The following is a 56098-nucleotide window of genomic DNA, read 5'->3' as shown; positions in this document are numbered from 1 at the left end:
GCCGAGCGGCCGTAATCGTCGCCCTCGGCATGGATCAGCGCCAGTTCGTCGCGCCAGCTGTCATCGACCAGGCGCAGGTTGATGAATCCCGGCCCCGCGACGCTTGCCTCGGTTACCTCATCCAGCGCGCCGAGTTCGCCAACCAAGAGATCGGCAAGCACGCGCGGGTTCATCCCCGCAGGCTTGGCCAGCACCATCGCGGCATTGGTCGCTACGTCGCCGTGCGCGGTATCGCGGGGTGGTTCGACAGTGATGGCCGAGCGATCGAGTCCAGCGGGCAAGGCATTGCGCGCTGCCAGCGCATCGAGCGCGGCGTCGATATGGGCGGAAAAACGGCTGAACAGGGTCACGGGCGGGCCTATCTTCGATCAGGAAAGTCGTGCGCGCGCCCTATCGCAGCAGGGCGCGCGCGAAAAGCCCCGCGTCGCCCATGCAGCGCGCGGGGCTGAATGATGCGGACGACGCCATCGCGCCGCCGCGATCCTATCGTCGGACGTTATATTCGAGCTGTTCCTGCGTCAGCTGGAAACCGATCAGCAGTTCAAAGCTGGCGCGCTGCACCGCCGCGCGCACTTCGGGCAGGCTGAGCGGGTCGATCGCGGCATCTTGGTCACCCGCCTTGCGGCGGCGTGTGATGCGTTCCTGAATATCGGCGGGCAGTGTCGCCGCGGCGCGATCGACATAGGCCGACGCCTGCGCCCGGCCCGTGCCGCGCGTCTGTCCCTCGGGAAAGGTGACCACGACATTGCCGAGACGCTTGGCGACCACCGCGGTGCCGCCCTGAAGGACGGTGCCATAATAGGGTAAAGTCACCGACCGCGCGGGACCGGCGTCGCGGCGCGTCGCGACGACATCGAAACTGGCGAGCTGATAAACCTTCTCGCTGGCGTCATTGCATACCGGGGTCACATTGGTGATCGCAGCAACAATATCGATAGCGCGCGCGTCGCGGCTGGTCGCGGGGTCAAACAAGGTGACATCGCCGGTGTGCAGCGGCACCGCCACCGCCGGACAGGCGCTGCGCGTCGCGGTAATGCCGACACCGCCGGAAACGTCGATATCATTGTCCTTCGCACAGCCCGCCGCCGTCGCCATGGCTGCCGTGCCGCACAGCACGGTCAGGAACTTACGGGGTACGAACGAAATGGGCATCATGATAATCGGGCTTTCCAAACAGGCGCACTCACCAGGCTCAGGTCAGTCGGGACAGATAATCCCGCTTCATGCGCGCCGCTTCTTATCGGTGCGATGAACGCGGCGCAACGGTGCGAAGCCGCTTTACGCTATATGACCTGCTGCGCTAGAGCGCCCCATCATGAACGCACCCAACCCGACAGCAGGCCCCCGCGGCGCCGAAACGGCAGAACTCAGGCTTTTGGTCGCGGCACCGCGTGGTTTTTGCGCCGGAGTCGATCGTGCGATTCGGATCGTGGAGCTGGCGCTCGAACGCTATGGCGCACCTGTCTATGTCCGCCACGAGATCGTCCACAATCGCTATGTCGTCGACACCTTGAAAGCGCAGGGGGCGATTTTTGTCGAATCGCTCGATCAGGTTCCCGATGGCGTGCCCGTCGTGTTCAGCGCCCATGGTGTTCCCAAGGCCGTGCCGGCAAAGGCCGAGATGCGCGGGCTTTCCTATATCGATGCGACCTGTCCCCTGGTATCGAAAGTCCATCGCCAAGCCGAGCGGGCGTATGAGGCCGGGCGCCATATCGTCTTTGTTGGTCATGCTGGACATCCCGAAGTTATCGGGACGCTTGGCCAATTGCCCGATGGAGCGATGACGTTGGTGGAATCGGTCGATGACGTCGCGGCGCTGGCGCCGCCCGATCCCGAAATGTTGGCCTTTCTGACCCAGACCACTCTGTCGGTGGACGATACACGCGACATTGTCACGGCGTTGCGACATCGTTTCCCGACGATCACCGGACCGCGCGGCGAGGATATTTGTTACGCAACGTCGAACCGGCAGGACGCGGTCAAGGCGATCGCGGGCGATTGCGACCGGATGATCGTGATCGGTGCCCCGAACAGTTCCAACAGCCTGCGTCTCGTCGAAGTTGCCGAAAGAATGGGAACGCCGTCGCATCTGGTCCAGCGTGGCAACGATATCGACCCCGCCTGGCTGACCGACATTACGACGCTGGGCATTACGGCAGGCGCCAGCGCGCCCGAAACGCTGGTCCGCGAAGTCATCGACGCGGTCAGCGTGCACCGGCGGGTCATCGAAAAGATCGTGCTGACGGCCGAAGAGACAATGGTTTTCAAACTGCCGCGCGGTCTTGAGCCAACCGCCGCCTGATGGCCGTCTATACCCATGTCGATCCCGACGATCTGGCAACGCTGGTCGCGCGCTACGATATTGGCGGCGTTCTGTCGTGCAAAGGCATTGCCGAAGGGGTCGAGAACAGCAATTTCCTGCTCGAAACGACCGGCGGTCGCTTCATTCTGACCCTTTACGAAAAGCGCGTGAGCGAGGGCGATCTGCCTTTCTTTGTCGATCTGCTCGATCATTTGGCCGCCAGCGGCTCACCCGTCCCCGCCATGATCCGCGACCGCAATGGCACAGCGGTACAACGGATTTCGGGCCGTGCCGCCTGTATCATCCAGTTTCTGTCTGGAATATCGCTCACCCACCCGACCTCGGCCCAGTGCGAAGCGGCGGGCGCTGCGCTGGGCGCGATGCACGGCGCGCTGGCCGAATATGACGGCGCCCGGGCCAACAGTATGGGCCATCGTCATTGGCGCGCGGTCGCCGCTGCGACGGGAAATCTCGACGCGGTACGGCCAGGCTTGCAAGCGATCGTCGACGAAGAACTTGGCTTCGTCGACTCCCATTGGCCGACCGATCTGCCTGCGCATGTCATCCACGCTGACTTGTTCCCCGACAATGTGTTGATGCTTGGTGACCGAGTGACCGGGCTGATCGACTTTTATTTCGCCGCCAGCGACTTCCGCGCTTACGATCTGGCGATCACCCACGCGGCGTGGACCTTTTCCGCCGATGGCGGCACGTGCGACCCGGCACTCGCGCAGGCGCTGATGCGGGGCTATGCCAGCGAAATTGCGTTGACCGATGCCGAAGTTGCTGCACTGCCAACGCTGGCGCGCGGCGCATCGCTGCGCTTTCTGCTGACCCGCGCGCATGACTGGGTCCACACCCCCGCCGACGCACTGGTCACCCGCAAAGACCCCTCGCCCTTCCTTGCCCGCTTGTTGCGCTATCGCGCCGACGACGCTGCCCACCTGTTCGCCGTCGTATGAGCGACACGGCGAGCAGAACGGTAATCGTCGCCACCGACGGCGCCTGCAAGGGCAATCCGGGTCCGGGCGGCTGGGGTGCGGTGCTGCGCTGGGGTGATGTCGTGAAAAAGCTGTCGGGGGGCGAGCCCGACACGACGAACAATCGCATGGAATTGATGGCGGCGATCGAGGCGCTTGCGGCGCTTAAACGCCGCTGCAACGTCGAGCTATCGACCGACAGCGTCTACGTCCGCGACGGCATCACCAAATGGATTTTCGGCTGGCAGAAAAACGGCTGGAAAACCGCCGCCAAAAAACCCGTCGCCAATGCCGATCTGTGGCAACGCCTGCTTGCCGAAAGCAAGCGCCACGACATCACATGGTTGTGGGTCAAGGGTCACGCCGGCCATGGCGACAACGAAATCGCCGATCAACTCGCCAGCGACGCCGCATTGGAAATAGCGCGGGCGCGGTGAACGCCCGCGCACCGGAAATTATTCGGACTCGCGAACTTCGGCGCCGGGTCCGTTCTTCAGGATCGATTCGATGGCGTTTTTTGCCGAAGCTTTGCTCGCATAGCCTTCGGTCCAGAAGATCGTCTCGCTATTATATTTGAAATAGGCGACAAACTCCCCCGCCTTGTTCTTCTTGATCTCGAAATAATGGGCCATCGGATCCTCCACTGGTCGTTGCCGCGCTCCAGGTGACGCGGCGAGCCTATCGTAAGCAGGTGGATTCGACGCGCAAGCCGCCCGTTTGATGTCAGGCAAAACGTGACGAAGCGAAAGGCGTCGGATCGACCGCGCCGATGGCGCCGCCGGGCGGCGGCGCGCCAAGCTGTGCCGATAGCAGGGCCGCGATCGCGGGCGCGGTCTGGATACCGACGCCGCCCTGCCCCGCACACCAGATAAAGCCAGGCTCGTGCCGATCGGCGCCAAAGACGGGGATGCGATCAGGCGCAAAGCTGCGCAGCCCAGCCCATTTGCGCTCGACCGCGGCGATCGGCCAATCGACCACCGTCTGCAAGCGGTCGATCGCCACCGCAACGTCGATCTCCTCGGGCGCGGCGTCGTGCGGATCAACAGCGGTTTCATCATGCGGGCTCAGCCACACGCGGCCTTCGCTTTCGCCCTTGAAATAAAATTCCCCGCCAATGTGGATCACGAGCGGCAATTCGGCCGGAACCGGCACTCCAAGCCGCAATTGAATGACTGTGCGGCGATAAGGCTGGATTCCGACCGGCGCGACACCGCACGCTGCGGCGACCCGATCCGCCCATGCACCCGCGGCATTGACGATCAGCGCGGCACGGATCGCCTGCCCGCCCACCTGGACGTCCCACCCGTTGCCCATACGCCGTGCCGATTCCAGCGGCGTACCCGTTGCCACATGGGCTCCGGCACGTTTGGCGGCGCGCAGATAGGCCGCATGAAGCGCGCCGACGTCAATGTCGCTGCACGCTGCCTCAAAGGCCGCTTCGCTCCATTCAGCCCGGACGCCAGGGATTTTGGCGGCGACGTCGGCGGCGCCCATCCGCACGACCTCAACGCCTTTGGCCTGAAACTCTGCGGTAAAGCCATCCACCGCCCCCACTTCGGAGCGATGGCCGATCGTCAACGCCGTGCGCGGTGACAGAAATCCGCGCTCGGAAAATTCGGGCGCGGGACGGGCCAGTGTATCGAAAGACGCCATCGACAGGGGCTGCACCCGCGCCCCGCCATACGTCTCGTGCCAGAAGGCGGCCGAACGGCCCGTGGCATGATATCCCGGGACGTCCTCCGCCTCGATCAGTATCACCCGGCGCCAGGGCGCCAGTGCCGCGGCCAGACTGGCGCCGGCGATGCCCGCGCCGACGATCAGCACGTCGGTGGCAGAAGGCGGCGCAGCGGTCATGCTCCGCCGCATATCCATTGGCTCACGGAATGCAAGCCGCGCCGCCCGCTCCGCATGGTTACTCTTTGGTAAGCCATGTTGCGTAGGAGAGCCCGATGGACAGTGGCATGATATCCCTTGGCCTGATGGCCGTTCTTGGCCTGTTGATGATCACCGCGGCGATCAGCGACCTTCGATCGCGAACCATTTCCAACGAACTCAACGCCGCGATGGCCTTGCTGGCGATCCCCTTCTGGGTCGCAACCGGCCTTTCGCTGTGGCCGGATATCCCGATCCAATTCGGCGCAGCCTTTGCGGTCTTCCTTGTTTTCGCCGGTCTGTTCGCGATCGGCGCCATGGGCGGCGGCGATGTAAAGATGATCGGCGCGGTCATGCTCTGGGTGCCGCTACCCTTGTTCCTGCCCATGCTGACGGTGATGGCCGTGGGCGGCGGAATCCTCTCGGCGGTCATGCTCGTTCGAATGAAAATGCGCCCTTCCGACAAGCCGGTGGAGGTGCCTTACGGCGTCGCCATCGCCGCCGCGGGACTGTGGGCGCTTCACCAACAATATCTTAACCAGTTTCAGGCTATCGCATGAATCTGAGGGCAAACACCGCCGCGTCTGGCCGGTGTTAGGAGGCGAAAAATCGTCATGGATACGCGAAAGATTATGCTGATCGTTGGCGCGCTGGTCATTGCGATCGGTGCAGCGTTCGGGGTCAACCAGATGATGCGGGGCGCATCGGCTCCGGAAGCGCGGGCCGCTGCGGCGCCCGAAATTACCGGCCCGATGATCTTGGTCGCAACCCGGCAGCTGCCGGTGGGGACGATCATTGGTCCCGACAGCTTCCGTTTTCAGCCTTGGCCGAAAGAGCTGGTCGAAAAGGCGTATTTCATGAAAGAAAAGACCGACGTCAACACGTTGGTCGGCACCGTCGTGCGCTATCCGATCACCGCCGGTCAGCCGCTTACCCAAGGCGCGCTGGTCCATCCCGACGATCGCGGCTTCCTTGCCGCGGCGCTTGGCCCGGGTATGCGCGCGGTCACGGTCAAGGTGAGCCAGGAACAGGGCGTAGCGGGCTTTGTCTTCCCGGGTGACCGCGTGGATGTGCTGCTGGCCCAGACCATCGAGGTCAAGGAAGGCAGCTCCTACCCCGACGACCAGATTTTCACCGCCGAAACGATCGTGCGCAACGTCCGCGTGCTCGCCACCGATCAGCGCTACGACGCTGAGGACGAGACCGGGAAAACTCCGGTTCGCACCTTTGGCTCGGTCACGCTCGAAGCGACACCCGACCTCGCCGAACGCATCGCCGTCGCGCAGAGCATGGGCAAATTGTCGCTCGCACTGCGTCCGCTGGCTGAAAGCACCGGCGAACTTGAAGCGGCCATCGCATCGGGTGACATCAATGTCCCCGCCAAGGGCGGCACCGAAGCCGAACGCCGCATGCTGGCGCAGGCCCAGGCGCGCCCCGTGACGTCAAAGACGGCCACGACGGGCGGCGACGTCTCACGCTTCTGGATCCCGGTCAGCGGCCGTGTTGGCGGCGGATCGCGTCCGCAACAGCAGATGGGTGGTGCACCGGCAGCGCCCGCAGGCGGCAATTATGGGCCGACAGCACCGAGTGGCCCGGTCGTCCGCGTCACCCGCGGTGACAAAGTGACCGAAGTTTCGGTTGGGGGTAAATAAGATGAACAGCAAAGCCAATTTCAAGGCAGTGGCCCTGGCCCGCACCTTGGCCATCGGCCTGGTAGCAGCGGCTCTGGTCTCGGCTCCTTCGACGCCGGTGGTGGCGCAAGCGACCCAGAACGCCAGCAGCAGCATCGATCTGTCGGTCGGTCGTGGTCGGTTGATCAGCCTGCCCGCAGCGATGACCGACATCTTCGTCGCCAACGACGAAGTCGCCGACGTCCAGGTGCGCTCCGGTCGCCAGCTCTATATCTTTGGCAAAAAACCCGGCGAAACGAGCATCTATGCCACCGACGCCAGCGGCCGGGTCGTGTTTTCGACCGTTGCCCGCGTCGGCAACAATATCGAAACGATCGACCAGATGCTGTCGTTGGCGATGCCGGACGCCAGCATTTCGGCGAATACCATGAACGGTTTTGTCCTGCTGACAGGGACGGTTCAGTCGCCCGACGATGCTGCCGAGGCCGAAATGTTGGTCCAGGCATTTGTCGGGGAAGGAACCAAAGTCCTCTCGCGCCTGCGCACCGCGACTCCATTGCAGGTCAATCTGCAAGTCCGCATCGCCGAGGTGAACCGGTCGCTGGTCAAGGAAATGAATGGCAACATCCTGACCCGCGATACCGAAAGCGCACTTGGCAACGGGTTCCTGGGCGGCGTTTTCGGGGGTCGCACCGCCGGGTCGATCTCGACGGACGCAAATGGCAACACGATCTATAACATCACGACGCCATCTGGCACGCGCAGTTTGGCGGGCGCAGGTCGCCTGTTCGGTCTCGATCTGATCGCATCGCTCGATATCGGCGAACGGTCGGGTCTGGTTGCCACCTTGGCTCAGCCCAATCTGACCGCGATTTCAGGCGAAACCGCCGACTTCTTGGCGGGCGGCGAGTTCCCGGTTCCAATCCCCGGTAACCTCGCCGGAACGACGATCGAATACCGCAAATATGGCGTCAGCTTGGCCTACACCCCGACGGTTCTTTCCAACGGCCGTATCAGCCTGCGCGTTCGCCCCGAAGTGTCGGAGCTTTCGACCGAAGGTGCGATCGAACTCGACGGCTTTCAGGTGCCTGCGCTCACCGTGCGCCGCGCCGAAACGACGGTTGAACTGGGATCGGGCGAAAGCTTCATGATCGCCGGCCTGATGAACAACCGTTCGATCGGGGCGATCGACAAGATGCCTGGCCTGGGCGATGTGCCGTTGCTCGGCATGTTGTTCAAATCGGACAGCTTCCGCCGCGGCGAAACCGAATTGGTGATCGTCGTGACCCCCTATCTGGTTCAGCCGGTGTCAGCCAACAATATCAAGCTGCCGACCGACGCTTATCAGGACGCCAATGATTTGCAGCGCATCCTGCTCAACCAGACTGGCGACGGGGTGACTGGCGGCGACCGGCCAAAGCCGCGGCTCGACACCAATGTTGGCGACGCCGACCGCCCACGAGGCAGCAACGTCGACGCCGCCCCCGGCTTCAGCATCAAGTGACATCCAGGATTTCAGGAGCAAAGTGATGAAGAAAATTGCAACTTGGACGGTCCTGGCCCTGAGCACAGCGCTCGCGGGATGTTCTGGCGCCGCCTATAGCAACCGCAGCCTCGATTCGGTGCATCAGCCGGTCGTGCGCAATGCCATCCACCAATTCGACGTCGCCGCCGCAGGCGGCGAACTGCCGCCCAGCGAGCAGGGCCGTCTGCAAGGCTGGCTCGACGCGATGGGGGTCCGCTATGGCGACCAGATTTCGATCGAGGATCCGTCAGTTTATGGCGCCACGGCGGCGCAGGCGACGGTGCGATCGATGATCGCACGCCGCGGCCTGCTGGTCAGCAACGATGTCCCCGTAACCACTGGCGCGGTGCCGCAGGATCATCTGCGGATCGTCGTGACGCGCGCGTCGGCGTTTGTTCCGGGCTGCCCAAATTGGGAGAGCAAGTCGTCGATCAACACGGCCAATGCGACCTCGTCGAATTATGGTTGCGCCACCAACAGCAATCTTGCCGCGATGGTCGCTGACCCCAACGACCTGATCAAGGGCGCACGCAGCGATCGCAACGACCCTTCGATGGCAACCCGCGCAATCAAAACCTTCCGCGAAAAGCCACAGACAGGCGCCGGCGAACTGCGCGGTCAATCAACCAGCAACGGAGGTGGTCAGTGAACGCTCCTTTCAAATCAGCGGGACTGCGCGATCCGTTCAGCGCCTATGTGTGCGACGACGATACGCTGGAGTTGATCCGCGCCGCTGCCAACGACATGGGTTGGCCCATCGAAAAATGTAACAAGGGCGGCCTGCGTAACGCCGTTCAGTCGCTATCGGTTTCCGCCAGCCCGAACATCCTGTTCGTTGACATGTCTGAATCGGGCGATCCGATCAACGACATCAACGCGCTCGCCGAAGTCTGCGAGCCTGGTACGGTCGTGATTGCGGCGGGCCAGGTCAACGATGTGCGCCTGTACCGCGATTTGCTGTCGAGCGGCATTCAGGACTATCTGCTCAAGCCGCTATCGCTGGAACAGGTCCGCGAATCGCTGACCATGGCGCAGGCGATGTTGACGGCGCCGAAACATGCCGACGCGCTCGACGACAAACCCCATCACATGATGGCGGTGGTCGGTGTCCGCGGCGGTGTCGGTGCCTCGCTCGTCTCGACGTCGCTTGCTTGGGCGATGAGCGAACAGGCGGGCCGCCAGACGGCGCTACTCGACCTCGACGTGCATTTCGGCACCGGCGCGCTGACACTCGATCTGGAACCCGGTCGCGGTCTGATCGACGCGATCGATAATCCGAGCCGCATCGACGGGCTGTTCATCGAACGGGCCATGGTGCGGGCGTCGGACAAGCTCAGCCTGCTGTCGGCCGAAGCGCCGATCCACCAGCCAGTGATGACCGATGGTTCAGCCTTTTTCCAACTGGAGGAAGAACTGCGCGGCGCGTTTGAAATGACGATCGTCGATATCCCGCGCCAGGTGCTGATCCCCTTCCCGCATCTTGTTGCGGAAGCCGGCACGATCCTGCTGGTCAGCGACGTGACGCTCGCCGCCGCGCGTGACACGATTCGCCTGTTGTCCTGGTTCAAACAGAATGTTCCAGGTGCGCGCGTGGTGCTGGTCGCCAACAAATTCCAGAATGCCGTCGGTGAACTTTCGCGCAAAGAATTTGAATCGTCGATCGAACGTCAGGTCGATATTGTCATTCCGTTCGACCCGAAACTGGTCTGCCAGTCGGCAAAACTCGGAAAATCCTATGCCGAGGTCTGCAAGGGCACAAAAACGGCGCAGGTATGGAATAATCTGATGCGTCTGATCCTGGACGGCGCCGATATCGAGGCCGAAGAAGCTCAGGCTGCAGCCGCCAAGGGCAAATCGGGCGGTTCGCTGCTCGGCAAACTTGGCCTGATGACGAAAAAGCGCGCGAAACAGGCGGCATAACGACCCGCTTGACGGGCCGTCACCACCACTGAGCGATAGAAGCGGACATCTGCCGATATGAACCTGCCAGTTATCCTTATCATTGCGGCGGCCTTTCTGGCCTTTGCGCTGCTTGTCATCTTGCTGGGCGGCCCGTCGGCCGGCAAGGCCAAGACGCGGCGTCTGGCGATGGTCAAGGATCGCCATGCCGCCTCGACCGAAGCGGTGGTGGCCGCGCAGATGCGCAAGACCATCCAGTCGGTCGGCCAGAGCGGGACGTCGTTGACCAGCCTGATGCCGCGCCGCGAGGAAATGGAAAAACGCCTGCGTCGCACCGGCAAGGGATGGACGCTGACGCAATATATGTTTGCGTCGATGGCGTTGTTCGTCGTGGTCACAGGCGGCATGTTGGCGATTCGCGCGCCGATCATGATGGCCGGGATGATCGGCCTGTTGCTCAGCCTTGGGCTGCCCTATTTCATTGTCGGCCGCGCCATCAAAAAACGCGTCGCACAATTCACCACCCGTTTTCCCGACGCGATCGACCTGCTCGTCCGCGGCCTGCGATCCGGCCTGCCGGTCACCGAAACCTTTCAGATCGTCAGCCAAGAGCTGCCGGGACCGGTCGGCGAGGAGTTCAAGGGCGTCATTGAACGCATCCGCATCGGCAACACCATGGAAGCTGCCTTGCAGGAAACGGCGATCATGCTGGGGACTCCAGAGTTTCAGTTTTTCTGCATCACCATTCAAATCCAGCGCGAGACCGGCGGCAATCTGGCAGAAACGCTGTCGAACCTGTCCGACGTCCTGCGCAAGCGGGCTCAAATGAAGCTGAAGATCCGCGCGATGTCGTCCGAAGCGAAAGCGTCAGCCTATATCGTCGGCGCGCTGCCATTCTTTGTGTTTGGCGTCGTCTGGTCGATGAATCCCGATTATCTCGCTGGCTTTTTCTACGAGCAACGCCTGATCATCACGGGGCTTGGCGGCCTGGTCTGGATGGGCATGGGGGTCGGGATCATGGCCAAAATGATCAGCTTCGAAATTTGAAGGGGCGAATATCGTGAACAGCAGCCTCCTTCTCACCACATTCTCCGGCGCTCAGACCGGCCCGACCTTGATGGGCATCGACGTCGTCTGGGCCGGCACCATGCTTGCGGCGGTCGGCGTATTCGCCGTCTTGTTGGCCATTTATGGTGCGCTGACCGTGCGCAATCCGATGACCAAGCGGGTCAAGGCGCTCAATGAACGCCGCGAGCAGCTCAAGGCCGGCATCACCGCATCGACGGCGAAACGCCGCGCCAAGCTGGTGCGAAAGAACCAGCACGCCGACAAGATGCGCACCTTCCTCGGCAAACTTCAGGTGTTGCAGGAAGGACAGATTAAAGAAGTCCAGCAAATGCTGGCGCAGGCCGGCATCCGTTCAAAGGATCTGGCCGTCGCGGTGATCTTTGGCCGCCTGGTCCTGCCGATTGTGTTCGGGGGCCTTGCCGCCTTCCTGATCTATGGCATCGAAATGTGGCCCGACCTGACGCCGTTCAAGCGGTCGGGCGCGACGATGGCCGCCCTGGTGCTTGGCTACAAGGCGCCCGATCTGTTCGTGCAGAACAAGCGCACCAAGCGCACCGACGCGATCCGCAAAGGGCTGCCCGATGCGCTCGATCTGCTGGTCATCTGCGCCGAAGCTGGCTTGACCGTCGATGCGGCCTTCTCGCGCGTGTCGAAGGAACTGGGCCGCGCCTATCCCGAACTGGGGGAAGAATTCGCGCTCACGTCGATCGAGCTCGGCTTTTTAACCGAACGGCGTCAGGCGTTCGAAAACCTGGCCTATCGCGTCAATCTGGAGTCGGTGAAAGGCGTCGTGACGACCATGATCCAGACCGAAAAATATGGGACGCCGCTGGCCAGCGCGCTGCGCGTGCTGTCGGCCGAATTCCGCAACGAACGCATGATGCGTGCCGAGGAAAAGGCTGCGCGCCTGCCCGCGATCATGACCGTCCCGCTGATCCTGTTCATTCTGCCGGTGCTGTTCATCGTCATTCTGGGCCCGGCGGCCTGTTCGCTCAGCGACGCGATGTCGGGGGGCAGCTTCGGCTGATCCGATCGTCCCAGCGAAACCACAAAAGGGGCGGGCGTAAACCCGCCCCTTTTTGTTTTAAATCACCTGCTGTTCGATTGCGCCAAAAATGCTGTGGTGGCGCTCGTCGTCCATCCAGATGCGAACCGTATCGCCCTTTTGCATGAAGGGTGTCTTGGGCTCGCCCTGCAGGATTGTCTCGACCGTCCGCACTTCCGCCAGACAGCAATAGCCAAGCCCGCCATCGGCGATCGGCTTGCCGGGGCCGCCATCGGAATCGCGGTTCGATACCGTCCCCGACCCAATAATCGTCCCCGCGCCGAGATCGCGCGTTTTGGCCGCATGGGCGATCAGCGCGCCAAAATCGAACGTCATATCGACCCCCGCATCCGCGCGCCCCAGCGGCTCGCCGTTGAGGTCAACGCACAATGTCCCGTGCAGCTTACCATCCTGCCACCGATCGCCCAGCGCTTCGGGGGTGACGAAAACCGGCGACATCGCGCTTGACGGTTTCGACTGGAAAAAGCCGAACCCTTTCGCGAGTTCACCCGGGATCAGGCCGCGGAGCGACACATCGTTGGTCAAACCAACAAGCAGAATCTTGTCGCGCGCTGCCACCGCATCGATTCCCGCGGGAACGTCGCCGGTCACGACGACCACTTCCGCCTCCATGTCGCAGCCCCACGCCGGGTCGCCGAGCGGGATTGGGTCGCGCGGACCCAGGAAGGCATCGCTGCCGCCCTGATACATCAGCGGATCGTGCCAGAAACTGTCGGGCATTTCGGCTCCGCGCGCCTGCCGCACCAGCGCGACATGGTTCACATAGGCGCTGCCATCGGCCCATTGATAGGCCCGCGGCAGGGGCGATGCCGCCTCGCGCTCGTGAAACCGCTCCTTGGGGATTGCATCGTGATTCAGGTCTTCGGCCAGCGCAGCGAGACGCGGCGCGGCATAGGCCCAATTGTCGAGCGCCGCCTGCAAAGTCGGAACGATGTGACCGGCTTCGGCATACCAGGCCAGATCGTCCGACACGACGACGAGACGACCGTCGCGGCCCTGTTTGAGCGAAGCTAGTTTCACGAAAACTCCTTTGGCTGGCGACGCGGCTGAACCGACATCGCCATTAAGGAGCGAAAATCAGCGCGACGTCGTGATCGAGGCGAAACAGGTAAAGCCGCTCTGCCCCGCCTGCAAGCGCCGGATGTACTGGAGATACGCCTGCGACTGATTATAGGTGGTGCCGGGCAGCGTCTGCCCGCGGAACGCGCGCTTAACTTCTTCGCCGGTGAAAGGCCGCAAGGCGCCCGGAAACGCCCCCTTGGTGCCCGGAGGAACCAGCTTGCCCTGGCCATCAATGAACTGACCAGCGCCGCCGGGACCGGGAACGGGGATCTGGCAATTCATCACCGACACCGCAGTCTGCGCAAAGGCGGGACGGATCGTCAGCGCGGCCGACACGCCAACGGCGCCCAGCGCCAGCATCCGGCGCCGCGAAGGAATGGCATCACCGGTTTCCGTGGCACTGTCGGTCGGAATTTCGCTTTTATCCATGGCTGGCGCATAACCCAATGAGGACGCAAGGAAAAGCAAAACACCGCCGCCAATGCCATCCTTCCCGGTTTGGGACATCGGCCGCCCAAGCGTTAACACCCGCAAACAGCATTGCGCCCGCCCCTCGCTTCGTGCGAGGCGACGGAGGATGTTCGACCGCCTGTCCAGCCTCGTCATTGCGCTGACCATGATCGTCATCGCGGCGATCTTTGCCGCCTTGACCGGCGGTGACCTGTTGGCGATTGCGATCATGGCCGTCGCCGGTTTTGTTGGCGCAGGCACGATTTATAGCGCCCTACCGTCTGTGCCACCCGACCACCCGGGCGCCGCGCAACCGCCCGCCGAGACCGCGCCCACATCGTTGCTTCGTCACCCCGATTTCGCGCATTGGGTTGATCAAGAAAAAGAGCCTTTGCTTGGCACAGCCGACAATATCGTGACGATCGCCAATGACGCCGCGGTTCGGCTGCTCGGGCGGCATATTGTCGGCGCCGACGTGCGGACGGCGATCCGGCACCCGGCAGCGACCGACTGGTTGGCGCGCATTCAAGGCGATACGCCGCTGGAACCAGTCAATCTGGTGGATTTTCCGAGGCCGGGCCAGCGCTGGACGATACGGATCGCCACCTTGTCGGGCAGCGAGAATATCATCTTCCTGTCCGACCGTTCGGCGATCGACGCCGCCGACCGGATGCGGTCCGATTTCGTCGCCAACGCCAGCCACGAACTGCGCACACCACTGGCCGCGATCCTCGGCTATGTCGAAACTTTGCAGGAAATGAACGGCGAAACCGACGCACCAACCCGCGACCGGTTCCTTTCTATCATCGAACGCGAAGCGCGGCGGATGCAACAACTGGTGATTGACCTCCTGTCGATCTCGCGGGTCGAGGCCGACCGCTTTCGGCGCCCGACGGCCAGGGTCGACCTGGCTGCGATCGTTCGCACCGCCATTGGCCAGCTAAGCGACAGCGAGCCCGCGCGCGCAAAGGATCTGGTGGCAAAACTCGGCGACAGCACACAGCCGATGCTCGGCGACGAGGCCCAACTCAGCCAGCTCGCGCACAACATCATTTCGAACGCGATGAAATATGGTCACGCCGGAACGCCGGTGACGGTGGAACTCTCGCGCGAAGGCAATCGGGTGCGCCTGTTGGTTCGCGATCAAGGCGACGGCATCGCGCCCGATCATCTACCGCGGCTGACCGAACGATTCTATCGCGTCGATGAAGCGCGCAGCCGTTCAGTCGGCGGGACCGGCCTCGGCCTCGCGATCGTCAAACATATCGGAGAGCGGCATCAGGGGCAGCTCGACATCGACAGCGAAGTCGGCAAGGGGACCCAGGTTTCGGTCACGTTTCCGCTGCTGCTGGACCGCTGAACGGGCCTCTCCCCATGCCTGCATCCGGGGTTATCCTTGACTTTTCGTATCTTGGCGCCTATCTCAAGCGGGCTATCGTCGCTTTCGACGGATTTTGTTGCCGTATCGGCAGGACCTTCCTTCCTCACGCTTCCTGGCGCCGCCGATATCAATCGGCGGTAACTCCGCTTCCGTGAAAGGAACGACCTATGCCCACCGGCACCGTAAAATTTTTCAACACCGACAAAGGCTATGGCTTTATCGCCAATGAGGATGGCTCGGGCGACAGCTTTGTCCACATCACCGCCCTCGAACGCGCCGGCATGTCGACGCTGAACAAGGATCAGCGCGTTTCTTATGATTTGGAAACCGACCAGCGCGGCAAAGTGTCCGCTGTCAATATCCAGTCGGCCTAAACTTTGGCCAAAGAGGAACTACTGACCCTCGACGGCCAGATCGATGAGATCCTTCCCGACGGACGCTTTGGCGTCACGCTGGAAAATGACCATCGGATCATCGCTTATACGGCAGGCCGGATGCGACGTTTCCGTATCCGGTCGGTCGTCGGCGATGCCGTTCGCGTCGAAATGACGCCTTATGACCTGACCAAAGGCCGCATCATCTATCGTGATCGCGGCGCCGGTCCGGCCGGTAGCGGTCCGCGCAAGGGCAACCGACGCTGACCCCCGACAACATAACAATCGATGAATACAGGATAATATGAACTTAATTTCGAACAGCTTCCCTTCCCTCCTCCGCCCCTATGCCGCGATCAACGCGCCGGCGCGGAAAACCAATCGGCGATCACCCACCCTGTCGCAAAGCGAATTGCGCCGCTTGATCGCCCAGATGATCGACTGATCTCAAGCAGACCGACCGATTTACCCACCATAGACCAAAGGATATCCGCCATGTCGAACACCAGTGACTTCTATCAGACTCAGGCGGATAAATGCGCGGTCGATGCGGCGGCCAGCACCTTATCGCAGGTTCGCGACCGCAATCTGCGCGCCGAACAGGCGTGGCGCACGATGGCCGAACGTCTGGTTCAGACCGAAGCGACGCGCGCCCGTCAGGTCGCCGCAACTGCTGCCAAGGCCGAGGCAAACGCCGAAGCGGCCGCAATGCAGATGGACAGCTTCGAGCGTTAATCGACCGCGTCGAGCAGATCGGCGATCTTCCCGAACATTTCGTCGATCTGCGCTTTCTCGACGATCAGGGGCGGCGACAGGGCGATAATATCGCCCGTCGCGCGCACCAGCACGCCCTTGTCGAAACAGGCGTGGAACAGCTCCATCGCGCGCGCCGTCGGCGCGCCCGGTCGCGGTTCGAGTTCAATGCCCGCAACCAGGCCGATGGTGCGGATATCAATAATGTGCCGCTTGCCCCTCAGACTGTGCGCCGCGTCTTCCCAATAGCCGCCGAGTTCGCTTGCGCGGTCGAACAGGCCATCGCGCGCATAAAGATCGAGCGTCGCGAGTCCGGCCGCGCTCGCTAGCGGGTGGCCCGAATAGGTGTAGCCATGAAACAGCTCGATGCCCGCGTCGACGCTGTCCAGCACCGCATCATGCAGCTCGCGCTTTACCGCAACAGCGCCCATCGGCACCGCGGCGTTGGTCAGGCCCTTCGCCATGGTGATCATGTCGGGCGTCACCCCCCACTGCCCCGCCGCGGTCGCGCCGCCGATCCGGCCAAAGGCGGTGATTACCTCGTCGAAGATCAGGATGATCCCGTGCCTGTCGCAAATCTCGCGCAGGCGTTGCAGATAGCCGACCGGCGGTACCAGCACCCCGGTCGATCCTGCCATCGGCTCGACGATCACCGCCGCGATGGTCTCGGCGCCGTGGAGGTCGACTAGCCGCTGAAGATCGTCGGCGAGTTCGGCGCCATGCTGCGGAAAACCGCGCGTGAACGCGTTGCGCGCGATGTCGTGTGTGTGACGCATATGGTCGACACCGGGCAGGCCGCCACCAAAGGCACGGCGGTTGTTGACCAGCCCGCCGACACTGATCCCGCCAAAGCCGGTGCCATGATAACCGCGCTCGCGCCCGATCAGCCGCGTCCGCGTCCCCTGCCCCTTCGCACGCTGGATCGCGAGCGCGATCTTTAGCGCCGTATCAACCGATTCGGAGCCGCTGTTGGTAAAGAATGTCCGGTCGAGCCCATCGGGCATTAGCGCCGCGAGGCGCTGCGCGAGTTCGAATGGCAGCGGGTGGCCGAGCTGAAACGTCGGCGCAAAATCGAGCTTTGCCGCTGTCTTTGCTATCGCATCAGTAATCTCCGGGCGACAATGACCGGCATTGCTGCACCACAGCCCCGACGTCCCGTCGAGGATCGTCCGCCCGTCGCTGCTGTGATAATACATCCCGCTTGCCGATACGAGCTGACGCGGGTTCGCCTTGTAAGACCGGTTGGCAGTAAACGGCATCCAGAACGCCGCCAGCGGATCATTTTCGCCCTTCACTGCCACTCTCCCGACCAGTCGAACGCGCGCATAGTGACCGCGGCGCTCGCCACTGGCAACGGCGAAAATGGCCGATAACGGCCCCTCTGGCGCTCTGCTCCACTTCGCGATAGGCTGCGTCCGTACAACCGGGCCAGCTCCTTGGCCCAATCGGGGGCTCATGTCAGTCAATCTGGAACAGTGGATCAGCGACCATAAGATCGACGAAGTCGAATGCATCGTCCCCGATATCAACGGGGTTCAACGCGGCAAGGTGCTCCCCGCCAAAAAGTTTCTGGCGTCGGTGAAGGACAAGTCGCTGCGCATCCCGGGCAGCGTGTTCATCTGCACGATCGACGGCCATTACCCCGAGGATATCGACGATATCTGGGACAAGGATCCCGACAAGATCCTGATCGCCGATCCCGACACCATTTGCGTCGCGCCGGGGTTCAAATCGCCGACGGCCTTCGTGATCGCTGACGTCCTCAACCGCGACGGCAGCGAAGTCGATATCGCGCCGCGCACGATTCTGAAAAAAGTGCTCGCGCTCTACGCCGAAAAAGGCTGGCGCCCGGTCATCGCGCCCGAGGTCGAATTTTACCTCGTGTCGCAGAATGTCGATCCCGACTTTCCGCTGACCCCGCCGACCGGCCAGTCGGGGCGCAGCGAGTCCGCCAGCCAGCCCTATGGGCTGGAAGCGATGAACGAATATGAGGATATCATCGATCATATCTATGACGATTGCGAGCTGATGGGGCTCGATATCGACACGATGATCCATGAAATGGGCGCCGCGCAGCTGGAGGTCAATTTCGAGCATGGCGACCCGCTGCGGCTGGCCGACGAGGTGTTCCTGTTCAAGCGCGTCGTGCGCAACGTCGCCAAGCAGCACGACGTCTATGCGACCTTCATGGCCAATCCGATGGCGGGCCAGCCGGGCAGCGCGATGCACATCCACCAGTCGGTGGTCGACGCGACGACCGGCAAGAACCTGTTTTCGACCGCCAACGGCCGCGACAGCGCGATGTTCCGCAGCTACATCGCCGGTCTCGTCCGCTATATGCCGCAGATCGCACCGCTATGGGCGCCCAACGTCAACAGCTTCCGCCGCATGCGGCCCGACAGCGCGGCGCCGATCAACGTCCAGTGGGGCGAGGACAATCGCTCGTGCGGGTTCCGTGTCCCGATCTCGGAAAAGGCCAACCGCCGCGTCGAAAACCGCCTGCCCGGCGCCGACAGCAACCCCTATCTGGCGATCGCCGCGTCGTTGATCTGCGGTTACATCGGCGTTGTCGATCGCATGGTCCCGGCGAAATCGATCACCGGCAGCGCATACAACCGCGCCCGTACCCTGCCCCGCACATTGGAGGCAGCGCTCGACCGGTTCAGCTCGTGCAAGAAGGTCCGCAATCTGCTCGGCGACGATTTCTTCGAAATCTTCTTTGCCGTGAAGGATTATGAGCTGTTCAATTACCAGTCGGTGGTATCGAGCTGGGAACGCGAACATCTGTTGATGCGGGTTTAGCGTGTCGTCAGAGCCACCTTCCCCGTTCGCGTCGAGCGAAGTCGAGACGCCGCGCAGGCGCGCGAGGTGTCTCGACTTCGCTCAACGCGAACGGGATTAGCGATTGGCTCTCGAATGAGCGACCCACTCAACAACAGCTATTACGCCGCGACCGCGCACGAATGGCGACCGCGCAACGACATCCGGGGCGACGCGCGCTGCGACGTCGCGGTGATCGGCGGCGGATTTACGGGCCTCAGCGCCGCTCTTGCGTGCGCTGAGCGTGGCTTTTCGGTTGTCCTTGTAGAAGCGGGCTACGTCGGATTCGGCGCCTCGGGACGCAATGGCGGGCAGCTCATTCCGGGCCTCCGTTGGGCGGCATCGGAACTGGAAGAAGAATTTGGCCGCGAGCGCGCCGATGCACTGTTCGACCTTTGCTGGCGCGACAACCGCGTGATGGCGCGCATCGCGAAGCACGGGATCAAATGCGACCTGAAAGCGGGTCATCTAGAGGCCGCATGGACCTGCCGGGATTTTGACACGATTCGCCGTGAAGCCGACTATTTGGCAACGCGGTTCGGCTATAAAAGCGAGATCGTAGAAAAGGCCGATATGGCCGCACACATCGCGACGCCGCTTTACCACGGCGGCATCCACGATCCGCAGGGCGGACATTTCCATCCGCTAAACTATGCGGTTGGCCTTGCCCTTGCTGCCGAAAAGGCCGGCGTCGATATCCGGGAAAGTCATCGCGCCTATCAGATCGAGCAGGCGACCGACGGCCCTCGCGTGATAACGGATTGGTCCGAAATCGATGCCCGCTATGTCATCGACGCGACCGATAGCTGGATCGGCCAGGTCGAACCCGACCTTGGCCGCTACACCGTGCCGATCATGAACTACAATATCGCAACCGCCCCGCTCGCAAACGCCGACGCGTTGCTCCCCAGCGATGCCGCGGTCGCCGACAGCCGGTTCGTGCTCAACTATTTCCGCCTCTCTGCTGACAAGCGCCTGATCTTTGGCGGTGGCGAGCGGTATTCGCAGACGCCGCCGCGCGACATCGCGGCGTTCGTGCGGCCCTTTATGGCGCAAGTTTTCCCGCAGATCGCCGATGCGAGGATCGATTATGGCTGGGGCGGCGCGGTGGCGGTGACGATGAACCGGCTGCCGCATATCGGGCGACGCGGGAATGTCTTCTTTGCACATGGCTTTTCGGGGCATGGCGCGCTGGTGACGACGCTGGCGGGCGAACTGATTGCCGAGGCGATGGCGGGGACCGCGGAGCGGTTCGATGTGCTGGCGAACCTGCCCTCAAAGCCCTTCCCCGGCGGCAAATGGCTGCGCCAGCCGCTCGCGACGCTGGGGCTGCTCTACTATGCGATGAAGGACAAGCTCGGATGATTGCCGGGGCCGCTATCGCGCGCGTTGCCGAACGCGAGGCCGGGCGCTTCCGCAGTGCGAACCCGCGGGCCTTCGCGCATCAGGCCGCGGCGACCGGCTGGTTCCAGTCGGTGCCGTTCCACTGGATGCGCGACTGGCCCAGCCCGGTGCCGATCGTCGCGGCGTCGGCGAAGGACGCAACCCTGACCAGCATCGACGGTCAGACCTACGACGATTTCTGCCTTGGCGACACCGCCAGCCTGTTCGGCCATTCACCGCCCGCTCTCGCCAGCGCGCTGGCGCAGCAGGCGCGCGAGGGGCTGAGTTATATGCTCCCCACCGAACGCGGCGCGGCGCTGTCGGCCAAGCTCGCCGCGATGTTCGGCCTACCGCAGTGGCAGGTCACGACCACCGCCAGCGAAGCCAATCGCGCGGTCATCCGCTGGTGTCGCGGTATCAGCGGACGGCGCAAAGTGCTGATATTCAACGGCGCCTATCATGGCGCGGTCGGCGACGCCTTCGTCGATCTGAAAGACGGCCAGCCGGTCATGCGCGCCAGCCTGATCGGCCAAGTCCATGACCTGCGCGACACGACGACTATGATCGAGTTCAACGACGAAGCTGCCCTCGCCGATGCGCTGCACCGCGGCGACATCGCCTGTGTCCTTGCGGAACCGGTGATGACCAATGTCGGCATGGTCCGCGACGCGCCGGGATTTCTCGGGACGCTCCGCCGACTATGCGACGAGACCGGCACCCTGCTGGTATTCGACGAAACGCACACCATCTCGTCGGGCTATGGCGGCCATGGCGTCACCCATGGCCCGAAGCCCGACCTGATGGTGGTCGGAAAATCCATCGGCGGCGGCGTTCCGTGCGCGGTCTATGGCTTCACCGCCGACGTCGCGGCACGGATGGCGGCGCTCAACCAGTCGCGCCCAGCGGGTCACAGCGGCATCGGCACCACGCTCTCCGCCAACGCGCTCGCAATCGCTGCCATGGACACGATGCTAAGCGACGTCATCATCCCCGCCTCCTATGATCATATGCTGCGCGGCGCGGCGCGTCTGGTCGCCGGGCTCGAACAGGAAATCAGGAACGCTGGCCTTGACTGGCACGTCACCCAAGTCGGCGCGCGCGTGGAATTTCTCACCTGCCCCACCCCGCCGTGCAATGGCGGCGAAGCGAAGGCGGCGATGCAGCCCGAACTGGAGGCGGCGATCCATCTGTTCCTCGCCAACCGCGGGATTTTGCTGGCGCCGTTCCACAATATGATGTTGGTGAGCCCGGTTACCGGCGACGACCAGATCGACCGGTTGGTGGACGGCTTCGCCGACTGCACCAAAGCATTGAAGGAGTAGAGGGGCGATGTCGAAATCATCGGGCGTTGTGGCGCCGCGTTCGGAGGCCGAGGCCTTTTTCAACGCCAATCCCGACGTCGATTCGATCGAGATGATCTACACCGACATGGGCGGCGTGCCGCGCGGTAAGCGGCTGCGCCAGCATGAGGTGATGGCGGTGTATGAAAGCGGGCGCATGTTCCCCGGATCGATCACGGTCGTCGACATCACCGGCCAGGACACGGTCGAAACAGGGTTGGTGTGGGAAGATGGCGACGCCGACCGATCGATGAAGCCGATCCCCGGCACCCTCGTCCGCACCCCGTGGGGCGGCGACCATGCCGCGCAATTCCTGGTCGATTTCTACGAGCTCGACGGCACCCCCCACGACCTCGATCCGCGCCATGTGCTCGGCGGCGTCATCGACCGCTTTATCGCCGACGGGCTGACCCCGGTGCTCGCGGTCGAGCTGGAATTCTACCTCGTCGATCCGCGCCGTGCCCGCGATGGCACGGTACGCCCGGCACGTCCGGGGTACAGCCGCGACACGCCGCGCAATGTCGAGGTTTACGGCCTGCGCGAACTAGACGATTTCCGGCCCTTTTTCGACGCGCTTTATGCCGCGACCGACGCACAGGACATTCCGCTCGAAAGCGCAATTTCCGAATTTGCGCCGGGGCAATTCGAGCTGACGCTGCGCCATAAACCCGACGCGCTGCGCGCCTGCGACGATGCGATCATGTACAAGCGGCTCGTCAAGGCGGTGGCGCAGCAGCACGGACTAGAAGCCACCTTCATGGCCAAGCCCTTTGCCGAGCAGGCGGGCAGCGGCATGCACATCCATGTCTCGGTCAACGACGGTTCGGGTACCAACATCTTCGCTAGCGACGAGCCGGAAGGCACCCCCGCGCTCCGCCACGCGATCGGCGGCATGATCGCGACCGTCGGTGATGCCTTTGCGCTCTTTGCCCCGCACGCCAACAGCTATCGCCGCTTCAAGGCAAACAGCTACGCCCCCGTCGCGCCGACTTGGGGCGTCAACAATCGCACCGTGTCGTTCCGTATCCCCGCTGGCCCGCCTTCCAGCCGCCATGTCGAGCATCGCGCCTGCGGCGCCGACGCCAACCCCTATCTTGCCGTGGCCGCAGTGCTTGCGGGCATGCATCACGGCATGACCAACAAAACCGACCCCGGCGCCGCCGTGGTCGGCAACGGCTATGACCGCGACAATTCAGGCGACGACAAGCCGCCGTCGAACTGGTTCGCCGCCGTTGATCGTTTCCACGGATCCAAGCTGATGCGCGACTATCTCGGGTCACGCTTTGTCGACATGTTCAGCATCGTCAAACGCGTCGAACAAGACCGCTATTTCGGCGTTGTCCCGACGCTTGATTACGACTGGTACCTCCGCAACGCATGAATCTTTCAAAGAATCCTTTTGCGGTGCAAAATAACCTCTTTCCAAGCGGGCTTTATTGAGTCAGCTTGACGTCACAAACAGGGAGGCCGCACATGGATCTGAACGAACTGATCAAGCAAACCCGCGGGCGTCGCTCGCTCTTGCAGGCGATGGGGGTCGCGGCGATCGGGATCAGCTTTGGCGGTCTTGCCGCATGCAGCAAGGGCGAAGGCAAAAAACTCGCCAATGGCGAAGAAGGCAAGCTCAACTTCTACAACTGGGACACCTATATCGGCGAAACGACGCTCGACGATTTCAAGGAAGCCAGCGGCGTCGAAGTGAAGATGGACCTGTTCGACAGCAACGACGTGCTGTTCGCCAAGTTCAAGGCCGGCAACCCCGGTTACGACGTGATCGTCCCCTCGAACGACTTTGTCGAACGCATGGCGCAGGCGGGGATGCTCCAAACGCTCGACCATGCCCAGATCCCGAACATGAAGAATGTCGATCCGACCTTTATCGACGTCGATTATGACATGGGCCGCAAATTCTCGATGCCCTACACTTGGCTCGCGCTCGGCATCGGCTATCGCAAGTCGAAGGTGAAGACGAAGCCCGACAGCTGGAAGGTGCTGTTCGACAGCCCCGAATATGCGGGTCGCATCGCTTGGCTGTCCGAGGCTGGCGACATGTTCCGCCTCTATGGCAAATATCTGGGCAAGTCGGTCAACGCGCTGACCCCCGCCGACATCGCGACAATCGAAGCGATGATGATCAAGCAAAAGCCCAATGTGAAGAATTTCCATGTCGATGACGGGCAGGATCTGTTGCTCAAGGGCGATATCGACCTGGTGCTCGAATATAATGGCGACATCGCGCAGGCGATGACCGAGGATGACGACATCGATTTCGTCGTTCCGAAGGAAGGCAGCCAGCTCAATTCGGACAATCTGTGCATTCCGAAGGGCGCCCCGCATCCCAAGAACGCGCACGCCTTTATCAACTATCTGCTCGACGGCGAAGTCGGCAAGAAGATCACCGAAACGATCCTCTATCCGACCCCCAACGCCGCGGCCAAGGCGCTGATGCCCGACAGTTACAAGAACAACCCGGTCATCTATCCGCCCGCCGACGTGCTGGCGAAATGCGAATATGCGAAGTTCAATCCGACCTTGCAGCCGCTGTTCGAGGAAGCCTTTACGCGAGTGCGCGCGGCTTAAAAACGAAAGGCTTGGGGGGTGGCCGAACAGGATTGGAAGACGAGCAAAAGGACGTTCGCAGCAGTATCGCTGCCGACCCTGTTCTGGGTGGTCGTCTTCTTTCTGGTGCCGATGGCCATCGTCTGGCTTTACAGCTTCGGTGAAAACCGCGGCCTGACCGACATCGAATTTTCGGGCACGCTCGACAATTACAAGCGCGCGACCGAGTGGCTCTATCTGACCATTTTCGGCAAAAGTCTCGCCGTCGCGGCGCTCGTCACCCTGATCTGCCTGATCATCGGCTTTCCCGTCGCGATGGCAATCACCTTTGCCAGCGAGAAATGGCGGCCGTGGCTGCTGCTCGGCATCATGCTGCCCTTTTGGACCAACCTCCTCATCCGAACCTACGCACTTATGATGCTGCTCGGCACACAGGGTTTCGCCAACAAGGGGATGGGCGCGCTGTGGGAAGGCACAAGTTGGATCAAGACGCTCGTCGGGCTGCAACCGCTACCAACATGGGAGCCGGTCCAACTCCTCTTCAACAATTTCGCGGTCGTCTTCGGGCTGGTGTACGTCCATCTTCCGTTCATGGTGCTGCCGCTCTACGCCGCGCTCGACCGGCTCGACCGCAGCCTGATCGAGGCGAGCCTCGACCTTGGCGCCGGGCATTTCCGCACGATCATGCGCATCGTCGTTCCGCTGGCGGCGCCCGGTATCATCGCCGGGGTGATGATCACGCTGATTCCGGCGCTCGGCGCCTATCTCACCCCCGATCTGATGGGCGGCACCGACAGCCAGATGATCGCCAATGTGATCGAACGCCAGTTCAAGAAAGCGAATGACTGGCCGTTCGGAGCGGCCCTCTCTTTCCTGCTTATCTATGCGATGTTTGCGCTGATCGCGATCCAGTCGATGCGCAAAAAAGTGCCGGAGGTCCGCTGATGGCCCTGTTCGCCCGTACTCCCGTCGCTCCGCTCGAATATAGCCGCACCCTCTGGATGCGCCTGTGGGTCGGGGCGGTGATGGTCTTCCTCTATGCACCGCTGGTCGTGCTGATGATCTTTAGCTTCAACGACAGCAAGCGCAACGTCGTGTGGCGCGGCTTCACCACCAAATATTACGAGAAGGCGCTGGGCAACGACCAGCTGGTCGAGGCGCTGATCAATTCACTGACCATCGCGGCGCTCGCAACGCTGGCCAGCCTCGTCCTCGGCACGCTCGCTGCCGTCATGCTATGGCGCTTTCGCTTTCCGTGGAAGGGTGCGATCGACGGGACGATCTCGCTGCCCATCATCGTCCCCGAAATCTGCCTCGGCGTCGCATTCCTGATGTTCTTTGCCGCGGTGGGGTGGCCGACCGATCTTGTGTGGCCGTTCAACCTCGGTGCGATCACTATCGCGCACATCACCTTCTGCTTCCCCTTCGTCACTATGGTCGTCCGCTCACGGCTCGCAAGCTTCAACCGCGAGCAGGAGGAAGCCGCGAAGGATCTGGGCGCCAGCGAAGGCCAGGTGTTCCGCGACGTGCTGATCCCGCATATCAAGCCTGCGCTGGTCGCAGGCGCTTTGCTGTCCTTCACCCTCAGCCTCGACGATTTCGTGATCACCTATTTCACCAGTGGCCCCGACACGATCACCTTCCCGGTGAAGGTCTATTCGATGGTCCGCTTCTCGGTGACGCCCGAGGTCAATGCGGCGTCGACCCTGCTCATCATCCTGACCGTCATCCTGACCTTCATCGCGCTCAAGGCCCAGGGCGTGAAAGCCATTGCGGAGACGCATTGATGGGCCACCCTCTTTTACCGTTCGTGTCGAGCGAAGTCGAGACACCCCGAAGGCGCGCACTGCCGATGGGCTTCTCGACTTCGCTCGATGCGAACGGTGTTGATAGGTTGAACCTTTGACCATGACCGAACCCGCCAAGCCGATCATCCAGATCCAGAATGTCTCGAAACGCTTTGGCAAGGTGACTGCGGTCGACAATGTCAGCCTCGACATCAACGCGGGCGAATTTTTCGTGCTGCTCGGCCCGTCGGGCTGCGGCAAGACGACGTTGCTCCGGATGATCGCGGGCTTCGAACTGCCCACCGAGGGGCGCATCCTGATCGACGGGCAGGATATGGCGGGCATTCCGCCGAACAAGCGCCCGGTTAACATGGTGTTCCAGAGCTATGCGGTGTTCCCGCACATGAGCGTCGCCGACAATGTCGCTTATGGCCTCAAGATCGCCGGGGTGAAGGGCGGCGAGATCAAGGATCGCGTCGCCGAGGCGCTCGACCTGGTCAAGCTCGGCGGCTTTGGCGAGCGCATGCCCGACCAGATGTCCGGCGGCCAGCGCCAGCGCGTCGCGCTCGCGCGCAGTCTGGTGATGCGGCCGAAAGTGCTGCTGCTCGACGAACCGCTGTCGGCGCTCGATGCGAAACTCCGCGCGCAGATGCAGTTCGAACTGTCTGAATTGCAGGAAAAGGTCGGCATTACCTTCGTCACCGTCACCCACGATCAGGACGAAGCGCTGTCGATGGCGTGCCGCATCGGGGTGATCAACAAGGGCGAGGTCGCGCAGCTCGCGACGCCGTCCGACCTCTATGAATATCCCTCTAATCGCTTTGTCGCTGATTTCGTCGGCTCGGTGAATATCTTCGAGGGCAAGCTGACCCTCGATGAGCCCGACAAAGCCGCGGTCGACTGTCCGGGGGTCGGCAAGATCTACCTCAATCACGGCGTCACCGGCCCGCACGGCGCCGATGTCTGGATCGCGCTGCGCCCCGAGAAAATTTACCTCCACGTCCCCGGCGAAGGCAAAGCGGTCAAGGCGGCAGCGCAGGACGCGCCCGACGGCTATAATTTCGCGCGCGGCAAGATCAAAGGCATGAGCTACCTCGGCGACATTACCTTGTTTGAGATCGAACTGGATGGGGGGGCGCGCATCCGCGTCTCACGTCCCAATTTGTCGCGCCACGACCAGGAGGATTTCACCTGGGACGACAAGGTCAGCATGCACTGGCGGGCGGACAGTCCGGTGGTGTTGCTGGGGTAATATCCCTCTATTCGTCATTGCAGGAGCGAAGCGACGCGGCAATCCAGGGGCGGCCTTGCACCGCTCTAGATTGCCGCGTCGCTTCGCTCCTCGCAATGACAAGGTCGATTAGTGCGCCGCCTTCTTCCCCTGCACTAGATGCAGCGCCGCTACAATCAACCCGCCCAGCACCAGCCCGAACACCCCGGCACCGCCGGCATTGATCAACCATTCCCACAAGCCCGCGGCAGGCAAATTCCCCGCCACCGCATGGGCAAAATCGTGCAGGCCATGCCCCAGATTGCCGATATGATATTCGTCGAGCGCATGCAGGATGATCTGACCACCGACCCACAGCATCGCCGCGGTCCCGACCAGCGCCAGCGCGCCGAGCAACTTGGGCATGAAGGCCACCAGCCCGCGCCCGATCGCGCGACGGACGCTATTGCCCGCTTTCGCCATGTGCAGGCCAATGTCGTCCATCTTCACGATCAGCCCGACCGCGCCGTAAACCGCAATTGTGATCGCGATCGCCACCACGATCAGCGTCGCGGCGCGCATGGCAAAGGCTTCGTCGATCACTTCGTTGAGCGCGATCACCATGATTTCGCCCGACAGGATGAAGTCGGTGCGAATCGCGCCCTTCACCATCGTTTCTTCATGGTCCTTGTCGGCGACGATTTCCGCTGCCTCGGCGAGCGGCGTCTTGTCCTTGTGCAGCGAATGCCAAACCTTCTCGGTACCCTCGAAGCACAGATATGCCCCGCCGATCATCAACAGCGGGGTAATCGCCCACTGCGCGACCGCCGATAGGAGTAGCAGTGCGGGCAGGATCAGCACCAGCTTGTTGAATATCGACCCCTTGGCAATGCGCCAGATGATCGGCAGTTCGCGGTTGGGCTGAAATCCGGTGACATAACGCGGCGTCACCGCCGCATCGTCGACCACAACCCCCGCGGCCTTGACCCCCGCTTTCGACGCGGCGGCACCGATATCGTCGATGCTGGCCGCCGCCACCTTGGCGATCGTCGCGACGTCGTCGAGCAGGGCAAAAAGGCCGGAGGGCATGGGTTGATAGTCTTCCGTTCAAAATGTTGATCAAACGTCCTTATCCGTTCGCCCTGAGCTTGTCGAAGGGCCGTTCTTCCTTTTGACGTCACAAAGAAAAACGGTGCTTCGACAAGCTCAGCACGAATGGAACTAAGGAAAGCGTCAGAGCGCCCGCAATTTGGGCATAACCTCATCGAGTGATTTGCGGATGATGGCAACCATATCGTCGATCTGCTCGGTCGAAATGATCAGCGGCGGACACATAACAATGCTGTCGCGAATGCCGCGCACCATCAGGCCGTTCGCGATGCACGCATCGCGCACCATTGGCCCGGCCGTGCCCTCGGCCCCGCCAAAGCGCGCGCGCGTCGTCTTGTCGGCAACGATCTCGACCGCGCCGAGCAAGCCGATCGAGCGCGCTTCGCCGACGAGCGGGTGATCGTCGAGCGTCGCGAGCGCCTTCGCCAGATGCGGCCCGGTGACGCTCCCGGTCCTTTCGACCAGCCCCTCGCGCTCGATAATCTCGATATTCTTCAGCGCCACTGCCGCCGCGACGGGGTGCCCCGAATAGGTGAAGCCATGCACGAAATCGCCGCCGGTTTTGAGCACATCGACGACATGCGCTGCCACCGCGGTCGCCGAAATCGGCAAATATCCCGACGACAGCCCCTTCGCCATCGGCATCAAATCGGGGGTGAAGCCCATCACCTCGTGCCCCCACATCTTGCCGGTGCGCCCGAAGCCGCAGATGACCTCGTCGGCGACGATGAGCAGGCCATATTTGCGCGCCACCGCCTCGACCTTCGGCCAATAGCCCTTCGGCGGGATGATCACCCCGCCCGCGCCTTGCACGGGCTCACCGATGAAGGCGGCACAATTTTCGGGGCCGACTTCCAGGATCTTGTCTTCGATCGCCTGCACGCACGCGTCGCAGAACTCCTCCTCGCTCATCCCCTGCCCTTCGTTATAGGCATACGGTTGGCGGACATGCTCGACGCCAGCGATCGGCAGGTCGCCCTGCGCGTGCATCGCCTTCATCCCGCCCAGCGAGACGCCGGCGACGGTCGAGCCGTGATAGGCGTTCCAGCGGCTGATAAAGACGGTGCGCTTGGGTTCGCCCTTCAGCTTCCAATAATGGCGCACCATGCGGAACACCGTGTCATTGGCTTCGCTGCCCGAGGCGTTGAAGAAAACATGCGGCAGACGCCGACCGGTCAGCTCGGCGATCTTGGCCGCCAGCATCACCGTCGGCGGCGTCGCAGTCTTGAAGAAGGTGTTGTAGAACGGCAGCTCGCGCATCTGCGCCGCCGCCGCCTCGACCAGCTCCTCGCGGCCATAGCCGACATTGACGCACCACAGACCCGCCATGCCGTCCAGGATGCGGTTGCCGTCGCCGTCGTGGATATAGCAACCCTCGGCATGGGTGATGATGCGGCTGCCACCGAGCTTTTCGATTTCGGCCCAGTCTGCTTGGGCGGGAAGGTGGTGCGCGACGTCGAGGCGGCGCAGTTCGGCGATGTCGTGATTGCGGGGCATAGGAAAACTCCTGACTTGCTGAAAACCGTTTGCATCGAGCGAAGTCGAGATACCCCTCGAACTTGCGCACCGATGATGGGTGTCTCGACTTCGCTCGACACGAACGAAGAAGAGCACTTGGGTTTTCGATCAGGGCGAGAAGCTGATCCGCGCAAGATAGCGATCATAGCGGGTGACACGGCGGTTCATAATTCGCCTCTTAACGCACGGCCCAGCAGGTGGAAATAGGTCTGGCTTTCGGCGCTATCGTCGGTCGCCCATTCGGGATGCCACTGGACGGCGAGCAGCGGCGCACCGTTCGGCCTCGCGCTATACGCCTCGACCAGCCCGTCGGGCGCGCGCGCCTCGACCGTCAGCCCGTCAGCCAGCGCGCCGATCCCCTGGTAATGCACCGAATTCACCTCCAGCGTCGGCGCATCATAGGCCGCCGCCAGCAGCCCGCCCGCGACCAGCTCTACCGGGTGGCGATGGTCGAACATCGCATCGAAATCGACCTCATCCGGCGCATGATGGCGCAGCAACTGCGTGCTCGCCGACGTATCGCGGCGCAACGTCCCGCCCAGCGCGACATTGATCTCCTGAAACCCGCGGCAGATGCCGAACAGCGGCCGCTGCGCCGCGATCACCGCCTCGATCAGTTCGATCATCATGCGGTCGCGATCCGGATCGAACGGCCCCTCGCCCGCCGCCGCATCGCCATAACGCGCCGGTTCGACATTCGACGGCGTTCCGGTCAGCAGCACCCCGTCGAGGCGTCCGACGACTTCCTGTGCGCGCATATAATCGGGCAGCGAGGGAATGATCAGCGCCGCGCAGTCGGCATATTGCATCGCCGCCATCGCATAGCGGTTCATCACCGCTTGCGCGGTCTCGACGCCGACGGTGCGGTTGCAGGCGATGATGCCAAGAACGGGGCGCGCGGTCATGCCGCATTGCTGCCGATTTTCGTCGAACAGCGCCAGCGGAATCTCTGCCGAAAGGCGCCCTAAACGGCAAGATATCCGACGATAGGGAAAATGGTGCACCCGGAGCGATTCGAACGCCCGACCCTCAGATTCGTAGTCTGATGCTCTATCCAGCTGAGCTACGGGTGCGTGGAGAGGCGCCTTTAAGGGGCGTCGCGTGGGCGCGCAACCCCCTATTTCAGCTTTGTGACCGTGGCGCAGGACGATTGGCGGCGCACCGCGTTCAGCCCGCCGATTTCCTTGGGGTCTTTCAAAAGCAGGCGGATCAGCGCGATGCCGCGGTCATGGCTCGTGCGGACAACCTCGGCGCCCGCAGGGACCGCCTGCCCTTCGCGCGCCAGAATGATTCGGAACGGCTTGCCCGCCGCCTCGACATCGTTGCGGACAAAGATCACATCGGTCGCGGCGTCGAAAATGCTGAGCGAGCTGTAACGGCCCGGAACTGGCGCCACCTCGATCGCGAGCGGCCCTGCCGACAGGTCATAGGGACAGGTGGAATAGGCGAGGTCAGGGCTGGGCCGCACGACGGGCTGACGCGCGGGGGTCGCCAGATTGCCATGCGACATGGTGTTGATCCCACCCTGCCCCAGCCGCTCCATCGCGACGTTCATCAGGCCATAAGGGATCGCGCCGATCGCCGCCCACGCGGTCGCCGCAGCAAGGATGAATCCAAAGACGAGCGGGCCGAGCCAGTTGCGCATCTCAGCAGCCCTCCCTGACGATTTGCGGCAGCACCGCCTTCGCCGGATCGGCGCGGAACGCCTGCCCCGGGTTGTACATGCGGAGCGTCAGGTGGAACGGCTGGCCCTTGGTCCCGGGCAGCCATGCGTCATCGGCAGGCTTGTCCGGCGCGATCGTGACGCGCCATTCGCCTTTGGCATCCAGCGCAACATTGGCGCCATTGACCGACCAGATGTTCGCCGGATTGGCGACCAGATAGCCTTTGGCATCGTAGATGGTGACGCTCCACCAGCGCGCATCAAGCGGCTTGCCCGACAGGCGGTAGCGGCAATTGCCGTCGAGCGGCGCGCCCGCAGCATCGGTCGTCGCCGACCAATAGATGGTTTCTTTCGCGGGCAGGGCGAGCAGGCCAGCGCGGGCGACCAGCGCGCGGGTGACGGGATCTGTCGCTTTGGTGCCGAAACCCAGCGAGGTGGTCCATGGCCCGTTGGCAATCGCGCCATTGCTGAGCCCACCGTTGGTGAGCGCCCAGGCGGCGCCGAGGCCCGCGGTCACGCCGCCGACAAGGGCGATCGCATAGCGGTGCCAGCTCTTCATGACGTGCTCCCCCCGTCGTCACCTTCGCGGGGGCGACGACTATTTCGCTTTCAACGCCGCCTGTGCTGCCGCCAGCCGTGCAATCGGCACACGGTAAGGCGAGGCGCTGACATAGTCGAGGCCGGTTTGTTCGCAGAAATGGATGCTCGGCGCGTCGCCGCCGTGCTCGCCGCAGATGCCGAGCTTGACGTCGGGACGCGTCTTGCGACCGCGCTCCGCCGCCAGTTCGATCAACTGGCCAACGCCCTCGACATCCAGGCTGACGAAGGGGTCGGTCAGGAAGATACCCTTGTCGACATATTGGGTCAGGAAGCGGCCTGCGTCATCGCGGCTGATGCCGATCGTCGTCTGGGTGAGGTCGTTGGTGCCAAAGCTGAAAAACTCGGCGGTCTCGGCAATCTCGCCCGCCATCAGCGCGGCGCGCGGCAGTTCGATCATCGTGCCGACCAGATAGGCGATCTCGCGGCCCTTTTCGGCGAACACTGCCTTCGCTTGCGCATCGACGACCGCCTTCATCAGGTCAAACTCGCGGCGCGTGGCGACGAGCGGGATCATCACCTCGGGGATCGGTGCGGCGCCGGTGCCAGCGGCCACGTCGCAAGCCGCCTCGAAAATCGCGCGTGCCTGCATCTCGTAGATTTCGGGATAGGTGACGCCGAGGCGGCAGCCGCGATGGCCCAGCATCGGGTTGAATTCGTGCAGCTCGTTGGCGCGCGCCTTGAGCGCCTCAATGCCCACACCCGCCGCCGCGGCGACATCGGCAAAATCCTCTTCGCGCGTCGGCAAAAATTCGTGGAGCGGCGGGTCGAGCAGACGGATGGTGACCGGAAGGCCCGCCATCACCTCGAAAATCCCGGCGAAATCCGCCCGCTGTTCGGGCAGCAGTTTGGCCAGCGCGACGCGGCGGCCCGCCTCATTCTCGGCCAGAATCATTTCGCGCACCGCGGTGATCCGCGCGGCGTCGAAGAACATATGTTCGGTGCGGCACAGCCCGATGCCCTCGGCGCCAAAGTCGCGCGCGACTTGGGCGTCCTGGGGCGTTTCGGCGTTGGCGCGCACTTTCATGCGGCGCACCTTGTCGGCCCACACCATCAATGTGCCGAAATCGCCGACCAGTTCGGGCAGCAGCGTCTTGACCTCGCCCGCCATCACTTCGCCGGTCGATCCGTCGAGGGTGATGATGTCGCCCTCGCGCAGTTCGCGACCTGCGACGCGCAGCACGCGGGCGTTGCCGTCGATCGACAGCCCGCCGGCGCCCGAGACGCACGGGCGGCCCATGCCGCGCGCGACGACCGCCGCGTGGCTGGTCATCCCGCCGCGCGCGGTGAGGATGCCCTTCGCCGCATGCATGCCGTGGATGTCTTCGGGCGACGTTTCGACGCGGACCAGAATCACCGCCTCGCCCATCTCCGCGGCCTTTTCGGCAGCATCGGCGGTAAACATGATCCTGCCCGACGCGGCGCCGGGGCTGGCGGGCAGCCCCTTGGTCAGCACATCGCGCGGCGCGTCGGGGTCGAGCGTCGGGTGGAGCAGCTGGTCGAGTGCGCCGGGATCAACGCGGCCCACGGCTTCCTCCTCGGTGATCAGTCCCTCGGCCGCCATATCGACCGCGATCTTCAGCGCCGCCTTCGCGGTGCGCTTGCCCGACCGGGTTTGCAGCATCCACAGCGTGCCGCGTTCGACAGTGAACTCGATGTCCTGCATGTCGCGATAATGGGTTTCGAGCGTGTCGAACACTCGGCCCAGCTCGCCGAAGGTTTCCGGCATCGCCTCTTCCATCGACAGCGGTTTTGCCCCCGCCCGCTCGCGCGCGGCCTTGGTCAGATATTGCGGGGTACGGATGCCCGCAACGACATCCTCGCCCTGCGCATTGATCAGCCATTCGCCGTACCAGGCGCGCTCGCCCGTCGCGGGGTCGCGCGTGAAGGCGACGCCGGTGGCCGACGTGTCGCCCATATTGCCGAACACCATCGCCTGCACATTGACCGCGGTGCCCCATTCGGCGGGGATCGAATTCAGGCGGCGATAGACTTTCGCGCGGTCGCTTTCCCAGCTGGCGAAAACCGCGCCAACTGCGCCCCACAGCTGGTCGTTCGGTTCCTGCGGGAACGGCGCGCCGGTCTCGCGTTCGACGATCGCCTGATATTCGTTGACCAGCGTCTGCCAGTCCTCGGCCGACATTTCGGTGTCGAGGTAAAAGCCGCGATCTTCCTTGGCGATTTCCAGCGCTTCCTCGAACTCGGCATGGTCGAGCCCCATGACGACGTCGGCGTACATCTGGACGAAGCGGCGATAGCTGTCCCATGCGAAACGCGGATCGCCCGATGCTTCCGACAGGCCGACGACGGTCTTGTCGTTGAGCCCCAGGTTGAGCACGGTGTCCATCATCCCCGGCATCGACACCCGCGCGCCCGAGCGAACCGACACGAGCAGCGGGTCGGCTGGGTCGCCGAATGTCTTCCCGGTGATCCCCTCGATATGCGCGATGCCCGCGGTCACCTGTTCGATCAGGCCCGCGGGAAATTGTTCGCCATTGGCATAATAAGCGGTGCAGACGTCGGTGGTGATGATCAGGCCCGGGGGCACCGGCAGGCCGATCGATGCCATTTCGGCCAGGTTCGACCCCTTGCCGCCCAGCAATTCCTTCGAACGCTCAGCCGTCGTGGCCGCGCCGCCGAACAAATGCACCATCTTCGTCATGTGTAGCTCCTGCTGCCCCGGGGAGGAGGTTGCGGCTGGGTAGGTATGCAATCGCACTTAGTCGATTCAGTTTTGCTTCGTCCGTTCAAAGGGGCGTGGGGATCAACCCTCGATCTTTGAGAAATCGGCAACGCCATGCACCGCGCCGGTAAAGCGCGCGAGCAAACCAAGACGATAGGCGCGGACCGCTTCGTCGGGGTCGTTGACCATCACGTCGTCGAAAAAGGCGTCGATCGGCGCGCGGAGCGACGCCAGCGCGGCCATGGCATCGGTGAAGCGTTCGTCGGCGACCGCGGCGGAAGCGGCGGGTTCGGCGGCGTCGAGCGCGGCGAGAAGGGCGGCGTCATGCGCCGTCATGCTCTCCGGCGAAAGCCGGCGCCCAGAGCGTACATCCGCTGTCGTGAGTTCAGCGCCGCCCTGGGCTCCGGCGTTCGCCGGAGAACCTTGAGCCGCCTGCTTTAAAATATTCGCCGCGCGCTTATACCCCGCCAGCAAATTCGCCCCGTCATCGCTCGCCATAAACGCCTGCAACGCCTTCACTCGCGCCAGCAGCCGAACCAAATCATCCTCTCCGCCAAGCGCAAACACCGCGTCGATCAGATCGTGACGGACGCCGGCCTCCCGTTGCTGGACCTTGAGGCGGTCAAACAAAAATGCGACAATTTCGATCAACGTAGCCGCATTCTCTCGATCACGCTCAATTACGGTGACGGGCGCATCCGGCTCTAATGGCGTGCCCATTTTCGGGAAGGCAGCTTTCAGCAATGCCTGCGCGTCGCTGGGATTGGCTAGATAAGGAAAAACGCCGACCACTCTGTCAATTTTTTCACTGTTCTCCGAGAAATAAATATGGTCGAGAACTCCAAACATGCTTTTCAGCACGCCTTGGGAAAGTGAAAACCGCAGCCGATTGGTTAGAATTATAGCTGAAATAGCAATGCCGGCCCGGCGAAGCGCAAAGGGATCCTTTGAACCCGTGGGACGCTCATTGATCAAATAGAACGCAACGAGCGTATCCAGCTTATCCGCCAACGCCACAGCCACCGTCACCGGCGCGGTCGGCACGTCATCGCCCTGCCCGACCGGCTTGTAATGGTCGCGGATCGCATCGGCGACCGCATCGCCCAAACCTTCGGCGCGGGCGTAGTAGCCGCCCATCAGGCCTTGCAGTTCGGGGAATTCGCCGACCATTTCGGTGACAAGGTCGGCTTTGCACAGGCGCGCGGCGAGTTCGGCCTGGTCGGCGAGTTCTTCCGTGTTCCCCGGCGAAAGCCGGGGCCCAGGGCTGCCTGACGCTGCCGTTTGCTCTGTGCCGCTCTGGGCCCCGGCGTTCGCCGGGGAACGGTCTGTTACGATCCCCGCCTCGACCAACCACCGCGCCAGCTTCGCAACGCGCTCGACCTTGTCGGCGACCGTCCCCAGCTTCTCATGGAACGTGATCCGGTCCAGCTTCTTCGCATGGTCTTCCAACCGCGTCTTGCGATCTTGCTCCCAAAAGAAGCGCGCATCCGACAGGCGCGCCGCGAGCACCTTGCGATTGCCCGCAACAATCTCCGCCCCGCCATCGACCGCATCGATGTTCGCGGTGCAAACAAAGCCGTTCGCTAGCTTGCCCGCGGCATCGTTCACGACGAAATATTTCTGGTTCACGCGCGCCGTCAACTGGATGACCTCGGGCGGCACTTCCAGAAACGCTTCGTCGAAGCGCCCGAGCAGCGGCACCGGCCATTCGGTCAGACCGGCATTCTCGATCACCAGCCCCTCGTCCGGGACGAGCGTCAGCCCGGCGTCGGCGGCGGCCATGGCAGCGCCGTCGCGGATGATCGCCTGCCGCTCCTCATGGTCGACAATGACGTGGCAGGCGCGCAGCTTTTCGGCATAGTCAGATGCCGAGCCAATGGTGATCTCGCCCGGGCAGTGGAAGCGATGGCCACGCGTCGCATAGCCCGACGCAACCCCGCCGACCTCGCACGGAATCAATTCCTCGCCAAAGATCGCGACGATACCCGACAGCGGCCGCACCCAGCGCAGGCTTTCGCTGCTCGCGCTGTCCTTCCCCCAGCGCATCGACTTGGGCCAGGCAAAGGCGCGGACGATTGCGGGGATCGCTTCGGCCAGCACCTCGGCAGTCGCGCGGCCGGGCTTGTCGATGACAGCGAAATACACGCCGTCGCGGTCTTCGAGCTGGTCCTGCGTAAGGCCGGTCTTGCGCAGGAAACCTTCGAGCGCCTGCGGCGGCGCGCTGCTGCGCGGGCCTTTGAGCTCTTCGCTGACCGCGGCGGTCGCGTCGGGCAAACCCTTGGCGATCAGCGCGAGGCGACGCGGGGTCGACCAGATGGTGAGATCGCCGACATCGATGCCCGCGGCCGCCATCTGCGCCCGGAATAACTTGTCGAGCTCGGCGCGCGCGCCGGCCTGCATCCGCGCGGGGATCTCTTCCGAGCGCAGTTCGAGAAGGAAGTCGGTCATGCCAAAACCTCCGATCCCCAAACCCCGTTCGCATCGAGCGAAGTCGAGATGCCGCGAAGGACAGCGCTAAGCCGCTGCGTGTCTCGACTTCGCTCGACACGAACGGAGAAGAGGACGGCGGAACTACGACAGGCCATCACAGCGTCCACCCCGGATATTTCGCGGTCCATGCGTCCGACTGGCTGTCGATCCACGCCTTGCAGCTCCCCTTCGCGAGGTCGCGGACGCGGGCCATGTAGTTGGCGCGTTCCTGGACGCTGATCACGCCGCGCGCCTGGAGCAGGTTGAACAAATGGCTCGCCTCAATCGCCTGGTCATAGGCCGCCAGCGGCACGTTCGCGGCGATCGCACGCTGGCATTCGGCCTCGGCCGCCTTGAAGCCCGCAAACAGGCTGTCGGTGTCGGCGACCTCGAAATTCCATTTCGAGAACTGCCGTTCATTCTCCAGAAACACATCGCCATAGCTGACCCCCGAAACGTCGCCGACCGGGTCGGAAAAGCGCAGGTCGTACACATTGTCGACATTCTGGATATACATGGCGAGCCGTTCGAGCCCGTAGGTTAGCTCGCCCGCGACGGGCTTGCAGTCGAAACCGCCCATCTGCTGGAAGTAGGTGAACTGGGTGACTTCCATGCCGTCGCACCAGACTTCCCAGCCCAGCCCCCACGCGCCCAGTGTCGGGCTTTCCCAGTCGTCCTCGACGAAGCGGATGTCGTGGAGCAGCGGGTCGATGCCGATCGCGGCCAGCGAGCCCAGATATTGTTCCTGCAGGTCGGCGGGCGACGGCTTCAGGATCACCTGATACTGGTAATAATGCTGGAGCCGGTTCGGGTTCTCGCCATAACGGCCGTCGGTCGGGCGACGGCTGGGCTGGACATAGGCGACATTCCACGGCTCGGGGCCGAGGCTGCGCAGCGTTGTCGCCGGGTGAAATGTCCCCGCTCCAACGCGCATGTCATAGGGTTGCAGGATCGCGCAGCCGCGGGCGCCCCAATAGGCGTGCAGCGTCAGGATGATGTCCTGAAAGCTCAAGGATTTCGTCTCCGCCGCGTCGGCCACTATTCGCTCTTTCGCAGGTGCAACAAGTGTCGCTGCCCTTGGCGCAGGGCGCGTGCAGGGTCAAGGCGCGTGCGGCGTGGATGTTAGCGAAAGTGCCGCGCAGCGCGTCATTTCGGAGCGATGTAAGGTCTTGTTGACACAGTCAGCGAATCATGTCATTTAGTCATGGACACATGACATACGGTCAGTGTCGCCTGACAACGGGATCGATGATGAACAACCAGTTGAAGGTGCTGCGCGCGATGCGGAACTGGAGCCAGGCCGAACTGGCCGACCGGCTCGACGTTTCGCGGCAGGCGGTGAACGCGATCGAGACGGGAAAGTACGACCCGTCGCTGCCGCTCGCGTTCAAACTGGCGCGGCTGTTCGCGATGCCGATCGAGGAGATTTTCGATGATGGCCATGAAGGACATGACGATGGTGAATGAACCGCAAGGCACGCACCCGCGCCCCGGCGTGCTGTGGCCGACAGTCATCATATTGGGCACCGTATTCCTGATGGGCGGCGTTGCCGGTTATCTCGACGCGCATCGCGCCGATGGCGGCGACGGCCCTTCCGGGCTGGTCGCGGGCGGGCTTGTCCTGTTGGCCGGCACTGTCGTGATGTGGCTGTACCTTCGCCGTTTCGGCGCCTTCTGGCAGGGTTGGTCGCGCCGCAAACGGCTCTATACCGCCAGCGTTGCGGGATCGGGACTGCTCGGTTTCGTCACGGCCATATTGCTCCGCAGCGGCCAGTCGGACGTCACGGCCGACCCTTTTTTCAGCAACAGCGCCCTGTCACCACAGATTGCGATCGGGTTGGCGTTGCTCTGGGGTGTCGGTATCTCGATCGCGATATTTATCTATCAGCGGACGATCGATGATCATGAACAGCGCGCCTATTTGTGGGCGGGGCTGGCAGGATATTATGCCTTTGTGATCCCGGCTCCGATGTGGTGGGTGCTTTCCCGCGCCGACCTGGCTCCGCCGGTTAATGCCATGCTGCTGTTCTTGCTCACCGTCGCGGCCAACGCTCTCGTATATATGTGGCTCAAATTTCGATAATCACTTTCCCTCTCCCCTTCTCCACCCCCTCCGGCCATAAGTGCCATAGACAAAAGGACATTTCCCGATGAAAAAATGGTTCAAGATGCTCGCCGCCACCTGCGCCGTCATCCCCTTTGCGCAATGCGCGGTGCTGCCGGGCAGCAATGTCGCCGCCGCTGCCGAACCCGCTCCGGTTGCCGCGACCCCCGCGCTGACCGACGCCGATCCGGCGCTGTGGGTGGTCAAGGATGAGGACACCACCATCTATCTGTTCGGCACCGTCCATGTGCTCAAGCCAGGCCTCAGCTGGTTCGACGAGGCAGTGAAAGACGCGTTCGACAAGTCGGACGAGATGATGCTCGAACTGGTGTTGCCCGAAGATCAAGCCGCGGTGGCCAAGACGATGATGCCGCTGGCGATGGACACCACCGGCAAGACCATCCCCTCGCGCCTGACCCCCGAGCAGCTCAAGGCCTACCAGGCGGCGCTGGTGAGCGTCGGGGTCCCGGCCAATGCCTTTGACAGCTTTGAACCCTGGTTTCCCGCGATGACGCTGTCGGTGCTGCCGCTCACCAAGCTGGGCTATGACCCCGAACAGGGCGCCGAAAAGCAGCTGACCAAATTTGCCAAGGACAGCAGCAAGCCGGTCGCGGGGCTGGAAACGCTCGAAGAACAGCTCGGCTTTTTCGACAAACTGCCCGAAACGCAGCAGGTTGCGTTCCTGAATGCGGTGGTCAAGGACATCGACAAGCTGGGGCCGATGCTCGACAAGATGGTCGGACTGTGGGCGAAGGGCGATCCCGACGGCTTGGCGGTCACGATGAATGAAAGCATGGCGGCGACCCCGGAACTCGCCCAGGTTTTGCTCTATGATCGCAACGCGCGGTGGGCCGACCAAATCAAGACGCGGATGGACAAGCCAGGCACGGTATTTATCGCGGTTGGCGCCGGGCATCTGGCGGGCGAAAAAAGCGTGCAGGATTATCTCAAGGACCGCGGCCTGACCGCCACGCGGATCGCGTATTGAGGATAAAACCCACTCTTGCCGGCCATTGGGGTCGCCGCTTTGCGGCGGCCCTTTTGCCGTTGCTGCTCTGCGGGTGCGGGGCCGACAAACCCGACTCGCCGGCGCGACCGGCGATGTGGCTGGTGCAGGATGACGATACCCGTATCTATCTGCTCGGTACAATGCACGCGCTGCCGCGCGGGACCGACTGGGACGATGGCGCGGTGGCAAAGGCGATTGCGGCGTCCGACGCGCTGATGATGGAATTGTCGCCGCGCGAACTGGCGGCGGCGGGCGCGATGTTTCAGACACTGGCATCGCGTCCGGCGCCGCTGCCAATCGAAGCGCGGCTGTCCGGCGCCGCGCTGGCCCGCTACCGCGCGCTGGAGGCGAGCGGCGGCGCACTGGGCGGCGACACGCTCGACGATTGGGCCGTGATGATCCTGATCGGACAGCGCGCCGCGCGCGCGGCCGCCCTGTCGCCCGCGGCCGGGGTCGAAAAGCAACTGACGGACATTTTTGAGGCGGCGGACAAACCGATCGGCGGGCTGGAATCTGCGCGCAGCCAGCTGATGCTGTTCGAAAATCTCGACGCGCCGACCCAGCGCGCGCTGCTGACCCGCGCCGCCGCGGGCGCCGACGATGCCGTTGCCCGGGTCACCGCCCTGACCGCCGCCTGGCGCCGCGGCGATGTTGCGGCGCTGGAACGCATGATCAACGAGGATGTCGACGCCGTTCCCGCGGCGCGCCAAGCGATCATCACCGACCGCAATCACCGCTGGGCGGCATGGGCGCAAAACAGGCTGAAACAGCCCGGCACGGTGCTGATGGCGGTCGGCGCCGGACATCTGATTGGAGCTGACGGCGTTCCGGCGATTCTCGAGACCAAGGGGATGAGGGTGACGCGGGTGCAGTGATTTGGGGTCGAGGAGCGGGCCGCCATCGTCCTGTTTCGGTTCCGTCGCGTAAATCGTCAGCGGCTCCAGCCTTCGCAAGGGCGACGGCTGGAGCATTGTGCGCTAAATCTGCACCATAGGCAAATCCGTTCGTGCTGAGCTTGTCGAAGCACCGTCCTTCTTCTTTCGACGCCAAAAGAAAGAACGGCCCTTCGACAAGCTCAGGGCAAACGGCTCCTATTTTGCGCACGACGCTCTAATTCCGGTTAGTCACTATCGTTTGTCGCTTTCGTCGTCGCGGCGGAGGCCAGGATCTCGCCGGTGCGTCATGACGATAGGGTGAGATCCCGGCCTCCGCCGGGATGACGATGAAAACGACGGCTGGTTCTGGTCGTTCGAAGACTGTCCGTCCAGCTCGCACCAACCTAGATCAGCCAGCGCTCAGGCCGCCATGCGCAGGCGGTTCCGCCCCTCGCGCTTCGCGGTATACAGTGCCTTGTCGGCGCGCTGGAGCAGGTCTTCGATGCTGGCCTCGCCGGCAAAGATCGCCAGTCCGATGCTGACCGTCACCGCCGGTAAACCTGCGGCAACGCCTTCGGCGTCGGCATGGACCGCCTTGCGCACCCGCTCGGCAACCAGTTCGGCGGACAGCGCGCTGCGGCCTTGCAGGATGCAGACAAACTCCTCGCCGCCATAGCGGCCGACCATGTCGTCGTCGCGCAGCGATGCTTTCGCTCGTTGGCCGACGCGGCGGATCACCTCGTCGCCCGCGGCATGGCCATGCTGATCATTGATCGCCTTGAAATGGTCGATGTCGAAAATCGCGACCGCCAACGGGGCGCCGTCCTGTACGGCCCGGCGAAGCGCCTGATCGAGGAATGCCAGCGTATGACGCCGGTTGGGCAGGCCGGTCAGCATGTCGGTGTTGGCGATCCGTTCTGCCGCGCTGCGCGCCGATTCCAGAATGCGCGCGTTTTCGACCGTGTCGGTCACATCCTGGACTGTCCCGAAAATGCCGACCGCTTTGCCGCGGCGCCCCTTTTCGATCGACCCGTGCGATTTGACATAGCGGATTTCCCCGTCGGCGCGCCGGATCCGTCCCTGAAACACAAAGGGCTCGCCGGAACGGACCGCCTCTTCCAGCGCCTTGCGTACCGCCACCCGGTCGTCGGGCAGATATTGTTCAACGCTGTAATCCACATCGACTGGCATCCCGGGTTGCAACCCGTGGACGCGATACGTCTGATCTGACCATGTGATCGTCCAGCCAACCAGATCGACACGCCAATGGCCGACCAGTGCCGCCGCCTCGGCCTGGAGCAGCCAGCGATTGCTTTGTTCCAGCCGTCTGGCCAGCCGCCGCTGAACCACCAGCAACGCCGCCAGCGGCAGCGCGATGAACAACATCGTCACCAGATAGAATTGCAGGAACAGCACCTCGACCTTTTGGCCCTGGTCCATCGCCGCGATCGGGCCATAGCCCTGGCCGGTCAGCAGCGACGCGATGATGGCCACGATCAGCATCCCCGCGGCGGCGCCAAATGGTCCCAGTCGATAGGCCGCCACGATCACCGCAACGCATGGGAGGAAGGTGACCGGGAAATCCGACTGGGCGAACGACGCGCCGGTGATAAAGGCGGCGATGGTCAACAGCGCGATGCCTTCCAACTTCATCGCCGTTGACGCGTTGTTCAGTGCGTTCGACCCGACCATCCGCGCCAGCATCACGATCGGCGGGGTTACAATCAAAATTCCCAGCCCGACCGTTGTCATCCACGACAGCAGGAAATCAAAGCCATTGCCGGTCAACAGCGTTGCGATAACGGCGCTCGCGGCGCTGGCGATCAGCGCTGCGATGCAAAAACGACCGACGGCGCGCGGTGCCATGAACGACATTTCGCCCGCGTCATGACGCCGCACCAGCCACAGCGCGATGATCGCCTCGGCCGTGTTCGCGACGGTATAGGCGGCAGCCGCCGCAGCGGGGACCCCTTCGATCATGTTCGCGCCCACGCTGGCGCCCGCCATGGCCACGAAGGCGACAATGCGCTGCCGCGACGGCATCAACAGTAATAACGCCAGGAAATAGCCGCTCGGCGGCCAGACGGCGGCGATATTGTCCGCGCCCTTGGTCGCGTAAAGCGACAGGCTTGCCAGCAGGAAATAGCCGGTAGCGGTCAAAAGAAACCAGAAAACCGCCTCGACTCGGGGGGACAGGGGCCGGGTCATCGGTCCAACTAACCGAAAAGAGGGAAAGAAACCGCTAACATCTGGCCATTGCCCCTCACCCCCGTGTTCTGACCCCTGTCCGCTGGCCCCCGCCGCGCGATCGGTTTGCGTCGGCGCTCAGTCGATCCCGCCAAAGGTCAACCCGACCACATTGTCGACCATCGCTTCGTCCCACTCCAGCCGCCGGTCGAGGATCAACATGGCCAGACCATGGACCAGCGCCCAAGCATGCAACGCCGCGGTATCGGGATTTTCGACCCCAGGCAACGCCTCCCCCACGCCGGCCCGCAACAGATTATAGGCCACTTCGCCGCCGTCGCCACCAACTTTGGCGTGGCGTGCCGACATCTGCCGGGTGAAGCTGAGACGGAACAGCGCCGGTTCGTCGTGGGCAAAGCGGACATAGGTGATCCCCGTCGCCTTGAACCCATTGCGCCCGCCGCCCGCTTTCAGCCACGCCTGCGCCTGCCGCGCCCCCAGCCGCCGCAGCCCTTCGTCGGCAAGCGCGTCGAGCAGCGCCTCCTTGTCGGGAAAATGGCGGTACAATGCGGTGGCGCTGACCCCGACGTCGCGCGCGAGGGCGCGCAGCCCCAATTCGCCATCGTCGCCCGCCTCTAGCCGTTTCAGTCCCGCCGCAATCACCGCCGCGCGCAGGTCGCCGTGGTGATAAGCGCCCGCCGCCTTCGCGCCGTCGCTTTTTATGTTGACACTGTTATCTTGTTCGATCATGTTGTCACCGTAAACATTCCGAGTCGCCAGCGCAATCCCCTCCACGCTGTCCGCCACTTTCGCTACCATCCGTAAGGAGCATCACCATGGCAAGCAATGTCGAAACCCTGATCCGCGGCGCCGTCGTCAAAGGCATCGGCAAGGTCGCCGATTTCAACCGCAAGCGCCTGCCCCGCCCGACCGACGCGCACCCCTATCTGACCGGCATCCACCAGCCGATGACCGAGGAACTGACGCTGGAACAGCTGCGCGTCGAGGGCACAATCCCCGCGGCGCTGTCCGGCCGCTATCTGCGCAATGGCCCCAACCCGGCTGTCGCACCCGATCCCGCCAGCTATCACTGGTTCAGCGGCGCGGGAATGGTGCATGGCATCCGCATCGAGGGCGGCAAGGCCGATTGGTACCGCAACCGCTGGGTCCGCGGCACCGAAGCGTGTGCAGTGTTGGGCGAGCCTATCCCTCCCGGCCCGCGCGAAGATCGCAACGATGCGCCGAACACCAATGTCGTCGGCCTGGCCGGTCGGACCTTCGCAATCGTCGAAGCCGGGGGCAAACCGGTCGAGCTGGATTATGAACTGCGCACCATCGCGCACAACCCCTTCGACGGGACGCTGGTCGGCGCCTATACCGCGCATCCCCACCACGACCCGTTCACCGACGAGGTCCATGCGATCACCTATCGCGGCGACGAGCCAAACAAGGTCTGGCACGTCGTGCTCGACAAGGACGCCCAAGTCATCCGCGAAGAGGCGATTGCGGTCAGCGACGGCCCGTCGATCCACGACTGCGCGATCACCGCAAATTACGCGCTGGTGTTCGACCTGCCGGTCACCTTTTCGATGAAGCTGCTGCTCGCGGGCTATCGCTTCCCCTATGCGTGGAACGACGCGCACCCCGCGCGCGTGGGCCTTCTTCCGCGGAAGGGCCGCGGCGACAGCATCATCTGGGTGCCGGTCGAGCCCTGCTATGTTTTTCACCCCGCCAATGCGTATGAGACCGCGGACGGCAAGGTGATCGTCGATGTGGTGGCGCACGAGACGATGTTCGCCAGCTCAAAGCGCGGCCCCGACAGCGAGCGGTCGCGGATGGAGCGCTGGACGATCGATCCGGCGGCCGGCACGACGACGCGCGCCGTCATCCACGATCATCCGCAGGAATTCCCGCGCTATGACGAGCGGCTGACGACGCAGCCCTATCGCTATGTCTATTCGGTCGCGCTCCCCGACCGGACGACCACCGAGATGGAGATCGGCGACACAAGGCTGTTCCGCCACGATTTGCAGGCCGGCACGACCGCGGTCCATGATTTCGGTCCCGGCCGCCATCCCGGCGAGTTCGTCTTTGTCCCGCGCCGCGCCGACGGCGCCGAGGATGACGGTTGGTTGATCGGACTGGTCGTCGACATGAACGACGAAACCACCGCGCTGGTCATCCTGAACGCCGACGATTTTACCGGGTCACCGCAAGCTGTCGTTCACCTGCCGCATCGGGTTCCGCCGGGGTTTCACGGGAACTGGGTGGCGGACTGACCGTCCCGCGGCGCGCCATCAGCGCCTCGGTGACGCGCAGCGAGCGTTCATTGTCGACATCGATCGCGGTCGCCCCGCTGCTGATCAGCAGCGGGGCGATTTCGACCTTCATGTGCCGCGAAATGCGTGTGAAAATATGGTGGATCGGTCCCATGCCGAAGCGGAAGCGCAGCAGGTTGATCAGACCGAACGCCTGCATCACGCGCAAAGGCTTTTTGACGAATTGGCCGCCGCCGCGAAACGCCTCGGTCGCTTTCAGTGCACCGGGATGGCCGATCCAATAGGCGTTGCAGTTGGACACCGCGACGTCGGAAAATTCATAGAAGCGGCGCTGCCCCTCGGGATGCACCGCCAGCACATCCTCGCGCCGCGCCAGCGTCACCCCCGCCTCCGCGTCGAGGCGGGCGGCCTCGGCGCTGATCTCGGCGATCGTCTCTGGCGTCAACAGGCAGTTGTCAGCGGTCGTGATCAGTAGAGGAAAGCGGGCAACACCCGCGACCGCGAGGACCGAATCTGCCAGATTGTCGGCAGCGGGGACGATGATCAGGCGGTCGCCCAAGGACTGGATCACCGATTCGGGCAGGTCGGCGAGCAGGGCAGGATGATGGGTCGACACGAAAATCTGTTTCGCCTGCCCGGCCGCGGCGCTGTCGAGCACATGCGCGATCATCGGGCGCCCGGCGACGGGAACCAGGCATTTGTCAGCGACCCCATGTGCGGCGGCCAACGCATCGATGGCGCCCGCGCGTCGGCCCGCGAGGATCAGGATCGAGCCGATCATGCGGCGTCGCGCCGCGCCATCGCCGGGACGATCTGGCGGATCATGCTCTCGGCAACAATGGTTTCAATAAGCGTTGCATGGGTGAAGCCCGCAATAGTGGCCGAGCGCGAAAATAATTTTTCGGACCACAGGTTGCAGTTAAGATTCACTTCCAGAAGGCGCACGTCGCCGGTCGCCTGATCGACCCGGAATTCGAAGCGGCCATAATCGAAGGGACGAAAGACATCCGCCATGCGGCGGGTATATTCGACGACCTGCCGACTGATCAGCGGGTCATCGAAGCGTTTGATAGAATAGCCGACATTGCCAACCAGATCGCGCTTTTCCTGATAGGTGCGCAATTGTGTCGGATCGTCCTGCTCGAAAATCATCATCGGCAGCATCGCGGGTTCGCCGTCCAGCGTGATGACCGGCACCTCGATGTCGCTGCCGTCGATAAAGGGTTCGACGATCGCATCATGGTCGAGCGCGTGGATCTCGGCAATTGCCTGCGCCAGTTCGACGCGGTTATGCGCGTCGCGGACGCCCCATGACGCCGAACTGTTGTTCGGCTTGATCACCCAGCGCCGCGCGGGCGGGCAGCGCGCCACATCGACCGGTGCGCCGCGGCGGAACAAGGCCCAGGGCGCGGTGGGTACACCGCGCGCCGCGGCCTCCAGCTTGGTCAGATGCTTGTCGTCGGACAGCCCGCGAACGATGGGCGACGCGCCCAGATATGGAATGTCATGTCGGTTGCAAAGCAGCGGGATCAGCATTTCCGAATTGAAGAAGCCGCCCCGGTTGAGCAGCGGAAACACGAAGTCGGCGGCGGGCCGATCGAATAGCAAGGCGTAGTCATCAGCGATCAAAAGCTTGATGCCCAACCCCTCCAACGTTTCGCGCATCTCGCGGTGGTAAAGCGCATGGTTGCCGTCATCGGCATGAAGCCCCCCGGTCCAGCGGGCGTGCTTGGCGATGAACAACAGGCGCTGTGTTTCGCGCAGGCGATCGGGCAGCCGGGTCGGCGCGAGGTCGGTCGTTTTCATGCGCCGCATCGACCACGCCAAGGTTGCGCGGCCATGACGAATTGGTGACGATGGATGACCGCAAACTGAAAGGTCAATGTCATCTTTAGAATAAACTGTTGTTCTAGGGTGATTTATTTATCGCTACGCCGATGCGGCAGCGTGGTTCGGCCGACCGCAAAGCCGATGCGTTCGTCCGATGAATCATCGCCAAATCTTCGTCGCGCCGCCGGACGGCCACGGCTCGTCGCGGAAATCCGCCATCAGGCGCAGCGCTTTTCCGACGCAGTTCGTTTGTCCTTCACTATGATGAAGAATATCGCCCTCTCCCGCCCCGCCACGAGCGCGATTGCCGCGTTTCTGGTCCTGTCCACCCCGGCCGCTTTCGCGCAGGAAGCGCCCTCGATCACGATGACCCCGCCGATCGCCGCGCCCACGGCTCCGGCGCCCCAAACCCCGCCAACCGTCGCTGAACCGAGCGCACCCGCACCGATCGCCGTGCCGCAGACCGCGCAGACCCCGGCACCGGCGCCCGTAATCCGCGTGCCGCTCGATATCGCGCCCGCTGAAACCACCCCCGCGCCCCGCGCAGCCGAGCGTGCAGAAGCGCCCGCCCCCGCTGCGCAGCGCACGCGCTCGACTTCCGCCGCTCCTGTAGCGGCTGCTCCGGTCGCAGCGACCGTTGCTGAAACTGCACCGGCTGCCGAATTGGCGCCGATCGCCGCTCCGATGGCGGCGCCTGCCGACCCGGTGACCACGACCACGCCAACGCCCGCTGAAACGGCGACAGCTACGGGCGGCGAGTTTCCTTGGGAGATCGCCGGTGGCGCCGCTGCACTGCTGCTCGTCGGTGGTATCGGTCTGGCATTTGCCCGCCGTCGTCGTCACGCCGACAACGAAACTGCGCATGACGCGGTCGTTCATGACGCGACCGTCCAGCGTTTCGAGCCCATTGCTGCAAGCGCTCCGGTCGCCAGCGATGCCCAGCAGTGGGTGAGCCCGGCCTACGCGCCGCGCACCCCCGAAACCGTGGCCCCGCGCACGACTCCCGCTTTCGCGGCAGCTCCGAGCGGCAGCATGGGACGCCATGAAGCAATGGCGATGGCCGGCCCCACGCCCGAAAATCCGTTTGCGACGCTGTCGAAGCGCCTGAAGCGCGCGCGTTTCCTCGATCGGCAGGAGCGCATCGCATATGAGCAGACGCTTGGCGCGCAGAAGGATATGGTGCGCAAGCCGGTCAGTGCTTGGGAAATCGCACAGCGTCCTGCCCCGGCGACGCAGCAACAGGATGTGCGCCGTCCCGAACCGGCCCGTGCGCGCACAAGCTTCCGTCCGGGCTATTCGAGCAACTAAGCGCCCAGGACAAACGCGCGGTGGTCCCCTCACCGCAAAAAAAGGGCGGTGCCTCGCGGCGCCGCCCTTCTATTTATCAGAAGCCGGCCGGATGAACCGACCGGATCCGCAAACTGATTACTTCAGTTCGACGGTACCGCCAGCGGCGAGGATCTTGGCCTTCAGCTCTTCAGCTTCTGCCTTGTTCACGCCTTCCTTGATGGCCTTCGGCGCACCTTCGACAAGTGCCTTGGCTTCGCCAAGACCCAGGCCGGTGATCGCGCGGACTTCCTTGATGACGTTGATCTTGTTGCCGCCGTCACCCGTCAGGATGACGTCGAATTCGGTCTGCTCTTCAGCAGCCGGACCAGCAGCGGCGGCAGCCGGAGCAGCAGCAACAGCAGCGGCAGCCGAAACGCCCCACTTTTCTTCGAGCATCTTCGACAGGTCAGCCGCTTCGAGGACGGTCAGTGCCGACAGTTCTTCAACGATCTTTGCAAGATCAGCCATGTTCATTCTCCATCAGAACCGGGATATCCCGGCAGTAAGGTTTAAAGTTAGTTCGAAATCACGCTGCTTCTTTGGCGGCATATGCGCCAAAAACCCGCGCCAGCTGGCCAGCCGGGGCTGCGGCAATCTGCGCAACCTTGGTAGCCGGAGCCTGCACCAGACCGATGATCTTGGCGCGCAGCTCGTCGAGCGAGGGAAGCGAAGCCAGCGCTTTGACGCCATTCACGTCGAGCACCACGTCGCCCATGCCGCCGCCAACGATTTCAAGCTTGTCGTTGGTCTTGGCAAATTCCACCACGATCTTGGCTGCCGCGACCGGGTCGGTCGAGGTTGCAAGCGCGGTGGGGCCGGTCAGCAGATCGCTGATCCCGCCGTAGGACGTGCCGTCGAGCGCGATTTTGGCAAGACGGTTCTTCGTGACGCGAAAGTCGGCTCCTGCGTCGCGCATTTGCTGGCGCAGCACCGTCGACTGAGCGACGGACATGCCGAGGTTGCGGACGACCACAACCGAGGCAGCTGATGCCAGCGTAGCGTTCAGCGAGGATACGGCTTCGGCCTTTTCCGTACGATCCATGCCTATACTCCACTCTGTGCCCGGATGCGCAAGACGCCGAAACGCTTGGCGCCGCCGGGCGGCTAACACACGCAAAGCCGGAGACGAGCCAAGGCTCACCCGTCATTGCGCAACGATGTCCGAAGGGGTCGGTCAAGACGCGTCGCCTGAACGTGCAGGCGGGCGACCGAAAAAGACTGTTCCCCGTCTCGGCTGGAAATTAAGCAGGGCCAATCCCCTGCACCAACTGTCTCGGACGGAATTGCCGCAAGCGAACCTGCGGCAACACGAGGGCGCTATTAGCCGGAAACGACGGGAAGTCAAGGCGCGCTGCTTCCCCTTGCCGTGGGCAGGCCACGCCATCATATCATGGCACGGAACGCGGTCGATCGAAACCACGTTTATGCCGACGTAAACCCCGCGAAAGGATGTCCATGACCCAGCCCCAAGGCCTGCTTTGCCCGACCTGCCGTGTGAATCTGACGATGTCGGAGCGTCAGGGGATCGAAATCGATTATTGCCCGCAATGCCGCGGCGTGTGGCTGGACCGCGGCGAGCTCGACAAGATTATCGAGCGCAGCGAAGCGGTCGCCGCCCCTGCTCAGCGCGCGTCGGCACCGCCGCCTCCGCAGCAGCAGCAGCCCTATCAGCAGCCGCCGCAGTATCGCGAGCATGGCCATGACGACCGCTATTACGGCAGCAAGCCGTACAAGAAAAATTACAAGAAGAGTTTCTTGAGCGAGCTGTTCGACTGAGCTGAACAATCCTCCCTGTGGCGGAGCGATGGGAGGTGGCAGCGGCGTAACCGCTGACGGAGGGGCTTTGGCGCAACCGTCGTCGCCCCTCCACCATCCGCTCCGCGGACGGTCCCCCTCCCCATCGCTTCGCGACAGGGAGGAATTCAATCAGCCCACCACCGCATTGCGCCGGGCGTAGAGGAAATAGACCCCCAGCCCGACGATGTTCCACACCAGGAACCACAGCTGCGTCTGCATCGGCAGGCTGAAGAACAGGTAGATGCAGCCGAACACAGCGATGCCGCCGATTACCCACGGCATCGGGGCGCGAAAAGTGCGCGGGGCGTCGGGGGCGCGGACGCGCATGATCAGCATGCAGATCGACACGGCGGTGAACGCCGCGAGTGTTCCGGCATTGGCGAGCGCGGCGAGTTCGCCGAGCGGGATGAAGCCCGCGAGCACGGCAACGACGATGGCTGTAAAGATGGTGATGCGCACCGGGGTACCGCGCGAGGACAGGGTCGCGAGGCTCGCGGGCAGCAAACCGTCGCGCGCCATGGTGAAGAATATGCGGCTCTGGCCATAGAAGAAGGCGAGGATCACGGTGGGTAGCGCGATGATCGCCGACACCGCTAGATATTGCGCGGCGAGCGGGCTGCCGAGTTCGCGCAGGATCAGCGCCAGCGGTTCGGGGCTGTTGGCGAAGCGGGTGTAGGCAATGGCGCCCACCGCGGCGACCGCAACCGCGATATAGATGACGACGCAGACGAACATCGACCCGACGATTCCGATTTTCAGATCGCGGTCGGGATTGCGGGTTTCCTCGGCCGCAGTCGCGATCGCGTCGAAGCCGTAGAAGGCGAAAAAGATGATCGCGGCGGCGGCCATGACCCCGCGCTCGACGCCATCCGGCCCCATATGCTTGGCAAAGCCATAGGGGCTGAACGGTTCGAGATTGGCAGCATTGAACGCGGGCAGCGCGACGGCGACAAAGATCACCAGCGCCAGCACCTTGACCAGTACGAGGATGGCGTTGAGCGTCGCGCTTTCGCGCGTACCGACGAGCAGCAGCCCCGCGACCACCGCGATGATCGCGATCGCGGGCAGGTTGACGATACCGCCAAGCTCCGGCCCCTGCATCAGCGCCATCGGGACGCCCGCCCAGGCTTCGAGCAAGGGCGCGGCATAGCCCGACCAGCCAACCGCGACCGCGCTGACCACGAGCGAATATTCGAGGATCAGGCTCCACCCGACGACCCAGCCGATGAGTTCGCCGATCACGACATAGGAGTAGGTGTAGGCGCTGCCGGAGGCGGGGATCATCGTTGCCATTTCGGCATAAGCGAGCGCGGCGCAGGCGCAGATCAGGCCCGCGATACCGAAGGCGAGGATGACCGCTGGACCAGCCTTGTCGGCCCCGACGCCGATCAGGGTCAGGATGCCGGTGCCGACAATCGCCCCGACGCCGAGCGCGATCAGATGCGGCCAGCCGAGTGTGCGGGCGAGCCCGTGCCCCTCCTGCTTTTCCGGAACGATCGGCTTACGGCGCAGCAGGCTGTCAGACATGGGGACCCCTCTCCTAAAGGAAAAAATTTTTCCTGCCGTTTAGGCCGGTGTGACATGAGCGCAAGATGCGCCGTGAGAATCGCGTGAAACGACGGCTTCGGAGTGGCAAGCGGGCGGGTCCATGAAGATCGCTACCCGGCATTGCGGACGATCCAGCCAGCGCGCAGCGCAAGCATCGCGGCGAGCGCGACCGCGAGCGCATAGGCCAGCAACGGCGACCAGATGACCGCGCGCGCCCCGAGGAGTGCGCCGCCGACAAGCGCCGCCCACAGACCAAGGTGGTGGAGCCAGCGCCGATCGCCCTCGCCGCGCAAGGCATTGGCAATCTTTTGCCCCATCTGGACCAGCGTGCCGGTCATATAAGTGACCCCGATCACCGCGCCATCGCGGCCCGAGATCGCGGCGTTGGCAACGCCCATTGCCAGCGCGAGCGACAGGATCGCCGCCCACGCCTCGCCGTCGAGCCGCAGCAGGGTCGCGATCGCAAGCAAGATGGTGACGCCGAGCAATACCGCGGGCGTACGCCGCCGTCCAGCATGGGCGCCAACCAGCGACCCCGCCACCACTCCGACGACAAACACCGCGATGATGATCGCGGCGACCAGTGCGGCGTGCTGCCCCTCGGCCAGCCCGACCGCGAGCCGGGTCGAATTGCCGGTCATGAACGAGACGAAAAAGCCCGCCGATTCGACGAAGCCGATCGCGTCGACAAACCCGGCGAGGATGGCGACCCCGATAGCGAGCAGCTGATGCGAGGGGTCGAAGCGGATCATGCGATCAGAGCAGCCGCTCGATGGCTTCGGCGAGCTTGGCATCGCGCTCCGACAAGCCGTCGGCATCGTGCGTCGTCAGCAGGATGTCGACGCGGTTATAGACGTTCGACCATTCGGGGTGATGATCCATTTTTTCGGCGATGATCGCGACGCTGGCCATGAAGCCGAACGCCTGCGCGAAATCGTCGAAGGTGAAACGGCGGGTGATCGCGTCGCGGGTCGGTTCGTGCGTCCATGCGGGGAAACGCGCGAGCAAGGCGGTGCGGGCTTCGTCGTCGAGTTTCTGGACCATGAATTTTCTCCCGCTGGTAAAGGCCGTGCCGCCGCCATAAGGAAGGGCGCGATGACCGACAAGCCTGCCCTGCCAGCCGGATGGACCGGAACCGCCCCCGATGCCGACGCAATGTTCGCGATGGCCGAAGTCGCGCTCGACACCATGCCCGCCGTGTTTCTGCCGCATATTCAGGGCGTGGTGATCGCGATCGAAGAATTTGCCGATGACGAGGTGCTGAAATCGCTCGACATCGAGCATCCCTATGACCTGACCGGGCTGTACGAGGGGCGGCCGCTGACCGAGCGCAGTGTCAGCGAAAGCGGCGGGATGCCCGACCGGGTGACGCTGTACCGCATTCCGATATTGGTCGAATGGATCGAGACCGGCGAGCGGCTCGACCGGCTGGTGCGGCATGTGCTGATCCACGAGATCGGGCATCATTTCGGATTTAGCGACGATGATATGCACGCGCTGGAAGATATGGCGTGAGCGATCTGCTGCGGCTCGATGGCGTGGCGTGCATCCGCGGCGACCGGCTGCTGTTTGAAAATCTGTCGCTGGCGCTGGCGCCCGGCGACGCGCTGTGGCTTCGCGGGCCCAATGGCACTGGCAAGTCGAGCCTGATCCGGTTGGCCGCAGGGCTGCTACGCGCCGCGGCGGGAACGATCGAGCGCCGCGGGCGCTGCGCGCTGATCGACGAAGCCTCGGCGCTCGACGCCGAACTGCCGCTGCGCCGCGCGCTCGATTTCTGGGCGCGGGTCGATACCGTCGATGGCCATGCCGTCGACCGCGCGATGGCGGCGATGGCGCTGGCGTCGCTGAGCGAGGTGCCGGTGGCGATGCTGTCGACCGGGCAGCGCAAGCGTGCCGCGATGGTGCGCTTGATCGCCAGCGGGGCGCCGATCTGGCTGCTCGACGAGCCTGCGAACGGGATGGACGATGCGGCGCAGGCGCGGCTGGTGGCGGCGATTGCGGCGCACCGGGCGAATGGGGGGACGGTGTTGCTGGCGTCGCATTTTGCGTTGGGGGTCGATGATCTGGCGGAGCTGGACATGGGGGCGTTGGCGTGAACATGCCTGCGCCTCAATCCGTTTGCCCTGAGCTTGTCGAAGGGCCGTTCTTTCTTTTGACGCCGAAAAGAAGAACGGTGCTTCGACAAGCTCAGCACGAACGGGTTTGGGGGATCCTAGGCAGGAGAACGTGGCCATGACCACCCTCCTCGCCCTGTTCTGGCGTGACCTGCGGCGGGCGTGGGGCAGCGGGGCGCTGTGGTTGCCGGTGCTGTTTTTCCTGCTCGTCGCGACCGCCTTTCCCTTTGCCGTCGGTCCTGACGCGCCGTTGCTGCGGCGCGCGGGTGGCGGGATGGTGTGGGTCGCGGCGTTGCTGGCGGCACTGCTGCCGATCGACCGGCTGGTGCGTCCCGACCGCGACGCCGGGGTGCTCGACCAGCTCGCGGTGCGCGGGATCGCCGACGAGGTGATCGCGGCGGTGAAGATTTTGGCGCATGGAATCGCGTTCGGACTGCCGCTGATGATCGCCCTGTTCCCCGCGGCGGCGTTGCTGGCGCAGGATGCGGCGCGGGTCGAGGTGCTGGCGACGGGGCTCGCGATTGCTATCCCGGCGCTGGCGTCGCTGGCGGTGCTGAGCGCGGCGCTGACCGCGGGGCTGAAAGGCGGCAGTGCGATCGGCGGGCTGCTGGTGCTGCCGCTCGCGGTGCCGCTGCTGATCTTTGGCGCCGGGATGCTCGACCCGTCGGGGCGCGGGGCGATGAAATTGCTTGGCGCGACGAGTTTGTTACTGACGATGATCGGGCCGTTTGCGGCGGGGGCGGCCATGCGGGGGCTCAGGGAATGATCCGGCAATCGCTGGCGCATATCGCGCTCGTCATTCGCGACTATGACGAAGCGATCGCCTTCTATGTCGGCACATTGGGCTTCACGCTGGTCGCCGACGAATATCAGTCGGCGCAGGACAAACGCTGGGTGGTGGTCGCTCCGCCGGGCAATCCGCCGGGCGGTGCCACCATCCTGCTCGCGCGCGCCAGCAGCGAAGAGCAGACGCGCTTCATCGGCGACCAGGCAGGCGGGCGCGTTTTCCTGTTCCTGCAAACAGACGATTTCTGGCGCGATTACCAACGTTTGATCGACAAGAGCGTCCGGATCGAGCGCGAACCGATGGAGGCCGATTACGGCACCGTCGCGGTTTTCCTCGACCTCTATGGCAACAAATGGGACCTGATCGAGTTTCGCAGCCCCGAACAACAGGCATAAGAAAAGGGCCGGAGTTTCCCCCGGCCCTTCCCTAATTCAGTGCGACGCGAAAATCAGGCGCCGGTGACGTCGGCGGTATCGACCTTCACGCCCGGGCCCATCGACGACGACAGCGCGATCTTGCGGACATATTTGCCCTTCGCACCGGCCGGCTTCGCCTTGACGATCGCGTCGACGAAGGCGTCGAAGTTCTGGCGGAGCTTTTCTTCGCCGAACGACAGCTTGCCGAGGCCAGCGTGGATGATCCCGGCCTTTTCGACGCGGAATTCGATCTGACCGCCCTTGGCGGCCTTCACGGCTTCGGCGACGTTCGGGGTCACGGTGCCCAGCTTCGGGTTCGGC

At 63.5% G+C, this 56098-nt stretch carries 58 protein-coding genes, 1 tRNA gene and 1 pseudogene (1 of these 60 cut by a window edge); 34 read left to right on the top strand and 26 right to left on the bottom strand.

The genetic code is table 11. From position 1 onward, the window contains the following. Together argS and VGN68_RS17920 are read right to left on the bottom strand one after the other, a co-directional pair. On the bottom strand, window positions 1-350 hold the 5' portion of the coding sequence (gene argS, locus VGN68_RS17925) for an arginine--tRNA ligase (RefSeq protein ID WP_327478672.1). It extends 1378 nt beyond the left edge of the window; only the first 350 of its 1728 coding nucleotides appear in the window; it begins with the start codon at window positions 348-350; its stop codon lies beyond the left edge, outside the window. 133 nt (window positions 351-483) lie between these two features. Next, entirely contained in the window at window positions 484-1155 is a 672-nt protein-coding gene (locus tag VGN68_RS17920; RefSeq protein WP_414713054.1) for a hypothetical protein, read from the bottom strand. Between the two features lie 160 nt (window positions 1156-1315). On the opposite strand from VGN68_RS17920, the gene ispH reads away from it, so the two are divergent. The 3 genes from ispH to rnhA are packed head-to-tail and all read left to right on the top strand — an operon-like array spanning window position 1316 to window position 3719. Continuing rightward, window positions 1316-2302, top strand: coding sequence for a 4-hydroxy-3-methylbut-2-enyl diphosphate reductase (gene ispH, locus VGN68_RS17915; protein WP_327478670.1), 987 nt, complete (start codon window positions 1316-1318; stop codon window positions 2300-2302). Beyond that, window positions 2302-3264: a homoserine kinase gene (gene thrB / locus VGN68_RS17910; protein WP_327478668.1), complete on the top strand. Its 963-nt coding sequence runs from the start codon at window positions 2302-2304 to the stop codon at window positions 3262-3264. Before ispH ends, thrB begins: the two co-directional genes overlap by 1 nt. Beyond that, window positions 3261-3719, top strand: a complete 459-nt coding sequence (rnhA, locus tag VGN68_RS17905) for a ribonuclease HI (protein WP_327478665.1) — start codon at window positions 3261-3263, stop codon at window positions 3717-3719. The genes thrB and rnhA overlap by 4 nt, the downstream gene beginning before the upstream one ends. Window positions 3720-3737: 18 nt before the next feature. Here the strand turns inward: rnhA and VGN68_RS17900 are convergent, their stop codons facing one another. Together VGN68_RS17900 and VGN68_RS17895 are read right to left on the bottom strand one after the other, a co-directional pair. After that, a complete protein-coding gene (locus VGN68_RS17900; protein ID WP_327478663.1) occupies window positions 3738-3914 on the bottom strand; it encodes a YegP family protein in 177 nt (58 codons plus the stop codon). Between the two features lie 91 nt (window positions 3915-4005). After that, a complete protein-coding gene (locus VGN68_RS17895; protein ID WP_327478661.1) occupies window positions 4006-5136 on the bottom strand; it encodes an FAD-dependent oxidoreductase in 1131 nt (376 codons plus the stop codon). Window positions 5137-5231: 95 nt separating this feature from the next. On the opposite strand from VGN68_RS17895, the gene VGN68_RS17890 reads away from it, so the two are divergent. From VGN68_RS17890 to VGN68_RS17860, 7 genes are all read left to right on the top strand, one after another. Beyond that, window positions 5232-5714 carry an A24 family peptidase gene (locus VGN68_RS17890; RefSeq protein ID WP_327478659.1) on the top strand — a complete coding sequence of 161 codons (483 nt, stop codon included), beginning with the start codon at window positions 5232-5234 and terminating at the stop codon, window positions 5712-5714. Between the two features lie 54 nt (window positions 5715-5768). Beyond that, the gene (gene cpaB / locus VGN68_RS17885; protein ID WP_293704396.1) at window positions 5769-6806 is read left to right on the top strand and encodes a Flp pilus assembly protein CpaB; all 1038 of its coding nucleotides are present in this window, start codon (window positions 5769-5771) and stop codon (window positions 6804-6806) included. 1 nt (window position 6807) lies between these two features. Continuing rightward, window positions 6808-8289, top strand: coding sequence for a type II and III secretion system protein family protein (locus VGN68_RS17880; protein ID WP_327478656.1), 1482 nt, complete (start codon window positions 6808-6810; stop codon window positions 8287-8289). A 25-nt stretch (window positions 8290-8314) separates the two neighbouring features. Next, the gene (locus VGN68_RS17875; RefSeq protein ID WP_327478654.1) at window positions 8315-8959 is read left to right on the top strand and encodes a CpaD family pilus assembly protein; all 645 of its coding nucleotides are present in this window, start codon (window positions 8315-8317) and stop codon (window positions 8957-8959) included. Further along, a complete protein-coding gene (locus VGN68_RS17870) occupies window positions 8956-10230 on the top strand; it encodes a pilus assembly protein CpaE (protein WP_293704391.1) in 1275 nt (424 codons plus the stop codon). The genes VGN68_RS17875 and VGN68_RS17870 overlap by 4 nt, the downstream gene beginning before the upstream one ends. Window positions 10231-10287: 57 nt before the next feature. Then, complete coding sequence (locus VGN68_RS17865) at window positions 10288-11256, top strand: type II secretion system F family protein (RefSeq protein WP_327478650.1); 969 nt, start codon at window positions 10288-10290, stop codon at window positions 11254-11256. 70 nt (window positions 11257-11326) lie between these two features. Further along, window positions 11327-12304 (top strand): type II secretion system F family protein, encoded by a 978-nt coding sequence (locus VGN68_RS17860; RefSeq protein ID WP_327478756.1) that lies wholly within the window; start codon window positions 11327-11329, stop codon window positions 12302-12304. 57 nt (window positions 12305-12361) lie between these two features. Here VGN68_RS17860 and VGN68_RS17855 read toward each other — a convergent pair whose 3' ends face one another. After that, window positions 12362-13363, bottom strand: a complete 1002-nt coding sequence (locus VGN68_RS17855; protein ID WP_327478649.1) for a fumarylacetoacetate hydrolase family protein — start codon at window positions 13361-13363, stop codon at window positions 12362-12364. Window positions 13364-13420: 57 nt separating this feature from the next. Further along, on the bottom strand, window positions 13421-13834 hold the full coding sequence (locus VGN68_RS17850; protein ID WP_327478647.1) for a hypothetical protein: 414 nt from the start codon (window positions 13832-13834) through the stop codon (window positions 13421-13423). 148 nt (window positions 13835-13982) lie between these two features. Here VGN68_RS17850 and VGN68_RS17845 point away from each other — a divergent pair, with 148 nt between their 5' ends. From VGN68_RS17845 to VGN68_RS17825, 5 genes are all read left to right on the top strand, one after another. Next, window positions 13983-15215 (top strand): sensor histidine kinase, encoded by a 1233-nt coding sequence (locus VGN68_RS17845; RefSeq protein WP_327478643.1) that lies wholly within the window; start codon window positions 13983-13985, stop codon window positions 15213-15215. A 188-nt stretch (window positions 15216-15403) separates the two neighbouring features. Beyond that, window positions 15404-15610, top strand: coding sequence for a cold-shock protein (locus VGN68_RS17840; protein ID WP_088440752.1), 207 nt, complete (start codon window positions 15404-15406; stop codon window positions 15608-15610). A 3-nt stretch (window positions 15611-15613) separates the two neighbouring features. After that, window positions 15614-15877 carry a translation initiation factor IF-1 gene (gene infA, locus VGN68_RS17835; RefSeq protein ID WP_088440753.1) on the top strand — a complete coding sequence of 88 codons (264 nt, stop codon included), beginning with the start codon at window positions 15614-15616 and terminating at the stop codon, window positions 15875-15877. A gap of 37 nt (window positions 15878-15914) precedes the next feature. After that, complete coding sequence (locus VGN68_RS17830) at window positions 15915-16055, top strand: hypothetical protein (RefSeq protein WP_327478639.1); 141 nt, start codon at window positions 15915-15917, stop codon at window positions 16053-16055. Between the two features lie 50 nt (window positions 16056-16105). Then, window positions 16106-16345, top strand: a complete 240-nt coding sequence (locus VGN68_RS17825) for a hypothetical protein (protein ID WP_327478637.1) — start codon at window positions 16106-16108, stop codon at window positions 16343-16345. Here VGN68_RS17825 and VGN68_RS17820 read toward each other — a convergent pair. After that, window positions 16342-17658: an aspartate aminotransferase family protein gene (locus VGN68_RS17820; protein ID WP_327478635.1), complete on the bottom strand. Its 1317-nt coding sequence runs from the start codon at window positions 17656-17658 to the stop codon at window positions 16342-16344. The genes VGN68_RS17825 and VGN68_RS17820 overlap by 4 nt on opposite strands. A gap of 160 nt (window positions 17659-17818) precedes the next feature. Between VGN68_RS17820 and VGN68_RS17815 the strand changes: the two genes are divergently transcribed. The 8 genes from VGN68_RS17815 to VGN68_RS17780 all read left to right on the top strand — a co-directional run bounded on the left by VGN68_RS17815 (window position 17819) and on the right by VGN68_RS17780 (window position 27504). Next, entirely contained in the window at window positions 17819-19165 is a 1347-nt protein-coding gene (locus tag VGN68_RS17815; RefSeq protein ID WP_293704379.1) for a glutamine synthetase family protein, read from the top strand. 114 nt (window positions 19166-19279) lie between these two features. Next, a complete protein-coding gene (locus tag VGN68_RS17810; RefSeq protein ID WP_327478631.1) occupies window positions 19280-20548 on the top strand; it encodes an FAD-binding oxidoreductase in 1269 nt (422 codons plus the stop codon). Further along, window positions 20545-21888 carry an aspartate aminotransferase family protein gene (locus VGN68_RS17805; protein ID WP_327478629.1) on the top strand — a complete coding sequence of 448 codons (1344 nt, stop codon included), beginning with the start codon at window positions 20545-20547 and terminating at the stop codon, window positions 21886-21888. Before VGN68_RS17810 ends, VGN68_RS17805 begins: the two co-directional genes overlap by 4 nt. Before the next feature lie 7 nt (window positions 21889-21895). Beyond that, the gene (locus tag VGN68_RS17800) at window positions 21896-23287 is read left to right on the top strand and encodes a glutamine synthetase family protein (protein ID WP_327478627.1); all 1392 of its coding nucleotides are present in this window, start codon (window positions 21896-21898) and stop codon (window positions 23285-23287) included. 92 nt (window positions 23288-23379) lie between these two features. Continuing rightward, window positions 23380-24486 carry a spermidine/putrescine ABC transporter substrate-binding protein gene (locus VGN68_RS17795; RefSeq protein WP_327478625.1) on the top strand — a complete coding sequence of 369 codons (1107 nt, stop codon included), beginning with the start codon at window positions 23380-23382 and terminating at the stop codon, window positions 24484-24486. A gap of 18 nt (window positions 24487-24504) precedes the next feature. Continuing rightward, window positions 24505-25410, top strand: coding sequence for an ABC transporter permease (locus VGN68_RS17790; protein WP_327478623.1), 906 nt, complete (start codon window positions 24505-24507; stop codon window positions 25408-25410). Further along, entirely contained in the window at window positions 25410-26252 is an 843-nt protein-coding gene (locus tag VGN68_RS17785; protein WP_327478621.1) for an ABC transporter permease, read from the top strand. The genes VGN68_RS17790 and VGN68_RS17785 overlap by 1 nt, the downstream gene beginning before the upstream one ends. Before the next feature lie 121 nt (window positions 26253-26373). Further along, window positions 26374-27504: an ABC transporter ATP-binding protein gene (locus VGN68_RS17780; protein ID WP_327478619.1), complete on the top strand. Its 1131-nt coding sequence runs from the start codon at window positions 26374-26376 to the stop codon at window positions 27502-27504. Between the two features lie 108 nt (window positions 27505-27612). Here the strand turns inward: VGN68_RS17780 and VGN68_RS17775 are convergent, their stop codons facing one another. From VGN68_RS17775 to VGN68_RS17735, 9 genes are all read right to left on the bottom strand, one after another. Further along, window positions 27613-28551 carry a DUF808 domain-containing protein gene (locus VGN68_RS17775; protein WP_327478617.1) on the bottom strand — a complete coding sequence of 313 codons (939 nt, stop codon included), beginning with the start codon at window positions 28549-28551 and terminating at the stop codon, window positions 27613-27615. A gap of 144 nt (window positions 28552-28695) precedes the next feature. Continuing rightward, window positions 28696-30069: an aspartate aminotransferase family protein gene (locus VGN68_RS17770; RefSeq protein ID WP_327478615.1), complete on the bottom strand. Its 1374-nt coding sequence runs from the start codon at window positions 30067-30069 to the stop codon at window positions 28696-28698. 185 nt (window positions 30070-30254) lie between these two features. Further along, window positions 30255-30995 (bottom strand): gamma-glutamyl-gamma-aminobutyrate hydrolase family protein, encoded by a 741-nt coding sequence (locus tag VGN68_RS17765; RefSeq protein WP_327478613.1) that lies wholly within the window; start codon window positions 30993-30995, stop codon window positions 30255-30257. Window positions 30996-31086: 91 nt separating this feature from the next. After that, window positions 31087-31163, bottom strand: a tRNA-Arg gene (locus tag VGN68_RS17760). A 44-nt stretch (window positions 31164-31207) separates the two neighbouring features. Further along, window positions 31208-31735 carry a DUF1254 domain-containing protein gene (locus VGN68_RS17755; RefSeq protein ID WP_327478611.1) on the bottom strand — a complete coding sequence of 176 codons (528 nt, stop codon included), beginning with the start codon at window positions 31733-31735 and terminating at the stop codon, window positions 31208-31210. 1 nt (window position 31736) lies between these two features. Next, window positions 31737-32312, bottom strand: a complete 576-nt coding sequence (locus VGN68_RS17750) for a DUF1214 domain-containing protein (RefSeq protein ID WP_327478609.1) — start codon at window positions 32310-32312, stop codon at window positions 31737-31739. Between the two features lie 39 nt (window positions 32313-32351). Beyond that, window positions 32352-35012, bottom strand: coding sequence for a pyruvate, phosphate dikinase (gene ppdK, locus VGN68_RS17745; RefSeq protein WP_327478607.1), 2661 nt, complete (start codon window positions 35010-35012; stop codon window positions 32352-32354). A 102-nt stretch (window positions 35013-35114) separates the two neighbouring features. Then, window positions 35115-37481, bottom strand: coding sequence for a glycine--tRNA ligase subunit beta (gene glyS, locus VGN68_RS17740; protein WP_327478605.1), 2367 nt, complete (start codon window positions 37479-37481; stop codon window positions 35115-35117). 136 nt (window positions 37482-37617) lie between these two features. Beyond that, entirely contained in the window at window positions 37618-38541 is a 924-nt protein-coding gene (locus VGN68_RS17735; protein WP_327478603.1) for a glycine--tRNA ligase subunit alpha, read from the bottom strand. 212 nt (window positions 38542-38753) lie between these two features. Between VGN68_RS17735 and VGN68_RS17730 the strand changes: the two genes are divergently transcribed. From VGN68_RS17730 to VGN68_RS17715, 4 genes are all read left to right on the top strand, one after another. After that, on the top strand, window positions 38754-38969 hold the full coding sequence (locus tag VGN68_RS17730) for a helix-turn-helix transcriptional regulator (protein WP_137753487.1): 216 nt from the start codon (window positions 38754-38756) through the stop codon (window positions 38967-38969). Continuing rightward, window positions 38935-39585 (top strand): hypothetical protein, encoded by a 651-nt coding sequence (locus VGN68_RS17725; protein WP_327478600.1) that lies wholly within the window; start codon window positions 38935-38937, stop codon window positions 39583-39585. Before VGN68_RS17730 ends, VGN68_RS17725 begins: the two co-directional genes overlap by 35 nt. Before the next feature lie 67 nt (window positions 39586-39652). Beyond that, window positions 39653-40594, top strand: a complete 942-nt coding sequence (locus VGN68_RS17720; protein ID WP_327478598.1) for a TraB/GumN family protein — start codon at window positions 39653-39655, stop codon at window positions 40592-40594. Beyond that, the gene (locus tag VGN68_RS17715) at window positions 40591-41490 is read left to right on the top strand and encodes a TraB/GumN family protein (RefSeq protein ID WP_327478596.1); all 900 of its coding nucleotides are present in this window, start codon (window positions 40591-40593) and stop codon (window positions 41488-41490) included. Before VGN68_RS17720 ends, VGN68_RS17715 begins: the two co-directional genes overlap by 4 nt. 420 nt (window positions 41491-41910) lie before the next feature. Here the strand turns inward: VGN68_RS17715 and VGN68_RS17710 are convergent, their stop codons facing one another. Continuing rightward, on the bottom strand, window positions 41911-43698 hold the full coding sequence (locus tag VGN68_RS17710) for a diguanylate cyclase (RefSeq protein WP_327478594.1): 1788 nt from the start codon (window positions 43696-43698) through the stop codon (window positions 41911-41913). Between the two features lie 117 nt (window positions 43699-43815). Then, window positions 43816-44427, bottom strand: coding sequence for a TetR/AcrR family transcriptional regulator (locus VGN68_RS17705; RefSeq protein ID WP_293703440.1), 612 nt, complete (start codon window positions 44425-44427; stop codon window positions 43816-43818). Between the two features lie 86 nt (window positions 44428-44513). Between VGN68_RS17705 and VGN68_RS17700 the strand changes: the two genes are divergently transcribed. Continuing rightward, window positions 44514-45956, top strand: a complete 1443-nt coding sequence (locus VGN68_RS17700) for a carotenoid oxygenase family protein (RefSeq protein ID WP_327478591.1) — start codon at window positions 44514-44516, stop codon at window positions 45954-45956. Here VGN68_RS17700 and VGN68_RS17695 read toward each other — a convergent pair. Together VGN68_RS17695 and VGN68_RS17690 are read right to left on the bottom strand one after the other, a co-directional pair. Next, window positions 45877-46737, bottom strand: a complete 861-nt coding sequence (locus VGN68_RS17695; protein WP_327478589.1) for an NTP transferase domain-containing protein — start codon at window positions 46735-46737, stop codon at window positions 45877-45879. The genes VGN68_RS17700 and VGN68_RS17695 overlap by 80 nt on opposite strands. Next, the gene (locus tag VGN68_RS17690; RefSeq protein ID WP_327478587.1) at window positions 46734-47771 is read right to left on the bottom strand and encodes a phosphoribosylglycinamide synthetase; all 1038 of its coding nucleotides are present in this window, start codon (window positions 47769-47771) and stop codon (window positions 46734-46736) included. Before VGN68_RS17690 ends, VGN68_RS17695 begins: the two co-directional genes overlap by 4 nt. 264 nt (window positions 47772-48035) lie before the next feature. Here VGN68_RS17690 and VGN68_RS17685 point away from each other — a divergent pair, with 264 nt between their 5' ends. Then, entirely contained in the window at window positions 48036-49094 is a 1059-nt protein-coding gene (locus VGN68_RS17685) for a hypothetical protein (protein WP_327478585.1), read from the top strand. A 117-nt stretch (window positions 49095-49211) separates the two neighbouring features. Here the strand turns inward: VGN68_RS17685 and rplL are convergent, their stop codons facing one another. Further along, complete coding sequence (gene rplL / locus VGN68_RS17680; RefSeq protein ID WP_088440606.1) at window positions 49212-49583, bottom strand: 50S ribosomal protein L7/L12; 372 nt, start codon at window positions 49581-49583, stop codon at window positions 49212-49214. A 58-nt stretch (window positions 49584-49641) separates the two neighbouring features. After that, window positions 49642-50157, bottom strand: a complete 516-nt coding sequence (rplJ, locus tag VGN68_RS17675; RefSeq protein ID WP_327478582.1) for a 50S ribosomal protein L10 — start codon at window positions 50155-50157, stop codon at window positions 49642-49644. Between the two features lie 413 nt (window positions 50158-50570). On the opposite strand from rplJ, the gene VGN68_RS17670 reads away from it, so the two are divergent. Further along, complete coding sequence (locus tag VGN68_RS17670; protein ID WP_327478580.1) at window positions 50571-50891, top strand: zf-TFIIB domain-containing protein; 321 nt, start codon at window positions 50571-50573, stop codon at window positions 50889-50891. A gap of 150 nt (window positions 50892-51041) precedes the next feature. On the opposite strand, the gene VGN68_RS17665 is transcribed toward VGN68_RS17670, so the two are convergent. From VGN68_RS17665 to VGN68_RS17655, 3 genes are all read right to left on the bottom strand, one after another. Continuing rightward, window positions 51042-52439, bottom strand: coding sequence for an amino acid permease (locus tag VGN68_RS17665; RefSeq protein ID WP_327478578.1), 1398 nt, complete (start codon window positions 52437-52439; stop codon window positions 51042-51044). A gap of 131 nt (window positions 52440-52570) precedes the next feature. After that, window positions 52571-53212 carry a YoaK family protein gene (locus VGN68_RS17660; RefSeq protein ID WP_327478576.1) on the bottom strand — a complete coding sequence of 214 codons (642 nt, stop codon included), beginning with the start codon at window positions 53210-53212 and terminating at the stop codon, window positions 52571-52573. Window positions 53213-53216: 4 nt separating this feature from the next. Beyond that, window positions 53217-53504: a 4a-hydroxytetrahydrobiopterin dehydratase gene (locus VGN68_RS17655; RefSeq protein ID WP_327478574.1), complete on the bottom strand. Its 288-nt coding sequence runs from the start codon at window positions 53502-53504 to the stop codon at window positions 53217-53219. Window positions 53505-53555: 51 nt separating this feature from the next. Here VGN68_RS17655 and VGN68_RS17650 point away from each other — a divergent pair, with 51 nt between their 5' ends. The 4 genes from VGN68_RS17650 to VGN68_RS17635 all read left to right on the top strand — a co-directional run bounded on the left by VGN68_RS17650 (window position 53556) and on the right by VGN68_RS17635 (window position 55756). After that, window positions 53556-53975 carry a metallopeptidase family protein gene (locus tag VGN68_RS17650; RefSeq protein ID WP_327478572.1) on the top strand — a complete coding sequence of 140 codons (420 nt, stop codon included), beginning with the start codon at window positions 53556-53558 and terminating at the stop codon, window positions 53973-53975. Next, complete coding sequence (gene ccmA, locus VGN68_RS17645) at window positions 53972-54556, top strand: heme ABC exporter ATP-binding protein CcmA (protein ID WP_327478570.1); 585 nt, start codon at window positions 53972-53974, stop codon at window positions 54554-54556. The genes VGN68_RS17650 and ccmA overlap by 4 nt, the downstream gene beginning before the upstream one ends. A 136-nt stretch (window positions 54557-54692) precedes the next feature. Continuing rightward, complete coding sequence (locus VGN68_RS17640; protein WP_327478568.1) at window positions 54693-55340, top strand: heme exporter protein CcmB; 648 nt, start codon at window positions 54693-54695, stop codon at window positions 55338-55340. Further along, a complete protein-coding gene (locus tag VGN68_RS17635) occupies window positions 55340-55756 on the top strand; it encodes a VOC family protein (protein WP_349256061.1) in 417 nt (138 codons plus the stop codon). Before VGN68_RS17640 ends, VGN68_RS17635 begins: the two co-directional genes overlap by 1 nt. Before the next feature lie 53 nt (window positions 55757-55809). On the opposite strand, the pseudogene VGN68_RS17630 reads toward VGN68_RS17635, so the two are convergent. Next, window positions 55810-56098, bottom strand: a pseudogene (locus VGN68_RS17630) (50S ribosomal protein L1); the annotation flags it as partial.

It is taken from the genome of Sphingopyxis sp. (assembly GCF_035998965.1).
Taxonomy (GTDB): Bacteria; Pseudomonadota; Alphaproteobacteria; order Sphingomonadales; family Sphingomonadaceae; genus Sphingopyxis.
The sequence above is the reverse complement of the archived record's forward strand: the minus strand, read 5'-3'. Positions and strand labels throughout refer to the sequence as shown.

Excerpts from the sequence above, each read along its gene's own strand:
- VGN68_RS17920 (WP_414713054.1), bottom strand. The coding sequence starts at position 1,155 with ATGATGCCCATTTCGTTCGTACCCCGTAAGTTCCTGACCGTGCTGTGC.
- ispH (WP_327478670.1), top strand. The coding sequence starts at position 1,316 with ATGAACGCACCCAACCCGACAGCAGGCCCCCGCGGCGCCGAAACGGCA.
- thrB (WP_327478668.1), top strand. The coding sequence starts at position 2,302 with ATGGCCGTCTATACCCATGTCGATCCCGACGATCTGGCAACGCTGGTC.
- rnhA (WP_327478665.1), top strand. The coding sequence starts at position 3,261 with ATGAGCGACACGGCGAGCAGAACGGTAATCGTCGCCACCGACGGCGCC.
- VGN68_RS17900 (WP_327478663.1), bottom strand. The coding sequence starts at position 3,914 with ATGGCCCATTATTTCGAGATCAAGAAGAACAAGGCGGGGGAGTTTGTC.
- VGN68_RS17895 (WP_327478661.1), bottom strand. The coding sequence starts at position 5,136 with ATGACCGCTGCGCCGCCTTCTGCCACCGACGTGCTGATCGTCGGCGCG.
- VGN68_RS17890 (WP_327478659.1), top strand. The coding sequence starts at position 5,232 with ATGGACAGTGGCATGATATCCCTTGGCCTGATGGCCGTTCTTGGCCTG.
- cpaB (WP_293704396.1), top strand. The coding sequence starts at position 5,769 with ATGGATACGCGAAAGATTATGCTGATCGTTGGCGCGCTGGTCATTGCG.
- VGN68_RS17880 (WP_327478656.1), top strand. The coding sequence starts at position 6,808 with ATGAACAGCAAAGCCAATTTCAAGGCAGTGGCCCTGGCCCGCACCTTG.
- VGN68_RS17875 (WP_327478654.1), top strand. The coding sequence starts at position 8,315 with ATGAAGAAAATTGCAACTTGGACGGTCCTGGCCCTGAGCACAGCGCTC.
- VGN68_RS17865 (WP_327478650.1), top strand. The coding sequence starts at position 10,288 with ATGAACCTGCCAGTTATCCTTATCATTGCGGCGGCCTTTCTGGCCTTT.
- VGN68_RS17860 (WP_327478756.1), top strand. The coding sequence starts at position 11,327 with ATGGGCATCGACGTCGTCTGGGCCGGCACCATGCTTGCGGCGGTCGGC.
- VGN68_RS17850 (WP_327478647.1), bottom strand. The coding sequence starts at position 13,834 with ATGGATAAAAGCGAAATTCCGACCGACAGTGCCACGGAAACCGGTGAT.
- VGN68_RS17845 (WP_327478643.1), top strand. The coding sequence starts at position 13,983 with ATGTTCGACCGCCTGTCCAGCCTCGTCATTGCGCTGACCATGATCGTC.
- VGN68_RS17840 (WP_088440752.1), top strand. The coding sequence starts at position 15,404 with ATGCCCACCGGCACCGTAAAATTTTTCAACACCGACAAAGGCTATGGC.
- VGN68_RS17830 (WP_327478639.1), top strand. The coding sequence starts at position 15,915 with ATGAACTTAATTTCGAACAGCTTCCCTTCCCTCCTCCGCCCCTATGCC.
- VGN68_RS17825 (WP_327478637.1), top strand. The coding sequence starts at position 16,106 with ATGTCGAACACCAGTGACTTCTATCAGACTCAGGCGGATAAATGCGCG.
- VGN68_RS17815 (WP_293704379.1), top strand. The coding sequence starts at position 17,819 with ATGTCAGTCAATCTGGAACAGTGGATCAGCGACCATAAGATCGACGAA.
- VGN68_RS17810 (WP_327478631.1), top strand. The coding sequence starts at position 19,280 with ATGAGCGACCCACTCAACAACAGCTATTACGCCGCGACCGCGCACGAA.
- VGN68_RS17805 (WP_327478629.1), top strand. The coding sequence starts at position 20,545 with ATGATTGCCGGGGCCGCTATCGCGCGCGTTGCCGAACGCGAGGCCGGG.
- VGN68_RS17800 (WP_327478627.1), top strand. The coding sequence starts at position 21,896 with ATGTCGAAATCATCGGGCGTTGTGGCGCCGCGTTCGGAGGCCGAGGCC.
- VGN68_RS17795 (WP_327478625.1), top strand. The coding sequence starts at position 23,380 with ATGGATCTGAACGAACTGATCAAGCAAACCCGCGGGCGTCGCTCGCTC.
- VGN68_RS17785 (WP_327478621.1), top strand. The coding sequence starts at position 25,410 with ATGGCCCTGTTCGCCCGTACTCCCGTCGCTCCGCTCGAATATAGCCGC.
- VGN68_RS17780 (WP_327478619.1), top strand. The coding sequence starts at position 26,374 with ATGACCGAACCCGCCAAGCCGATCATCCAGATCCAGAATGTCTCGAAA.
- VGN68_RS17775 (WP_327478617.1), bottom strand. The coding sequence starts at position 28,551 with ATGCCCTCCGGCCTTTTTGCCCTGCTCGACGACGTCGCGACGATCGCC.
- VGN68_RS17770 (WP_327478615.1), bottom strand. The coding sequence starts at position 30,069 with ATGCCCCGCAATCACGACATCGCCGAACTGCGCCGCCTCGACGTCGCG.
- VGN68_RS17765 (WP_327478613.1), bottom strand. The coding sequence starts at position 30,995 with ATGACCGCGCGCCCCGTTCTTGGCATCATCGCCTGCAACCGCACCGTC.
- VGN68_RS17755 (WP_327478611.1), bottom strand. The coding sequence starts at position 31,735 with ATGCGCAACTGGCTCGGCCCGCTCGTCTTTGGATTCATCCTTGCTGCG.
- VGN68_RS17750 (WP_327478609.1), bottom strand. The coding sequence starts at position 32,312 with ATGAAGAGCTGGCACCGCTATGCGATCGCCCTTGTCGGCGGCGTGACC.
- ppdK (WP_327478607.1), bottom strand. The coding sequence starts at position 35,012 with ATGACGAAGATGGTGCATTTGTTCGGCGGCGCGGCCACGACGGCTGAG.
- glyS (WP_327478605.1), bottom strand. The coding sequence starts at position 37,481 with ATGACCGACTTCCTTCTCGAACTGCGCTCGGAAGAGATCCCCGCGCGG.
- VGN68_RS17730 (WP_137753487.1), top strand. The coding sequence starts at position 38,754 with ATGAACAACCAGTTGAAGGTGCTGCGCGCGATGCGGAACTGGAGCCAG.
- VGN68_RS17725 (WP_327478600.1), top strand. The coding sequence starts at position 38,935 with ATGATGGCCATGAAGGACATGACGATGGTGAATGAACCGCAAGGCACG.
- VGN68_RS17720 (WP_327478598.1), top strand. The coding sequence starts at position 39,653 with ATGAAAAAATGGTTCAAGATGCTCGCCGCCACCTGCGCCGTCATCCCC.
- VGN68_RS17710 (WP_327478594.1), bottom strand. The coding sequence starts at position 43,698 with ATGACCCGGCCCCTGTCCCCCCGAGTCGAGGCGGTTTTCTGGTTTCTT.
- VGN68_RS17705 (WP_293703440.1), bottom strand. The coding sequence starts at position 44,427 with ATGATCGAACAAGATAACAGTGTCAACATAAAAAGCGACGGCGCGAAG.
- VGN68_RS17700 (WP_327478591.1), top strand. The coding sequence starts at position 44,514 with ATGGCAAGCAATGTCGAAACCCTGATCCGCGGCGCCGTCGTCAAAGGC.
- VGN68_RS17695 (WP_327478589.1), bottom strand. The coding sequence starts at position 46,737 with ATGATCGGCTCGATCCTGATCCTCGCGGGCCGACGCGCGGGCGCCATC.
- VGN68_RS17690 (WP_327478587.1), bottom strand. The coding sequence starts at position 47,771 with ATGCGGCGCATGAAAACGACCGACCTCGCGCCGACCCGGCTGCCCGAT.
- rplL (WP_088440606.1), bottom strand. The coding sequence starts at position 49,583 with ATGGCTGATCTTGCAAAGATCGTTGAAGAACTGTCGGCACTGACCGTC.
- rplJ (WP_327478582.1), bottom strand. The coding sequence starts at position 50,157 with ATGGATCGTACGGAAAAGGCCGAAGCCGTATCCTCGCTGAACGCTACG.
- VGN68_RS17670 (WP_327478580.1), top strand. The coding sequence starts at position 50,571 with ATGACCCAGCCCCAAGGCCTGCTTTGCCCGACCTGCCGTGTGAATCTG.
- VGN68_RS17665 (WP_327478578.1), bottom strand. The coding sequence starts at position 52,439 with ATGTCTGACAGCCTGCTGCGCCGTAAGCCGATCGTTCCGGAAAAGCAG.
- VGN68_RS17660 (WP_327478576.1), bottom strand. The coding sequence starts at position 53,212 with ATGATCCGCTTCGACCCCTCGCATCAGCTGCTCGCTATCGGGGTCGCC.
- VGN68_RS17655 (WP_327478574.1), bottom strand. The coding sequence starts at position 53,504 with ATGGTCCAGAAACTCGACGACGAAGCCCGCACCGCCTTGCTCGCGCGT.
- VGN68_RS17650 (WP_327478572.1), top strand. The coding sequence starts at position 53,556 with ATGACCGACAAGCCTGCCCTGCCAGCCGGATGGACCGGAACCGCCCCC.
- VGN68_RS17640 (WP_327478568.1), top strand. The coding sequence starts at position 54,693 with ATGACCACCCTCCTCGCCCTGTTCTGGCGTGACCTGCGGCGGGCGTGG.